Raw genomic sequence first — 57,671 nt, forward strand, 5'->3', positions numbered from 1 at the left:
CCGTCAGGCCCGCATCGCCATCGGGCCCGCCGATGACAAAGGTCCCGGTCGGGTTCACCCACCATTCAGTTTCCGGCGTGATCCAGCCCTCGGGAAGGGTCTCGCGGATATAGGGCTCGACGATGGCACGGATATCGTCCGAGGTCTGGCGCTCATGGGCGTGCTGCGTGGACAGAACGATCTGCGTCACACCCACCGGGCGTCCGTTCTCGTAGCGCACCGAGAGCTGCGATTTCGCGTCCGGGCGCAGTTCGGGCTCGGCGCCCGATTTGCGCGCCTCGGCCAGACGGCGCAGGATCGCATGGGCATAGTGGATCGGCGCGGGCATCAGCTCGGGCGTCTCGTCGGTCGCATAGCCGAACATGATCCCCTGATCGCCGGCCCCGTCCTTGTCCACGCCCTGGCTGATATGAGCCGATTGCGGGTGCAGGAAATTCGCGACCTTCAGCGTCGCCCAGTGGAACTCGTCCTGCTCATAGCCGATATCCTTGACGCAATCGCGCACGATCTTGTCGATGCCTTCGAGATATTCGGCGAGCTTGGTCTTGTCCGACAGTCCCACCTCGCCGCCGACGACGACCTGATTGGTGGTGGCGAAAGTCTCGCATGCGACACGCGCATTGGGCTCTTCGGCCAGAAAAGCATCGAGGACGGCATCCGAGATCCGGTCACAGACCTTGTCGGGATGCCCCTCCGAAACGGATTCGGAGGTGAAAACGTAATTCGCGCGTGCCATTGAAGGGTGCTCCGTTGTGAATATCCCCACCCCGTCAGGAAGCCGTTGGGGCGGTTCGGCCCATAGCTAGGAGCGCGGGCCGCGGCGGTCAACGCCAATACGCGTAAAGATTGCAAGGAGTGCCAAAAACGCGACGATTAGTCCGACCACCGGCGCATCGCCAAGCCTGGAATAGAGCGTCGGCGGCAGGCTCGGCGGCAGCGCGACATCCAGCTTGCCCGTCACGCCCATCCCGAGGCTCGCCACGATCCGTCCCTTCGCGTCGATCATCGCGCTCACCCCGGTATTGGCGTCGCGCGCCAGCGGCAGCCCCTGCTCGATCGCGCGCAAACGGGCCTGCGCGAGATGCTGATAGGGCCCGGACAGCGTGCCGAACCAGGCGTCATTGGTGACCTGCAAGATCCAGTCGGGGCGCTGCGTGAAGCCGCGCAGGTCCTGCGGGAAGATCGCCTCGTAGCAGATGAGCGGCGCGACATGGCCGAGCTTGCCGAGATTGAGGAGCTTCTCCCCCGGCCCCGCCGAATAGCCATTGCCCACCTGCGCGGCAAAGGCGGTGATCCCGAACTGCGCCAGCGCATCGCCAAAGGGCATGTATTCGCCAAACGGCACCAGATGGGACTTGTCGTACAGCGCCTCGACCTGCGCCTGAGGCCCGATCAGCGCGAGCGAGTTGAAATAACGGCTGCCCTGCGCGCGCTGGATGCCCATCGCGAGCGGCACGCCGCCCGCCGCCTCGGCCGACATCTCAAGCCCGCCTTGCGGACGCTCAAGCAGGAACGGCACGGCGGTCTCGGGCCAGACGATCAGGTCGGGCTTGGGTGCGCCGGGCGCCGTCGGCGCCTTGGTCAGATCGAGAAGCCTCTGGAAGAACTCCATCCGGTATTGCGGCAACCACTTGAGATCCTGCGGCGCGTTAGGCTGCACGAGGCGCAGCGTGATCGGCTCGGCGCGCGGTTCGACCGGCGCGTTGAGCCGCGCAGCCCCACCCAGCCAGAGCGCCACGAGCCCAACAAGCGCCGAGCCCACCACCCCGAGCGCCGGCCCCATCCGCATCCCCCGCGTCAAAGCGGGCGCGGCCGCGATCAGCATCGTGATCAGGCTCAGCCCCAGCGGACCGATGAAAGCCGCGGCCTGCGCGACGGGCGTGCCGATCCAGATATGGCCGACCAGAACCCAGGGAAATCCGGTAAAGACGTAAGAACGCAGCGCATCCGAGGCTGCCATGCCAAGGGCGATCCCAAGCGCGCGGCTGCGCGGCCCCTGCCCCGCATAGGCGCCAAGCCCGAAGCCCACCGCCCAGAACACCCCCATCCCCGCCGCCATCAGCACCAGAGCGAAGGGCGCCATCCAGCCGTAGATATCGGCCTCGACCATGAAGGGCTCGACGATCCAGAACATCGCGGCCAGCGCATAACCGAAGCCTGCGGCAAACCCGATCCAGATCATCGAGGCGCGCCAGCGTTCCGAGGTCGCGATCCAGATCGACCCGGCAAGCCCGGGCAACGCGAGCCACCACAGCCCCAGCGGGGCCTGACCGGCGGCAAAAAGCGCGCCAAGCCCCGCCGCCAGCAGCAAGACCTGCCAGCGCGGGCGCAACGGAGCGCGAAATCCCTCTCGGATCACCTCGATCATGGGGGCGTCATAGCCCGCTCATTCGGCCGGCGCCACACCCGGCAGACGCACGCGCAGACGTTTGATCCGGCGCGGATCGGCATCGACGACCTCGTATTCGACGCCATTCTCCGCCACCACGACCTCGCCGCGCGCGGGTACCCGTCCGAGCTGCATGAAGACAAGCCCGCCCATCGAGTCGATCTCGTCCTCGGCTTCCTCATCCGCCAGCCGCATCCCGATCTCGCCCTCGAACTCGCGCAACGGCGCGCGGGCTTGCACGATCCACTGACCGGGCTTTTCCTCGCGCCAATAGGCGTCATCGGCCTCGTCATGCTCGTCCTCGATCTCGCCGATCACCTGCTCGATCAGGTCTTCAAGCGTGAGCAAACCGTCGACGCCACCATATTCGTCGATCACCAGCGCCATGTGGATGCGCTGGACCTGCATCTTCTGCAACAAAACCCCGATCGGCATCGAGGGCGGCACGTAAAGGAGCGGACGGATCAGCTTGCGCAGCGAGAACCGCCCGTTGCCCGAGCCGAACCCGTATTCGAGCGCGAGATCCTTCAGGTGAACAAGGCCCAGCGGCGTGTCGAGCGTTTCCTTGAAGACCGGCAGGCGCGAATATCCGTGCTCGCGGAATTTCTCCACCAGCTCGTCGCGCGAGATCGTGACGGGCACGGCCTCGATCTCGACCTTTGGGATGGCCACATCCCCCACGCGCATCCGGCGCAGGTTCCCAAGCCCGAGTGGCACCGGAGCCGGTGCGGGGGGCAATTCGATGCATTCTTCCTCATCCGGCGCGCTGCGCCCTCCGAAGAAGCGGCTGAGCAACCCGCGCGAAGCGGGTTCCGAAGACTGTCCGGGTTCGGCGTTGTCCGAACTCTCGGCATTGGCGGAGGACACTCCGTCAGCAACCTGTCCCATTGTTCCTTTCCAAAAGCGACGTCTGGACGCCCATCCTTACATATATGGGTTACGAATTCCTACGCTTTCAAGCAGGCGGATTTCGATTTGTTCCATCGCTTCGGCATCTTTGTCGCGAATATGGTCATATCCCAACAGGTGCAGCGTGGCATGGATCAGCAGATGCAGCACATGATCGGCCAGCGCCTTGCCCTGTTGCTCGGCCTCGCGCGCGCAGGTCTCGAAGGCGATCGCGAGGTCGCCTAGTTCGATCTCGCCGAAGACATCGGGCGCGGGCGGCTCCGGATCGGCACCCTCTTCCTGCGCCCCGCGCTCCTCGGCGGGCCAGCTCAGGACATTGGTGGGTTTGGGTTTTTCACGATACTCGGCATTGAGCTCGGCAATGCGCGCATCGTCGCAGGCCAGAACCGAGATCCGGCACAGCGCCGGGTCGATCCCGCGATCCTCCAACACCAGCCGCGCCGCGCGCTCGGCCAGCGCTGCAAGCCCCACCGCTTCCCAGCGCGGATCCTCGATCTCGATCTCAATTTCCATTCGCGGCTCCGATCGGCACATCGGCCAGTTGCTTGCCCGCCTTGTCAAAGACCAGAACCGCGCCCTGATCTGTCACCACGACGACATAACTGCGCGCGAATGTCACAGCCTCGGCCCGCGCGCCGTCGGGCAATGTGATCGCCGCGGGAAGCTCGGGAAGCGGGCTCGGCGTTTTCAGGCGGATGACAAGCAGCGCCACAATCGCTACAAGCCCCGCAATCATCACGCCGGCCAGAACCGTCACCAGAAGCTTGAGAAAGCGCAAATCGGGTGGCAGCGTGGCAGGCAACTCGTCTTCAGGCAGGTCGGACATGGACAAGGATATCCTCAGCGTCGAGATCGGACCCGGCATGGGTCCCCGCCTTGATAAGGCCTTGGCGGCGGCTGTGCCAGAGGAAGCGTCCCTCTCGCGCTCGCGTCTGGCCAAGCTGATCGCGGAAGGCTCGGTGATGCATGATGGCGCACCGGTGACCGACCAGAAAGCGAAAGTGGCCGAGGGCGAGATCTACCAGATCGCGCTGGAGCCGCCGAAACCGGTCGAGACCGTGGCGCAGGACATCCCCCTCGAAGTGCTCTGGGAGGATGACGACCTGATCGTCGTGAACAAGCCCGCGGGCATGGTCACCCATCCCGCGCCGGGCTCGCCCGAGGGCACGCTGGTCAATGCGCTGTTGCACCATTTCGGCGGCAATCTCTCCGGCATCGGCGGCGAGGCGCGCCCAGGCATCGTGCACCGGATCGACAAGGAGACCTCGGGTCTTCTGGTCGTGGCGAAATCCGACCGCGCCCATCACGGGCTTGCCGCGCAGTTCGAGGAACACTCGGTGCATCGCCACTACCTCGCGATCTGCCATGGCGTGCCCGATCAGGCCGACCCGCGCCTGCGCGGGCTCAATGGGGTGAGCTTCGAGACCGGGGGCGTGCTGAAGATCGTCACCCAGCTCGCACGCCACAAGACCGACCGGCAGAAACAGGCCGTCGTCGCCCATGGCGGGCGCCATGCCGTGACCCGCGCCCGCGTGGTCGAAGAGTTCAAGGGCACCGCCGCGCTCATCGATTGCTGGCTCGAGACCGGGCGCACGCACCAGATCCGCGTGCACATGGCCTATGCGGGCCACGGGCTGATCGGCGATCCGACCTATGGCGGCAAGCGCAAGATCTCGGAAAAAGCGGTGGGGGCGCAGGTCGCGCAAGCGGTGCGCGATTTCCCGCGTCAGGCGCTCCATGCGGCGACGCTCGGCTTCATCCATCCGGTGACGGGCGAGGAGCTGTCCTTCACCGCCCCCCTCCCCGACGACATGGAAGCGCTGCTGTCACAGTTGCGCGGGGCGCCGTGACAGTCTGGTGGTGGGAATTCGTCACGCTGCTGGTCCATTTCGGCAGCCAGATCCTGGCTGTCCTGCGGGTACTCACACGCCCTGACAAGCCGCCCGCCGTGCGCGCCAGCTGGACGATCCTGATCCTCTCGGTGCCCTTTGTCGGCGTGCTCCTCTACCTGCTGATCGGCGAGACCCGCCTCAACCAGCGCATCGCCAAGCGCCAGCGCGCCACCGTCGCCGCCCTCCCCGCGCCCAAGCCCTCGAGCGCACCCGCGCTTACCTCCGTCACTCCCGGCTATCGCCCCGCATTCGCGCGCGCCGCCGCCGTCAATGGCTTCGCGCCCAGCTCCGGCGACGCGATCCGCTTCCTGTCCGAGCCCGAGGACCAGATCGCGACCCTCCTCTCCGATATCGAGACCGCGCGCGAGACCGTCCACCTGACCACCTATATCTGGCTCGTAGATGGCACCGGGATCGCGCTGGCGGAGGCGATGACGCGCGCGGCCGAACGGGGCGTGAGCGTGCGCCTATTGGTCGACGGGCTCGGCGCGCGCGGCTTCATCAAATCCCCGCATTGGCGCGCGATGAAACAGGCCGGCGTCAAGACGGGCATCGCCTTTTCCTTCCACTGGCCGCTTTTCAAGCTCGCCACGATGCGCATCGACCTGCGCAATCACCGCAAGCTCGCGGTGATCGACGGGCGCGTGGCCTATACCGGCTCGCGCAACGTGGCCGACCCGGAATTCCGCATCAAGGCGCGCTTTGCGCCCTGGGTAGATGTGCTCTTGCGCCTCGAAGGGCCGCTGGCCGGCCAGCATCAGCATATCTTCGCGACCGATTGGATCACCCATACCCGCGAGGATATCGCGGCCCTCGTGCCCTCGGAGGCCGCCGCCCCGCGCCCCGGCAACAGCACCGCCGTCGCCTTCGCCACGGGGCCGATGCTCGACATACGCGGCGTGCCCGACGTATTTCTCTCGGTGATCGGGGCCGCGCAGGAAAGCCTTACCCTCTCCACCCCCTATTTCGTTCCGGGCGAAGAGATCGCCTCTGCCCTGCGCGCCGCGGTCCGGCGCGGGGTCAGCGTGCGGGTGATCGTGCCCCGGCGCAACGACTCGCGCTTTGTCGCCCACGCCGCGCGCAGCTTCTTTCCCGCCCTGATCGAGGCAGGAGTCGAGATCCACGAACATGCCCCGGGGCTTCTTCACGCCAAGACGCTTCTGGCCGATCGGCGCGTCGCGATCATCGGCTCGGCCAATCTCGACCGGCGCAGCTTCGAGCTCAATTACGAGAATTGCCTGCTCGTCGAGGATGCCGATCTGGGCGAGCGCCTGGCCGCGCGTCAGGCGCAGTGGATCGCCGGTGCACGCCGCCTCTCGCCCGAACAGATCAAGGCCTGGCCGTTGCGTTGGAAGATCACCAACAACCTGATGTCGATCCTCGCCCCCGTCCTCTAGCCCCCGCGCCGTGCAAAAATCACGCGAGCGTCATTCATTTTTCGCGACGGAAATCCGCATACCGCACGTTAAGCTCATGATGCGACACCTGGGCGCAGGCCGTTGAGGTGAACCGGGAACGCGCTTTATGCGTTACCTTGAAGAACAACGGACTGACACCCATATCGAGCAGCCGCCATAGGGAGACATGGGAGAAAATGACGAGCTATACCAACCTTCCGGCCCCGAGCCCTGAACAGGGGCTCAATCGTTACCTGCAAGAGATCCGGAAGTTTCCGCTTCTGGAGCCCGAGCAGGAATACATGCTGGCCAAGCGTTGGGCAGAAGATCAGGATACCGACGCCGCCCACCAGCTCGTGACCAGCCACCTGCGCCTCGCCGCGAAGATCGCGATGGGCTATCGTGGCTACGGCCTGCCGCAGGCCGAGGTGATCTCGGAGGCGAATGTCGGCCTGATGCAGGCCGTGAAACGGTTCGACCCGGAAAAAGGCTTCCGCCTCGCAACCTATGCGATGTGGTGGATCCGCGCCGCGATCCAGGAATACATCCTGCGCTCGTGGAGCCTTGTGAAACTCGGCACGACCTCGGCGCAAAAGAAGCTGTTCTTCAACCTGCGCAAGGCGAAATCGAAGATCGGCGCCTATGAGGACGGCGACATGCGGCCCGAGAACGTGGCCCAGATCGCGAAGGATCTCAACGTCACCGAGGAAGAGGTGATCTCGATGAACCGGCGCCTGTCGGGTTCGGACGCCTCGCTCAACGCCCAGGTCGGCGCGGGCGACGAGGGCACCGCGCAATGGCAGGACTGGCTTGAGGACGAGGATGCCGACCAGGCCGAGGCCTATGCCGAAAGCGAAGAGCTGCAGGCCCGTCGCGAGATGCTGATGCAGGCGATGGACGTGCTCAACGATCGCGAGAAGGACATCCTGATGCAGCGCCGTCTGCGCGATGATCCGGTCACGCTCGAAGAGCTGTCGGGCCAATATGAGGTCAGCCGAGAGCGCATCCGCCAGATCGAGGTACGCGCCTTCGAGAAACTGCAAAAACGCATGACAGAGCTTGCCCGCGAAAAGGGCATGCAGATCCCTGCGTAACCGTTTGTGAGTAACGAGTATGCGCCGCTCCCGAAGGGGGGCGGCGTTTTTCTTTGACGCTCCATCGAGGCGCGTTGGTCACTCCCTTCGGAAAGCTCCGGGGCACGCGGATCGCCGCGCGCGCCCCGGCTTTCGCTCACCCGTTTTCGCTCACCCGTCCTGGCTCAGTCCGAACGCGGCGTGGTGGATCAGCTCGCCTGCGGGTTCCACCGCCTCGAACGGCAACGCCAGAACGAACTGAGGCGGCACCTCTCCCACCCGCAACCCGGGAAAGGCCCTGAAGCCGAACCGGCGATAATACCCGGGATCTCCCACAAGCGCCGCCCCCTTGCAGAAGGTGCGCAGCCGCGCGATCGCCTCGGCCATCAGCGCGCTGCCGATCCCTTCGCGATGCCGCGACGGGAGGACGGCCAGCGGACCGATCAGCCCCCAGCCACTGCTCTCCCCGATCCGCGCCATGGAAGCGGCGAGATGACCCACCACCTCGCCTTGATCCTCCGCCACGAGCGAAAGGGTCAACGCATCGTCGGCCCGCAGCCTGTCGACGATATCGGCCTCCGTTCCCGACGCTTGCGGCAACAGCCTCATCGCCTCGGTGACGATCGTCCGGATCACAGGGATATCGCTTTCGGTTTCTTTTCGGATCAGCATGTTACGCCCCCTGATTGTCGAGCTGCGGTCGGACGGAGAGACGTCCGCGTCTGGAGATGCGATAGGGCGCACCGGACCGGGATTCGATCAACCGCTTGCGCCGCAACTTGCTGAAGACGCTCAGGTCGAAACCGGACAGGATCATCCCCTCGCGCGTGACGCATGTGACCGAGGTGATCTTGGAGCCGTTTTCCCGTTCATGCAGGATACGGCCACCCAGAGCCAGAACGTGCAACGCACGTTGTTCATTTCGTGATATATTCATTGAAGTCTCGTGTGACAGACGTGAAAAAACGCCCAAGCGCATCTGCGCCCGGCGGCTTAGGGTTCACGCGGCTCTCTGAGGTTCAGAGAGCCATATCACACAAGCTCTGACATCCAGTCTCCATTGACCGAAAGGCAGCCATGGCCGCCTCTCCTTTCCCAACATAGGAAGCGTGATCTGCAGGCGCAACTCGACGAGGCGAATTGCCTCACCCGGTCGAGGCGTTGCACCCGCCGCTGTTTGCGCTACCATCGCGCACCGGAAAGGGAGGGTGCACATGACCGTTTTGAATTGGGGAATCCTGGGGGCCGCAAAATTCGCGCGCGAGCACATGGGCCGCGCGATCCATGCGGCCGAGGGCGCGCGGCTGGCGGCCCTGGCGACCTCGAGCGCAGAAAAAGCCAAACCCTTCAAGGCTTTTGCGCCCGATCTTCAGATCCACGACACCTACGAGGCTCTGCTCGCAGATCCGATGATCGACGTGGTCTATATCCCTCTGCCCAACACGCTCCATGTCGACTGGACGAAGAAGGCGCTCGCGGCGGGCAAGCATGTGCTGACGGAAAAACCGATCGCGATGAAGGCCGCCGAAATCGACGGGCTGATCGCTGCGCGCGATGCTGCGGGCCGCTTCGCCACCGAGGCATACATGATCGTGCATCACCCGCAATGGCAGCTCACGCGACGCTGGATCGACGAAGGCCGGATCGGCGAGCTGCGCCATGCCGATGTCGCGTTCAGCTTCAACAATCCCGATCCCGGCAATATCCGCAACAAGCCCGAGACGGGCGGCGGCTCGATCCCGGACATCGGCGTCTATGCCTATTCTTGCGTGCGTTACGCGGCGCGCGCCGAGCCGGGCACGCTGCGCGCGGTGATCGAGCGCGAGAACGGCGTCGATGTCTTCGCGCAAGTCACCGGCGAGATGATCGGCGCGCAAGGACGGTTCAGCTATGCCGCGATGACGTCGACCCGGCTGCATCCGCGTCAGGAAGTGGTGTTTCAGGGCTCGGAGGGGCTGATCCGGCTCACCTGCCCGTTCAACGCCAACGTCTTCGATCAGGCCGAGGTCACGCTCTACCGCAAGGGCGAGCCCGATCTGGTGCAGCGCTTTCCCGGGGTGAACCAGTATGTCCTGCAGGTGGAGAGCTTCGTGCGCCACGTCACCGAAGGCGCCGACTATCCCTGGACGCTCGAAGACGCGCGCGGCACGCAGGCGATGATCGACAAGGTCTATGCAAGCGAGCTCTGAGCGGGTCGTCGAGAGACGCGCCACGGAAACGATCGCGACGGGGCCGCTCGGATAAGCAAAACTTATCCGAGCTCCGTCCGCATAAGCGAAACTTATCTCAGCGCAGCTTCGGCGGTTTGGTCGGGTCCATACCCGGGGCGGCGCCGGGCACGATCTCCTGCACATCCTCCTCGACAGGCTCGGGCACATGCAGCACCAGGCCTTTCTCCAGCAGCAGTTGCGCCGCAGGGTCCTCGGGGTCGAGGAAAGTCACATCCAGCTCGCCCGCGTCGAGACCCGAGAAGGTCAGCGCCTCGCCCATCGCCTTGGCGATGCCCGGCATGAAATGCTCATGCGCGCCGATCACCGCGAGCACATGGCCGCGATGGCCGTCCTCATAGGTCACGCCGCCGAGCACCGCAGCCTGCGCGATACCGGCGAGCTGATCGAGCTTCGCCTCGAAGGCAGGCAGCAAAAGCCCCAGCATCGCAGGCGACAGCCCCGGCGCGGTGAACGCGACCGGACGGCCCTGCGCCTCAGAGGGCGAATGGGAAAGCGTCTCGGTCAGCCAGTCGAGCGCCTCGGGCGGCAGCAGCATCGCCGACTCCGCCACGCCGAGATTGATCCCCAGCCCGATATTCTCGCCCACCAGATGCTGCGCGATCACCCGCCCCGGCAGCGCCGCATAGGGCTGCGGTTCGTCGGAAAATTCGCCCAGACGCTCTTCGGTGTCGAAGACCAGAACGAATTCGCCCTCCTCGGTCGAAAACACCTGCGGGCGGATATTCTCGTCCTCGGGCTCTTCCTCGAGAAGCAGGAACAGCTCGGCATCGGCGAGGCGATCATAGACGGCGAGACGCTTGGCCTCGTTCTCGGGCTCGGCTTCCATCGCGGCATGGGCGCGGTCGTAAGGGGTCATGTCAGCTCCTTCACCCGGGCGCGCAGGACCGGCAGCAGGTCGGTCTCGAACCAGGGGTTTGTCTTCAGCCATCCCGTATTGCGCCAAGACGGATGAGGCAAGGGGAAGAGCCGCGGCGCGTGGTCTCGCCAGCCCGCGACGGTCTCGGTGACGCGCCCCGGCCCGAGATGCCAGCGCTGCGCCGCGCCGCCCACGAGGAGCGTCAGATCGACGGGACCGATCTCGGCCATGACGCGCTCACGCCAGGTCGCGGCGCAGAGCGGCGGCGGCGGCAGGTCCGCGCCCTTCGCGTCATAGCCGGGAAAGCAAAACGCCATCGGTGCGATGGCGATGCGCGCGCGATTATAGAAGGTCTCGCGGTCGACCCCCATCCAGTCGCGGAGCCGATCGCCCGAACGGTCGTTGAAGGGCAGTCCGGTTTCATGCACCCGCATCCCCGGCGCCTGCCCCACGACCAGAATCCGCGCGCCCGCGCCGAACCAGACCACCGGGCGCGGCGCATGGGCCGTCGCGGTGGCGCGAAACCGCTCTGCGCAAAGCCGGCACGCGGCGATTTCCGCCTGCACCTCGCCCGTCATCTTCCCAATCTGTGCAACAACGCGTTCTTCATTGCATAACCCTCTCGGAATTCGACATAATGACGCCTAAATCCACGCATAGGTGACTTTATTAACAAGACCCGCGCATGGTCTTCTAGTGGCAGGGACGGCAAACCGGATCACGATGATCGAATTCGAAAATGTCTCCAAGTCCTTCTGGACGGGCAAGCAGCGCAAGGTGATCCTTGATCGCGCCAGTTTCCGCGTGGAACTGGGCAACAGCCTCGGCATTCTCGCGCCCAACGGGACCGGCAAGACGACGATCGTCAACATGATGGCGGGGCTGGAAAAACCCGACGAGGGAGAGGTGCGGCGCAGCTGCCGGGTCTCGTTCCCGCTGGGCTTCATGGGCGGGGTCGTGTCGAAGCACTCGGCGCGGGAAAACGCGCGCTTCATCGCGCGGCTCTACGGGCTCGATCCCGATTACGTGGAGGCCTTCTGCCGCTGGCTGACCGGGATCGAGGAATATTTCGACCAGCCCGTGGGCACCTACAGCTCGGGGATGCGCTCGCGGTTCACCTTCTCCTTGCTGCTGGCGCTGGAGTTTGACATCTACCTGATCGACGAGGGCATGCCCTCGACCACGGATGTCGAGTTCAACCGCAAGGCAGGCTCGATCCTGCGCGACCGGCTGCGCGATTCCACCGTGGTCGTGGTCTCGCACCAGCCCTCGACGATCGAGAAATTCTGCCGCTCGGCGGCAGTGCTGCGCGACGGGCAGCTCTACCAATTCGACACTCTGGAAGAAGCGAAGCGGATGTATGACTACCAGTCCTAAGGTTTCGAAATACCGCATCCGCCGCGACGGGCCCGTCCTTTCGGATGGCACCGCACAACCGGCCGCGCCCGCTGCCGCCGCCCCGCCGCGCAAGCCCCCGGCGGTGGAGGATGCGCAGACCGATCCCGCGACGCTTTTCGACCCGCAGGATGACGGGTTCGGCGACCAGAAATTTCCGACCGCAGGCGGCTCCGAGGTGCTGGCGGCGGGCCAGAAGACGCCCGAGGAAGAGATCGCCGCGATCCGCGCCGAGGGGCTGACCGGACGCCAGCTTCGGCTCGCACGGCGCATGGCGCAGAAACACGGGATCGAGGCCAGCTCGGATTTCGAGGCGGTTCTCCTGCTGCGCCGCAAGGGCGTGGACCCGTTCGACCGCTCGAACATCGTGGCGCTGGTGAAGAACCCGGGCCCCGATGAGGCGACCTCGCGCGCGCTGGCGCGCACCGACGGGCCAGGCGCCGATACGCGCGTGCAGCTGCCCCAGACGGTCCGGCCCGGTCAGGTGCCCGCGACCGAGGTGATGAGCGGGGACCGCCGCGCCGCCGAGATCCTCAAGATCCAGCGCGACATCGCGCGCCGCCGCCGTCGCAAGCTGGCGCTTCTGGCCGCGCGGCTGTCCTTCTTCGTCTTCCTGCCGACGATCATCGCCGCCTATTACTATTTCGCGATGGCCACGCCGATGTATGCCACGAAATCCGCCTTCGTGATCCAGAAAGCCGACGGGATGGGCAATTCAGGGCTGGGATCGCTGTTTTCGGGCACGCAGCTTGCGACGAACCAGGATTCGGTGACGGTGCAATCCTACCTGCAATCGCGCGACGCGATGCTCCGGCTCGACCGCGATCAGGGCTTCAAGACGGCCTTCGAGAACCAGACGATCGACCCGCTTCAGCGCCTGCCGGAGAATGCCACCGACGAACAGGCCTACAAGCTCTATCAGAAGATGGTGAAGATCGGCTACGACCCCTCGGAGGGGCTCGTGAAGATGGAGGTGATCGCGCCCGATCCCAAGGAATCGCAAGAGTTCTCGCAGGCGCTGATCTCCTATGCCGAAGAGCAGGTGGACCAGTTGACCGCGCGACTGCGGGGCGACCAGATGAAGGGCGCGCTCGAGAGCTATCAGGACGCCGAGAACAAGGTCTTCGCCGCGCAGGCCAAGGTCCAGCAATTGCAGGAGAAGGTCGGGATTCTTGACCCGGTCTCGGAGAATTCGCTGGTGATGGGCCAGATCTCGGGGTTCGAGACGCAGCTTCAGCAGAAGCGGCTCGAACTGGGCCAGCTTCTCGACAACGAGCGACCCAACCAGGCGCGCGTCACGGGCGTTCAGGGCGACATCAAACGGCTCGAGGACGCGATTGCGGAGCTGCGCAGCCAGCTGACGACCGACAAGGGCAACACCGAGTCGCTCGCCGCCGTCACCGGCCAGCTCCAGATCGCGCAGGGCGAATTGCAGACCCGCCAGATGCTGCTCTCGGCGGCGGCCCAGCAGATGGAAACCGCGCGGATCGAGGCCAACAAGCAGGTGCGCTACCTCGAGATGGGCGTGCGCCCCGTCGCCCCCGACGAGCCCACCTATCCGCGCGCCTTCGAGAACACGCTGTTGGCTTTCCTGATCTTCTCGGGCATCTATCTGATGCTGTCGCTGACCGCCTCGATCCTGCGTGAACAGGTTTCGAGCTGATCCCGGCGACGCGGCCCATCGCTGCGGAGGATGACATGAAAGACGTGAAAATCGGCGGGCTGACCGTCTCGAACGACCGCCCCCTGACGGTGATCGCGGGCCCCTGCCAGCTGGAGAGCCGCGACCATGCGCTGATGATCGCGCGCGAGATGGCGAAGACCTGCGATCAGGCGGGCGCGCAGTTCATCTTCAAGGCCAGCTATGACAAGGCCAACCGCACCAGCCTCAAGGGCAAGCGCGGGCTCGGGATCGACGCCGGCCTGAAGATCCTCGAAGACGTGCGCGCGGAACTGGGCTGCCCGGTGCTGACCGACATTCACGATGCCGAACAAGCGAAGATCGCGGGCGCGGTAGTGGACGTGATCCAGATCCCCGCCTTCCTGTGCCGCCAGACCGATCTGCTGCTGGCCGCGGGCGAAACCGGCTGTGTGGTGAACATCAAAAAGGGGCAGTTCCTGGCCCCCTGGGACATGCCCAACGTGGCCGAGAAGGTCGCCTCGACCGGCAACGAGAAAATCCTGCTGACCGAGCGCGGCACCTCCTTTGGCTACAACACGCTCGTCGCGGACATGCGCGGGCTGCCCGAGATGATGAAGACCGGCTACCCGGTGATCATGGATGCGACCCATTCGGTGCAACAGCCCGGCGGTCAGGGCGGCTCCTCGGGCGGGCAACGCGAATTCGCGCCGGTGATGGCGCGCGCGGCGGTGTCTCTGGGAATCGCGGGCGTTTTCATCGAGACCCACGAGGCGCCCGATAGCGCGCCCTCGGACGGGCCGAACATGATCCCGCTCAAGGACATGCCGAAGCTGGTGCAGGTGCTGATGGAGTTCGACCGCATCGCCAAGGACAATCCGATCCGGCTGTAAAGAGAGCGGGCGCGCCGTGACCGACGCGCCCTGCCCCAACGCGTTCGGCCGGTCTCAGCTATCGGCCACGAGCTCGGCGCGCTGGCGGCCGAGACCCTCGATCTCCAGCTCGACAACATCGCCCGGACGCAGGTAGCGCGGGGTCTGCATCCCCATCGCGACGCCCGGCGGCGTGCCGGTCGAGATCACGTCGCCCGGATGCAGCGTCATGAATTGCGACAGGTAGCTCACGAGCTTCGCCACGCCGAAGACCATCGTCGACGTCGATCCGTTCTGCATCACCTCGCCGTTGACGCTGAGTTTCATCGCGAGGTTCTGCGGATCGACCACCGCATCGCGCGTCACGAGATACGGCCCGAGCGGACCAAAGCTGTCGCAGCTCTTGCCCTTCGTCCACTGGCCGGTGCGTTCGGTCTGGAAGCTGCGCTCGGAGACATCGTTGGCCAGGACGTAGCCCGCCACGTAATCAAGCGCGTCCTTTTCCGAGACATATTTCGCGGGTGTGCCGATGACGATGCCCAGCTCGATCTCCCAGTCGGTCTTTTCCGAACCGCGCGGGATCACGATCGGATCGTTGGGCCCCTGAATGGCGGAGGTGGCCTTCATGAAGATCAGCGGCTCGGGCGGCACCTGCGCGCCGGATTCGGCGGCGTGATCGGCATAGTTGAGCCCGATGCAGATCATCTTTCCGATGCCCGCGACCGGCGCGCCCAGACGGGTGCCCTCGGGCACGACCGGCAGGCTCGTCGGGTCGAGCGAGCCGATCGCGGACAGACCGTCATCGGACAGTACCGCCCCTCCGATATCGCTCACCTGCCCCGACAGGTCGCGCATCACCCCCTGATCGTCGAGCATTCCCGGCTTTTCGGCTCCCATGAGCCCATGACGAAACAGTTTCATCGCCTCTCCCTCCTGCATTTGGCCCGCATCAAGTCAGGCCCGGCGCGCAGATTCAAGGGGATCAGGTGACGTGCAGGATGAATATCCCCGTGAGCACGATCAGCGCGATCACAAGCGCGGCGAGTACCAGATCGGGCCAGTTGATCCCCGAAGCGTCGAGCGCGTCCTCGGCGTCGATACGCTGGCGCAGGAGCTGCATGCGGATGAAGGCCAGCAGCACGACCACGCCCCCCGATCCGATCATCGCCACATTCGACCAGACCGGCATATGCGCGCCCGTCAGCTTCGCCGCCGTCAGCCCGACGCCGACGATGGCGATGGCGGTGCGCAACCAAGCAAGGAAGGTGCGTTCATTGGCGGCATGGTCCTTGAAATTGGGGATCATCCGCTGCGCTCCTTGCTGTCGCGGCGCACCAGCCCGCGCACGCCGCCCGAGATCAGAACGTTCACCTCGTAGAGCACGCGCGGCACGCCGAGCCCGCCCGGCGAGGCGAGGTAATGGGGCGACCAGACCGGATCCCATTTTTCCTTGAAGCTGCGCAGCCCCTCGAAGCTGTAGATCCGTTCGCCATGCTCATAGAGGAACCCGCCCAGCCGGTGCCAGATCGAGGCGAGGCGGTGACGCTCGATCCCCGAAAACGGCGCATTGCCGAGGCGGAACCAACGAAAACCCTGCGCCTGCGCCCACAGGATCATCTCGGTGAAGATCTGGTTCATCCCCCAGCCCGGATAGCGCCCGTCATAGCGCATCAGGTCGATGCAAATCTCGACCCCCGCGCCGTTCATCAGGTTAGCGAAGGCGATGATCGCGCCGTCGGGGTCACGCAGCACGGCGATGTCGAAATTGACGATGTAATCTTCGGTGAAGGCGCCGAGCGCGAAGCTTTTCTCCTCGCCCTGTTTCTGCGCGAGCCAGGCATCGGAGATCGCGCGCAGCTCGGGCAGATGGGCGGGCACCTCGGCGGCGGGAAGGATCTCGAAGCGGTATCCGTCGCGCTGCCCCTTGGAGAGGGCATAGCGGAAATTTTTCTTCTTCGGCCCGTCGAGGGTGAAGGTCGACAGGTCGATCCGGGCGGTCTCGCCGATCTTCACGATCGACAGGCCCATATCGAGAAAGACCGGCAGGTAGCGCGGCGAGACGCCGTAGAAGGCACATAGCCGCCCCATCCGGTCGGCTTTCTCGCGCAGGGCCCAGATCAGGTCGGTCGCGGCCTCCTCCTCGCCCACGGGATCGGCGCGCGCGATCAGGGCGCGGCCCGTATCGGCATAGGCGATGAAGGCGCGGCCCTCGGGATCGAGCAGCACCTCCTTGTCGCCCATCAAGCTCAGCTCCGCCTCGGCATCGTCGGAGCGCGCGAGGATGTCGCGCACCGCCTGCGGGATGTCCTGACGCGGGCGCAGGCGCTTGCGGCTGCTCAGGATCGAACCGAGCGCGATGATCGCCAGCGCCACCGACGCCCCGACCGTGCCGCGCAGGAAACGCGAGGCCTCGCCCTTCCAGGCGAATTGCCACCAGAGCGCATCGCGGTATTCGACGTGTTTATAGGCGAAGAAACCGATCCAGGTGATCGCCACGACCAGCGCGGTGACCGAGACGAACCAGCGCAGGTCGAGCCGGAAGACCGACGCGTCCTGCACCCGGTAGAAGGCCTGCCGGAACACGATCAGCAGCGCCCCTGCGATCACCATCGTCGCCGCCTGCTCCCATTCGAGCCCCCTCACCAGAGAGGTCACGATCCCGATCGACAGCAGGATGAGCGCCATGATCCAGGCGCGGGTGAGACGTTGGAAGAGCCCGCGCGCGAGCACGATCAGCAAGACGCCGGTGACCGAGGCGGTCAGGTGCGAGAACTCCACCAGCGGCAGCGGCAGCACGTCGCGCAACAGATCCAGCCGCGTACCCTCGGCCGGGACGGAGCCCGACAGCAGCAGCACGACGCCCGCGACAAGCGACACACCCGAGGCGAGTGGAGGGATCAGCGGCCCCATCACGGTAAGCGCGAGATCGGCCGCCCCGTCGAGGCGGTGACGCTGCGCCCAGAGCCAGCCCGCAGCCAGCCCGAGCGTCGCCATCAGAAACGGGTAGAGCGTGTAGACCACGCGATAGAGCACCAGCGCCGCGAGCAGATCCGAGCGCGCCCCCGCGCCGAGCCCCGCGATCACTGTTGCCTCGAAGACGCCCAGCCCACCCGGCGAATGGCTCGCGATGCCAAGCCCGATCGCCGCCATGAAGATCACGAAGAAATAGGCGAAATTTCCGCCCAGATCGGGCGGCAGCAGCACCCAGAGCGTGAGCGAGGCGAAGAGCAGATCGGCCATGCCCGCGAGCATCAGAAGGCTGGCAGTGCTGGCGCGTGGCAGATCGGCCACGATCCCGCGCCAGCTCAGGTGGCGGGACGTGCGCCCGAGCATGACCATCAGCGCGCCCAGCGCGAGGAGCATCGCGATCCCCGTCAGGCTTTCGAGCGCCGGCGCGATCGGCAGCACGCCCGAAAGCCCCTTCGGGTGAAACAGCATCAACAGGCCCAGAAGCGCGGCCAGCCCCGTCCAGAACCCGCTCCACGAGGTGCCCAGTGCCAGCGCCGCACGGTGGAAGGGCACACCGGCGGCGACATAGGTGCGTAGCCGCACCGCGCCGCCTGTCAGGTAAGAGACCCCGAGCAGGTTCGAGATCGCATAGCCCGCGGCGCCGATCAGGTAGGCGGTGCGCGGGCGCACGATCCCCGGCGCCACCGCTCCCAGCGAAATCACGTCGTAAAAGGCAATCGCGAGATAGCTTGCCGTGGTGGCCGAAAGCGCGAGAAGGAGCGCCCGCGGGCTCGCCGCGCCGATATCCGCGGCGACCCTGGCGGGGCTCACATCACCGGCGAGCCTGTGCAGCACCAGAACCGCGATCGCGAGCACCAAAAGCGGCAGGCCGAGCTTGACGGACGGGTGATCGGCCCAGCGATGGAGCCGCGCGCCGAAGCTCTCCGCGGTGCCGGACGAGAGCGCGGGCGGGGTCTGCGCCGCGTCGCAGGTGGTGACCTGGCGGGTCTGTTGCGTCTTCGTCATCTCGTCACCCCACCGGAGCCACGCGGCACCCGGACCTTCTCGTCAAATACAACTCACCGCACCCTTCTTCGATGGGCGTTCGGACCGGTGGTTACAATAGCTCTGCCGCCGCGCTCCTGCGATGGTGATCATGCGGGAGCAAGCGCCGCGCTGGCTTTCACGGCTCCGCCTCGCGTATGATCGCTCGCCGCGAGCCAGAATCACGCCCCCGCGGCTCCTGAAACATCCGCACCCTCAGGCCTCCGATCCGCGCGCGATGCCATAGCCCCGGCCGAATCCCGGGTTCGTTTCAAGAGCTATCACGGCAAATGTGAGCGCCTCTTCACGCGCCCGTGGTGCGAGTGAAACCTTTGTCATGTCTTTTGACAAGCGGCGCGCGGGGCTGCGCGCCAGCAAAGACAGGGACCGCCTGGCGCTTGCCGGGTCGACAGGCTGGGGCGCATCGCGGCGCCGCTCACCCTTGGTCATCTTCGCGTGAGCTGGAGTGGTCGCAAGGGTGTGAGTGCGCCACCCTTAAGGCTTAGAGCCGCGCAGTGATGCCGCAGCGGCGTGATCGACCGGCTACGCAGGGAGGGGTCCCCCTCAAAATCTGCAAAGATCTGAATATGTCGGAACGGATCACCCCGCCGCGCGTTGCTCGTGAAAACAAACCGTGGAACCGGGCAAGGGACACAAGGGACAGTGACGCGTTCGATCGTTCGTCGCCGACCATGCCCGGGTTTCGTCTGAAAACGGAGCCAGCCCATGCAAATCACCGAGACGCTTGGCCTGTTGCTCGCCCTGAGCTTCATCATCTCGCTTCTGGCGCTGACGATCCTGATCTGGGCGATCGCGAACAAGCAGGTTCACACCCCCGACGCCGACGACGCGCGCACGATCTTCACCCCCGGCGAGGGCGCGGAGATCGACGAGCCGAACAAGCCTCACCATTTCGACACAGAGCGCAGCGGGATCGACCGGGTCTCGGCCGGCCCGGTGATGTGGCTGATCGCGGCGGCGGTGTTCTGGCTTATCTTCGGCTCTCTCCACGGGCTCGCGGCCTCGCTGGAATTGCACCTGCCCGACCTGATGTCGGGAAGCGCGCAGATGACCTTCGGGCGGATGCGCACGGTGCATCTGAACTCGGTCGCCTATGGCTGGGCTTCTCAGGCCGGACTTGCGGCGGTGTTCTGGATCATCCCGCGCATTTTCCACACCAGGCTGCGCCTGGTGGGGCTGGTGAAGCTTGGGTTCGTGCTGTGGAATATCGGCGTGGCTGCAGGCGTCATGGCGATTGCGAATGGCTGGACCGACGGGCTCGAATGGCTCGAAATCCCGTGGCAGATCGACATCGTTCTGGCACTGGGCGCGGCCTGTTTCGTGGCACCGCTGATCGCGACCGCAAAGCATCGCGAAGTGCATCACATCTACGTCTCGGGCTGGTATTTCCTTGCCGCCATCTTGTGGTTCCCGGTCCTGTTCATCGTCGCCAACATTCCCGGCGTCCATCACGGAGTCGAGCAGGCCACGATGAACTGGTGGTATGCCCATAACGTGCTGGGCCTGTGGCTGACGCCGCTGGGCGTGGGGACGGCCTATTACTTCATCCCGAAGATCATCGGGAAACCGATTTATTCCTACGCTGTCTCGCTGGTGGGGTTCTGGGCGCTGGCGCTGTTCTATTCGCAGGTCGGCATCCACCACCTGATCGGCGGCCCGGTGCCGACCTGGCTGGTGACGCTCTCGGTGGTGCATTCGGTGATGATGTTCGTCCCCGTGATCGCGGTGGCGATCAACCAACATGTGACGGTGGCGCGCAATCTCTGGGCGCTCAAGGAATCGATGCCGCTGCGTTTCATCTGGTTCGGTGCCCTGAGCTACACCGCCGCCTCGTTCCAGGGCTCGATCGAGGCGCTGCGCTCGGTCAACACGATCACCCATTTCACCCATTACACGGTCGGCCACGCCCATCTTGGCGCCTATGCGTTCGTGAGCCTCGTGCTGATGGGCGCGATCTATCAGATCGTGCCGCGCGCGACGGGCAAATACTTCCCCTTTCCGCGTCTGATCGCATGGCATTTCTGGCTCAACGTGATCGGGTTTGCCGTCTATTTCCTGTCGCTCACCATCGGCGGCGTGTTGCAAGGCCTTGCACAGCTCGACGCGACAAAGCCCTTCGCCGACAGCGTGATCTTGCTCAAACCTTACCTTGAGGGGCGCTCGCTGGGCGGTGGGCTGATGACGCTGGGCCATGTGCTGCTGGCGATCAACCTCATCGCGCTCGGCTTCACCAAGAAGACCCGTGAGACCGAAACCGACAACATGGTGGCAGCAGAATGAACCGCTATCTTCCTCTCGCAATCACGGCGCTCGCGATCCTCGCGATGGCGACCCTGTTTCTCGTCATCGCGCCGGGCATGCAGATCGGCGCTCAGGGGCCCTCGCCGGGGCTCAAACCCTATACCGAGGCCGAGGCGCGCGGGCGTGACGTCTATGTCTCGATGGGCTGTCTTTACTGCCACTCGCAGCAACCGCGCTCGATCGCGCAGGCACCCGATGCCGAACGGGGGTGGGGCCGCGCCTCGGTGGCGGGCGATTACGCCTATGACGCGCCGCATCAACTCGGGACGATGCGCACCGGGCCGGACCTGATGGACATTGGCGACCGCCTGCCCTCGCAGGGCTGGCAACTCACCCATCTCTATCAGCCGCGCGCGATCTCGAGCTGGTCGATCATGCCCGCCTATCCGTTCCTGTTCGAGCACAAGGACGAACCCGGTCCGGGCGATGTCGTGGTGCACCTGCCCGCCCCTTACGCGCCCGAGACTGGCGTGATCGTGGCCAAGCAGGATGCGCTCGATCTGGTCGCGTATCTGCAAGGCATGAAGCGCCAATACGCCCCGCCGACGGATGGCCTGCGCGACGATGGCTACGCGCTGATCGCCGCCCAGCAGCAAAAGCAAACCGATGCCGCCAAGGCGTCGAACTGAGCCGAGGGAGAGGATGATGAGTGACAAGATGAAGCAAGATCCCCGGCTCCCCGACGAGACCTTCGAGCCCTTCGAGGAATCCCGGCGCATCCCTCTGCCGGTCTACTGGATCGCGATCGCGCTGGCGATCTGGGGCGTGATCATGCTGGTCGAGACAAGCCATTCGACGCAGGTGGCCGACAAGGAACGCGCGGCGCAGAACGCGCAGGACGTGACGGCCACCGCGCCGGTGACCGCCGAGCCCGCCGCAGCGCAGGGTCATGCGCTCTTCACCGCCAATTGCGCGACCTGCCATGGCGATTTAGGCGCCGGCTCCACCGGCGCCGTGCCGCCGCTTGCGAAATCCGATCTGGTTCAGGCAGGCGGCGCCGAGGCGGTCGTACGGATCGCGCTGCGCGGCATCGACGGGCCGATCGCGGTGAATGGCGTGACCTATAACGGGCATATGCCGAATTTCGCCTCGGCGCTCGATGACAAGCAGCTCGCCGCGATCTCGAGCCATGTCGCGACCAGCTTCGCCGGCGCCAAGGACGGGATCGAGCCCACAAAGGTGGCCGAGCTTCGCAAGGCAGACGCGGGTAAAGACCCTTGGGCCGGAGGTGCAGAGCTGGCCAGCGCGATCACGGGCCTGCCCGCGCAACCCGCGCGCCCTGCCCCGGCCCCCGCCATGGCGGCCACGCAATCGGCCGATGTCGAGACGCTGGTGAAGACGGGCGCGGGCTATATCTGGGCCTGCGCGAGCTGTCACGGCGACAAGGGTCAGGGCATGGAGACCACGCCGCGACTGGCGGGCCTGCCCGCCGCCTATATCGCCAAGCAGTTGCATGATTTCCAGCAAGGCACCCGGTTCAACGACTCGATGGCCTATGTCGCAAAAGCACTCAGCGAAGAGCAGATCCAGGCGCTGGCCGCCCATTACGCGGTGATGCGCGCGCCCTCGACAGCGCGGCCCTCGTTGAAAGGCGACCTGGCACGGGGCGAGCAGATCGCGCGCGAGGGCGATTGGTCGATCGGCGTGCCCGCCTGTTTCACCTGTCACGGCCCTTCGGGTTTTGGCGTAGCGCCCGATTTCCCCGCACTCGCCGCCCAACACCCCGCCTATACGGCGCGTCAGCTTGCCATGTGGGCGGGCGGGTCGCGCCATAACTCGCCGCTCGGCCTGATGGCCGGGATCGGCAAAGCCCTCAATGATGTGGATCGCCGCGCGGTGGCCGATTATCTCGCCTCGCTCGCGCCGGTGCCCGCCACCCCGAAAACCGAGCTGGCCGCGATCGACGCATCCATCCCGGTGAGCGAAGGAGACGCCCAATGACGCGCAAACATCCCTCCGACCTTCCCCAACCCGGCGCCGACAAGCCCTCGCGCGGGCAGACCACGGTACGAGTGATCCTCGCCGTGGGCGGGGGGCTTGCGCTGGTGGTGCTTGGCTCGCTCGTTGTGGATTTCGGGCTCGCGCCGAGCTGGTTGACCGGGCAGAAAGCCGCGCGATCGACGGCGGCCGCAGATGGTGAGGGAGAGAAGGCGAAACTCTTCACGCCGCCAGATGAGAGCGCGATCCCCGATGACGAGTTCGGCCAGTCCGTGCGTCGCGGCATGGCGATCTTCCTCGATACCGGGACCAATGCGCATGACTTCGTGGGCAACGATCTGAGCTGTTCGAACTGCCACCTCGACGCGGGCCGCCAAGCCTATTCCGCGCCGATGTGGGCGGCCTACCCGGTCTATCCCAAATACCGGTCCAAGAACAAAATGGTGAATACCATGGAGGACCGGATCAAGGGGTGCTTCACCTATTCGATGAACGCCCAAGCCTCGCCTTCGGGTGGCCCGCCACCCTATGGCTCCGATGTCTATCGCGACCTTCAGGCCTATTTCTTCTGGATGTCGAAGGGCCTGCCCACGGGCGAAAAACCCGAAGGCGCCGGCTTCGGCAAGATCGACAAGCCGGAAAAAGAGCCCTCGCGCGAGCGCGGCGAGGCGGTCTTTGCGGCCAATTGCGCGGTCTGCCATGGCGCGGACGGTCAGGGCCAGAAGGATATCAACGGCAAGGTCGTGTTCCCGCCGCTCTGGGGGCCGCGCAGCTACAACTGGGGCGCTGGGATGCACAAGGTCGATGCCGCCGCCGCTTTCATCAAGCACAACATGCCGCTGTCGCAACCCGGCAAGCTGAGCACGCAGGAAGCCTGGGACGTGGCCGCTTTCGTCGACAGCCACCCGCGCCCGAAAGACCCGCGTCAGGTGGGCGATATCACCGTCGAGGACGGGCTCAAGAAATGGCACCACAGCCACGACGGGTTCTATGGCCAGACCATCGACGGAGTGCTTCTGGGCACCGGCTTCCCGCAAGAGAGCCAGGCCGCCGCGCCGGCTGCGGGAGATAATTCGGGCGGCTGAATGCCAGGCCCTCGCAAGACAGACGAACCGGCGCAGCGATGCGCCGGTTTTCCTTTGCGCATGGCGAGAGACTGGCACGCGCCACTCCGCCACCGAGCCTGCCCTGCAAATCCATGCTTGCGTCATGGCGCGCACCCTGCGATATGTTTCACCGAACATATTGAAAGGAGCCCCCATGTCCTTCCCCCGTCTCTTGGCCGCCGCACTGGCATGCGCCAGTCTCGCCCTGCCCGCCCACGCAGGCGAAGTGACGATCTTCGCGGCCGCCTCGATGAAAACCGCGCTCGATCAGATCGCGCAGAACTGGCAAAGCGAAACCGGCGACACGGCCCATATCTCCTATGCGGGCTCGGGGGCATTGGCCCGCCAGATCACCGCCGGAGCGCCAGCGGATATCTTCATCTCGGCCAATCCCGGCTGGATGGATGAGGTGGCCAAGACCGGGCGCGTCGCCGAGCGAGAAGATCTTCTGGCCAATCGCCTCGTGCTGATCGCGCATGACCCTGAGGCCCAGCCGGTCGAGATCGGTCCCGATCTCGACCTCAAGGGGTTGCTGGGGGGCGGCAAGCTTGCGATGGCGCTGGTGACGGCCGTGCCTGCGGGGCAATACGGCAAGGCGGCGCTCGAGCATTACGGGCTCTGGGCGGCGATCGAGCCCGATGTCGCGCAGGGCGACAATGTGCGCGCCACGCTCGCGATGGTCGCGATTGGCGCGGCCCCTTACGGGATCACCTATGCAAGCGACGCGGTGGCCGAGCCCCGCGTGCATGTCGTCGCCCAATTTCCCGATGACAGCCACCCGCCGATCCGCTATCCCGCGGCGCGGCTCTCTGATAGTGCCGAGGCGCGCAGTTTCTATGCCGCGCTGAGCACGCCCGAGGCCAAGGACATCTTTACCGCGCAAGGGTTCGACGTATTGAAATGAGCTGGCTCTCCCCCTCCGACTGGCAGGCGGTCGCGCTCTCGCTGAAGGTGGCGGGCTGGGCGACGGCGCTCTCGCTGCCGCCGGGGGTGTTCATGGCCTATGCGCTGGCGCGCTGGCGGTTTCCGGGGCGCGGGCTTGTCAACGGGGTCGTGCATCTGCCGCTGATCCTGCCGCCCGTCGTCACCGGCTACCTGCTGTTGATCGGCTTCGCACCGAACGGGGTGATCGGGGGAGTGTTGGCAAAGCTCGGGATCACGCTGGCCTTCACCTGGCGCGGCGCGGCGCTGGCCGCCGCCGTGATGGCCTTTCCGCTGATGGTGCGCGCGATCCGGCTCGCGATCGAGGCGGTGGACCCGAAACTCGAAGAGGCCGCCGCCACGCTCGGCGCCTCGCGCCTTTGGGTTTTCGCGACGATCACCCTGCCCCTGATCGTGCCCGGCATCCTCGCCGGTGCGATCACCGCCTTCGCCAAGGCGATGGGCGAGTTCGGCGCGACGATCACCTTCGTCTCGAATATCCCCGGCCAGACCCAGACCCTGCCGCTCGCGATCTATTCGCAGTTGCAGGTGCCGGGCGGCGAGGCGAGCGCTGCGCGGCTCGCCGCAGTCTCGGTGACGCTGGCGCTCGGGGCCCTTCTTGCCTCGGAATGGCTCGCGCGGCGCATCGCGGCCCGGATCGCGGGAGGAAACGGCTGATGCTCGAGATCGCGCTTCACCATCGCCATACGGGCTTCACGCTGGATATCGGCCTGCGCGCGCCGGACGGGGTCACGGCCCTGTTCGGCCCCTCGGGCGCGGGCAAGACGACGGTGGTGAACGCGGTTGCGGGCCTCCTGCGCCCCGAGCGTGGCCGGATCGCGGTCAATGGCGAGGTGCTTCTGGATACCGAGGCCGGGATCTTCCTGCCGCCGCACGCGCGCCGCGTCGGCTATGTCTTTCAGGACGCGCGCCTTTTCCCGCATCTGAGCGTGAAATCGAACCTGCTTTACGGGCGGCGCTTCGCCAGCTCGCGCAAGGACGGATCAGAGATCGACCGCATCGTCGAGATGCTCGGCCTCGGCGCGTTGCTCGAGCGTCGCCCCGCCTCGCTTTCAGGCGGCGAAAAGAGCCGTGTCGCGCTCGGACGGGCGATCCTGTCCAATCCGCGCATGCTGTTGATGGACGAACCGCTGGCCGCGCTCGACGCGGCGCGCAAAGCCGAAATCCTTCCGTATTTCGAACGCTTACGCGACGAATTTCAACTCCCCATTCTCTATGTCAGCCACGCCCCGGCGGAGGTCGCCCGCCTCGCCACCACCGTCGCGCTGATCGAAGCGGGACACCTGCGCGGCATCGGACCCGCGCGCGAGATCCTGTCGGACCCGAGTCTCGCGCCCGCTCTGGGAATGCGCGAAGCGGGCGCGGTGATCTCGGGCCGTGTGGTGGCGCAGGAAGAGGACGGGCTCGCCCGGATCGAGACGGCGGGCGGCGAGGTGCTGTTGCCCTACCCCTCGGGCCAACCGGGTCAGGCGCTGCGCCTGCGCATCCATGCGGGCGACGTGACGCTTTCGGTCCCTCGCCCCGCAGGGCTTTCGGCGCTCAACATCCTGCCCGTGGTGATCAAGCAGATCCGCCCCGCCGACGGCCCGAGCGTTTACCTGCGCCTCGCGCTTGGGGGGGAACACCTGCTCGCACGACTCACCACCCGCTCGGTCTCAGCCCTTGGCCTGACCGAGGGAAGGATGTGCCACGCGATCATCAAGGCGATGTCGGTGGCCTCCGAGGATGTCGGTTAACCCGCTAGCAGCGCCGCGTTGCCGCCCGCCGCCGTGGTATCGACGCACAGATGCCTCTCGTGGACAACATCGGTCTTCTGCACCGCACCCGTGGTGAGCGACAGGATCGGGCCGTCGCGCTTCGCGAGCGCCTGCACATAGGCGCGCGGGTCGCCGCCCCACCAGATCACGCCCGCGATATCCGCAGGCGTTTCAATCGCTTCCGGCGCGATCTTGCCATCGGCCCCGACCGCGATCCCGCCCAGATTCTCGACGGCCTTGATCTGCGCGACCTGCGCAGCTTCCCCCGGCCCGAGGCACAGGATGGGCCCGCGTGCAAAGCGGCGCAGCGTGTTGGCCTCGCCCGTCGGACCCGGCAGTTCCAGCGTATCGAGCGGCCCCGCAGACTCGGCCTTCGCCGCCGCCTTCGCGAGGCGTTTGCGCAGGCTGTCGAGATCGGCCTTGTGGCCCCATTCGCCATCCTTAGCGGGTGCGTCCGGCGCCAGCGCAAAGCGCGTGAGATACAGCGGCCCTCCCGCTTTCGGCCCCGTGCCCGATAGCCCCTCACCGCCGAAAGGCTGCGAGCCCACGACTGCGCCGATCTGGTTGCGGTTGACATAGAGGTTGCCGACATGGAGCGCGTCGGTCGCCTCCTGCACCCGGTTGTCGATCCGGCTGTGCAACCCTGCGGTCAGACCGTAGCCGGTCGCGTTGATCGCCTCGAAGACCTGCTCGATCTCCTCGGCGCGATAGGTCGCGACATGCAGGACCGGGCCGAACACTTCGCGCTCCAGATCGGCGATACCCGAGACTTTCACCATGGTCGGCGCGATGAAATGTCCCTGCGTGGGGGCGTCGAGCTTGTGCAGCACACGGCCCTCGGCCTCGGCCTGCGCGATATAGGCGGCGATATCGCCCTGCGCTTCGGCGTCGATCACCGGGCCCACATCGGTGGACAGATGCCACGGATCGCCCAGCGTCAGTTCGTCCATCGCGCCCTTGATCATCGCGATCAGCCCCTCGGCCACGTCCTCCTGCACATAGAGGCAACGCAGCGCCGAACAGCGCTGACCCGCCGACTGGAAGGCCGAGGCGATGATGTCGCGCGTCGCCTGTTCGGGCAGCGCGGTCGAATCCACGATCATTGCGTTCAACCCGCCGGTTTCCGCGATCAGCGGCGCGTGCGGGTCGAGGTTTTCGGCCATCGCGCGGCGGATCATCTTCGCGGTTTCGGTCGAGCCGGTGAAGGCGACGCCCGCGATTTTCGGGTTGGAGGTCAGCGCGGCGCCGACCGTCTCACCCTGACCGGGAAGCAGTTGCAGCACGTCAAGCGGCACGCCCGCCTCATGCATCAAGCGCACGGCGATGGCGGCCACGAGCGGCGTCTGCTCGGCCGGTTTCGCGATCACGCCATTGCCCGCGGCCAGCGCCGCCGAGATCTGCCCGGTGAAGATCGCCAGCGGGAAGTTCCACGGGCTGATCGCGGCGAAGATGCCGCGCGGGGTCGGGTCCTGCTCCTCGGCTTGCGCCGCGTAATAGCGCAGGAAATCAACGGCTTCACGAAGTTCGCCCACGGCGTCGCGCTGGCTCTTGCCCGCTTCCTTGGCGAGCACGGCGAAGAAGGGCCCGAAGTTTTCCTCATAAAGATCGGCCACGCGGCGCAGGATCGCCGCGCGGTCCAAGACCGGCGCCTGCCAGGCGCGTGCGGCCTCGATGGCAGAGGCCACGCAGGCCGCGTCGGCCTCGGTAACCTTCGCCACTTCCTCGCCCGTCGCCGGGTTAAGCACCGCGACCGTCTGGCCCGACGCCTCGCCCGCGACCAGCGGCCCCGCATCCGGGATCGCCACGTCGCGCGCAGCCTCGATCCGGGCGAGCGTCTCTTCATCGGTCAGGTCGAACCCGGCCGAGTTGATGCGCCCCTCACCGAAGATGCGCGACGGATGGTGCAGCATCGCCGAGCGTTCCGCATTCGCCAACTGCACGAACGGGTCTTCCGCGATCGTCTCGGGTGCCACGTCCTCATCGACGATCTGATGCACGAAGGAAGAATTCGCCCCGTTCTCGAGCAGGCGACGCACCAGATAGGCGAGCAGGTCGCGATGCGCGCCGACGGGGGCGTAGATGCGGCAGCGGGTGCCCTCTTCGCGGTGGACGATCTCGTGCAGACGCTCGCCCATGCCATGCAGGCGCTGGAATTCGAAGGGGCGGCCCTCGGCCATCTCGAGGATCGCCGCGACCGAATGGGCGTTATGGGTGGCGAATTGCGGATAGATGCGGTCGGTGTAGCTGAAGAGCTTGCGCGCATTGGCAAGATAGCTGACATCGGTCGCCGCTTTCGTCGTGAACAGCGGGAAATCGGGCAGGCCCTCGACCTGCGCGAGCTTCATCTCGGTGTCCCAATAGGCGCCCTTCACAAGACGCACCATGATCTTGCGGTCGAGCGTTTCCGCCAGTGCGCCCAGCAAGTCGATCACGAGACCCGCGCGTTTGCCATAGGCCTGCACGACCACGCCGAACCCGTCCCAACCGGCCAGCTCGGGGTCCGACAGAACCTCGCGGATGATCTTGAGCGAGAGCACCAGACGATCCTGCTCTTCGGCGTCGATATTGAGGCCCATATTCCCGGCCTTCGCGGCGCGCGCGAGTTCACGCATCACCGGCACGATCTCGGCCATGACGCGGGCTTCCTTGGCGACCTCGTAGCGCGGATGCAGCGCCGAGAGCTTCACCGAGATGCCGGGGTTTTCCGCAACGGGGCGGGTCTTGCAGACCTGCGCGATCGCCGCGATGGCGTTGGCGTAATCCTTGGCGTAGCGTTTGGCGTCCGCGGCGGTGCGCGCTGCCTCACCCAGCATGTCGTAGCTGTAGCTATAGCCGCGGTCCTCGAGCTTTTTCGCGCGGGACAGCGCATTCTCGATCGTCTCGCCGAGGACGAACTGGCGGCCCATCTCCTTCATTGCACGGCTCACGGCAGCGCGGATCACCGGCTCGCCCAACCGGCGGATCGCGCCGCGCAGCACGCCCGCCATGCCGGGCTTTTCGTCCTCGAGCACACGGCCCGTGAGCATCAGCGCCCAGGTCGAGGCATTGACCATCGAGGAGGACGCCGTGCCCATGTGCTTGCCCCAGTCGGAGGGCGCGATCTTGTCCTCGATCAGCGCGTCGATCGTCTCGGCATCGGGCACGCGTAGCATCGCCTCGGCCAGACACATCAGCGCCACGCCCTCCTGCGTCGAGAGGCCATATTCAGCGAGGAAATGCTCCATCAGCGTGGGCTTCGCCTCGGAGCGGATGCGGCGCACGAGGTTCGCGGCACGCCTGGAGATATGCGCGCGGATCGCAGGGACGAGGTCGGCCGTTGCCTGAAGGCGGGCCAGAAGCTCTGCTTCATCGGCGAATTTGGCCTCGGTGGTGAACGGATCGAAGGAAACGCGCATCTCTGAACCTCCCGGACAGGTTGTTTGTCCGAGGATACGGGATTTCGATTAGGCGTTTTGTCCGATCTTGATCTACTATCTAGTCGAACAGAACTATTTTCTGGGACAATAAAGACGATGAGTGAAGAGCTGGATGCGATCGACAGGCGAATCCTGAAGGAACTGATCGCCGATGCGCGCCTGCCAGTGGCCGAGCTCGCGCGTCGCGTGGGCCTGTCGAAGACCCCAGTCGCCGCCCGGATCAAGCAGATGGAGGAAAGCGGGCTGATCAAAGGCTACCGCGCGATGATCTCTCCGATGAAGCTGGGTCTCAGCCATGTCACCTATATCGAATTGCGCTTGAGCGACACACGAGAGAGCGCGCTCAAGGCATTCAACGCGGCGGTGCGCGCGATCCCCGAGGTGGAGGAATGCTACATGATCGCGGGCGGCTTCGATTACCTCGTGAAGATCCGCGCCCGCGACATGGCCGATTACCGGCGCATCATGGCCGAGGAACTCTCGACCCTGCCCCATGTGCATTCCTCCTCGAGCTATGTCGCGATGGAGACGGTGGTGGAGAACAGCGCACCACCGCTGGAGTAACCCGGAGGGCCGCGCCCGATCGCCGGGTGGGGCGGGAAATTCGCTGAGGGCTTCCTTGGCACGGGGCGACCAGCCCCGGGCCGCGCCCGACCTCCCCCACGGGGAGGGCGCATTGGTGATGTCAGTGCGCGTTCAAGCGACCTTCGGGCTTTTGAGATAAAGCGATGACCACACGCGTAGCGACCGCCCTCCCATGGCTCGGGCGGGCCCCTCATCGCTAAAGTCCGTCCGCACCGCAGCAAAAAAGGCGGCAGGTTTCCCCGCCGCCCCTGATCCGATCAGGACGCGATCACTCGCCCTGTTTCTTGATCCGGCCGTCGATCTTGGGCGCGACGGTCTTCTGGGTCTCGATATAGGTGATCACGTCATTGGCCATCAGGTTGCCGTTACCCGCGTTCACGATGACCTTGCCGCCGCCGAGCGCGGTATAGCCGTCGCCGCCGCCGAGCATGTAATCGTTGGTCGCGACCTTGTAGACCTTGTTGATGTCGAGCGGCGCGCCGCCCACGGTCACGGAAACCACGCGCGAGCCAGCCGGGGCCGAGGCGTCATAGACCACATCCATGCCGGCGATCTGCGGGAAGCGGCCTGCGCCCTTTTCAACCTGGCTGAAACCGTTCTCCAGCGCGGACAGAAGCTGCGAGCCGGGGATTTCGGTCACGACGGTCTTGTTGCCGAAGGGCAGCTCGGTCAGCACGTCCTTGCGGGTCAACTGGTGGCCCGCGTCATAGGTGGTATCGCCGCGAATGCCGCCGCCATTGATCAGCGTCACATCGGCCTTGGTCGCCGCAAGAAGTGCATCGGCGATCAGGTCGCCCATCGTGCTCTCTTCCGAGCGCACCACGTTGCGACGCGAATCGAGCGCGGTCTCGGAGGTGCCGATGACCTGGCCGAGATTGTCGTCGAGCTGCTTCTTGAAGCCGTTCACCAGCTCCATCGATTCCGGGTCGGGCGTGACGGTCGCGGTGTCGATCCAGCGGAAGGTCGGCTCCCAGCTGATCTTGCGCTTGCCGTCCTTCTCGGAGATCTCGACGGTCAGGTCGAGCGGTTGCAGATAGCGCGCGTCGATCGAGGTCTCCACGTAAGCCGTGATGCCATCGTAGAACATCGCGTTGAGGTGGTCGTCGCCCGACATGATGACGTCGAAATCATGGCTCGCGATCAATTCGCGGTCGTTCGACATGTCGGTCTGCACCACGCCGATCACCAGATCCGCCCCGTCCTCGCGCGCTTTCTTGGCCGCAGCGATGGCGGTCTCGACGGTGGGCTGGAACTTCAGATCGCCGGAATTCGCGACCTCGGGCGTGGTGTCCTGCGCGACCGGGATCAGCGCGACCTTGAGGCCGGCGATCTCTTTCATCATGACGCCGCCAAGGCCCTGAATGGGCGAGCCGTCGGCTTGGGTGATGTTGATCGCGGCCCAGGGATAATTGGACACTGCCATCTTCTGCTCGAAGTTTTCCGGGCCGAAGTCGAACTCGTGGTTGCCGGGAACGGCGATGTCGAAGGGCACGAGGTTCGTCAGGTCGATCGTGTTCTGACCCTCGTCGATCCCTGACAGCAGCGAGGGCGAAAGCATGTCGCCATCGAAGACGTAAAGCGTGTTGGGGTTGTTGGCGCGCTCGGCCTTGGCCACCGCATTGAGCCGCGCGAAACCGCCGCTCTCGCCGTCCCCGTCGAAATTATAGATATCGCCGACGCCGAGAATGGTGAGCTTCACGGTCTCGGCCTGCACCGGCGCGCTGGCCATGAGGCCGGTCATGGCAGCCCCGAGCAACAGGGCGGTGAGACGGCGCTTGAAATCGGACATTTCTGTCTCCCTGCGATTGGTTATGAATCCTTCCACCCGCTCAGACCAAAGGGTGTGGCGCGGGCCGCGGGGCAATGATTAGCCATCTCCGAAAATGGCGCAAACCTCTTCTGAGGCTACCCTTGCGTTAACAACCGCGTGCACGGCGAAAAGCGACGGCGAATGCGACGGGGCGGCGGCAAGCGCCGATCCGCAAGAAACCTCAGCCGATTTTGACGAGATCATTATGCACAGTCGGTTCAATCTCGCTCATGCAGCCTTCGAGGATGCTCAGCCCCTTGGGCCTTTTCTCACGGTAGCGGATGATCTTCTTGAGTTCGGGAAAATGGGACCAGTCCCAGCTTGAATAGCTTCCGCCCGCGACACAGGCGATCTGACGCATGGTAAAGCCGAAACGGTCCTCGCAGACGACCTCGACGATGGTGCCGACGCGCACCGGGCAGCCCTTTCCATCGTGTCGGATCCACGGGCCCCAGTCATCTTCGCCCGGATCGGATGATCGTGCCGACATCTCTTTCCCCCAGATCTTTGCAACACCCCCAAGTGCCGGGCCAGGGACCGCGCATCACCGCAGCCGATCTCGGCTCAGGCCGCGCCCTCGCACAGACGCCCCATGACCTGCATCGCCGCCCCCTCGCTGACCCGCGCGGGATCGCACAGCGCGAAAACCAGATCGCCCTGCGGCAGGATGCGCGCCAGAAGCCGGCCCTGTTTCATCGTGAAATTCAGCCCCGAAAGATCCTGCTCGCCGAAGCGCTCGCCGTAGATCGTGCGCAGCGCGTTGACCAGATCGGCGCTGGCATGTCCCGCGCGCAGGATTTCCTCCGGTGCGCCGTGGAGCGGGTCGATTTCGCGCATCTGCGGCACGATCCGACCTGCCGCGAGCACGCCCTCGTCGAGCCCCTCATGGGCCAGCGCCTCGCGGCACTCTCGCGAAAGGCGCAGCGCACGGGCGATATCGTCGGGCAGTCGGATCTGGGCCGGGGCCTCGGGCTCAAATGCGGCCTCGGGCTCAAGTGCAGGCTCACATGCGGCTTCGGGCTCGAATTCGGGCTCGGGGACGGACTCGCAGGTGATCACCGGCTCGGCAGTGACGGGCAGCGGTTCGCGGGCGCTCTCGCCTCCCGGAAAGCGCAGAACCTTGCCGCCGCTGCCCGGCGGAACCGGGGCCGTGCGGGCCGCAGCTCTGGCATCGAGCACGGCGCAATCCGCGACGCCTTCGCCCTTCGGCGTGGAGACATGCCGGAACTCCCGCACCGCCTCGAGCAACGCCGCGCCGCCTGTCTGCACGAAGCCCTCTTCGGAGGCCAGGGCCTGCCCCAGACGCTCGCGCGCGCCGCTCACAAAGAGACAGCGATCGAACCAGTTCGCGCTCTCGCGCTCGACCCGCATCAGCAAACGCGCGCGGTCGTTATCCGAACGCAGCTTGTCGGCGCGCGAGATCGCAAGAATGCAGTTCTCGGGACGGGCCGAACCCAGCGCTTCGATGAGGGATTTCTCGGTCAGCCGCCAGGCCTGCGATGCGATGGTCACCCAAATCATCAGATCGGCCGAGCCGATGAGCGCGATCTGTTCGTCGCTGAGATCTTCCGCCTGCGTCAGCGGCACCTCGATCAGCTCGATCCCGCGCAGATGCGGCTGAGGGGACCACAGATGCAGCTCGCACGCCTCCGCATCCCCCTCCGACACGATCCGTCCGTCGGCGTCACGCAACTCGCGACCGGGCGTCGCGCGCCAGTTCGCGTAGACCACGGGACGCTGGTCGCGCCCCAGATTGTCCTCGATTAGACGCTCGCGCAGAAGCGCGTTGAGAACGGTAGACTTTCCCGAGTTCACCTCGCCGCAGATCACCACCCGCACCGGCTTGCGCTCGAGCAGAACAGCGGTGTGCTCACCTATCGCCTTGTGCATCATCTCGTTTGCCCCCCTCTTCCTTAAGCGGCGCGCGTTTTCGGCTTGGCCGGGTTGATCCCGCTCAGCGCGCTTTCGAGCGCGGAGAGATTAAGCAACCGCCGCTCGAGCACTTCCATCTTGCTCTGGATGCGGTTCGCCATGCGGGTCTGCTGGACGGGATCGCGTGCGATCCGCTCCAGCTCGGCTTTCTCCTGCTTGAGCTGAAGCGTGCGGTCGCGCACCGTCATCTCCATCATCCGGACCATCACCCGCACCCGCGAGATCCCGGCCGTGGCGCGCTCGACCTGGGTCTCGCTATAGGCCTTGAGGATCTTGTCGACGGCCGGGCGCAGTTCCTCGGCGGCGAGCAGGCGCAGCGCTTCGATCGTCTTCTCGATATTGACCTCGGGCGTGCGCCAGAAGGCCCAGCCGCGCTCCATCACGAAATCGATGCGCAGCGCGCGCTTGGCGAGCGTCAGCGTCGAGGCGAAGCTTTCATGGGGCATGTCGCAGAGGGTGATCTCTGAGCTCGGATCGTCGAAATGATCCTGGATCGTGCTGCGGCAGGCATGGATGCAATTGTCGAGGACCACGTCGATCCCGGCGCGGGACTTCTCGTAGCACTTGGTCACCTCGCGTTCGAGCGCGGCCTGAAGCATCGTGGTATCGGTCTCGAAGCTGCGCGGCACGGTGCCCGAACGGATCTTCGCGGTGCGGAGGAAGTCGGCAAAGGCTGTCTTCTGGTTCTCGACAAAGGCCTCGATACATCCGTTGAGCCGAGTCTCGAGGCTCGTCCAGGACCTGTTGAGCACCGCCTCGATCTTGCCTTCGGCATTCTCGACGAGCGTCTCCAGCGTCGAGCGCAGGACGCTGGTCGCCTGGATCTCGGCGGTCATTTCCTCGACCGCGGCTTCGGCCACGTCCGAGCGGATGCTCTCGATCTGCATCTGGAGCGAGTCGCGCTCGCGGCGGGTGACGAATTGCATCCCCGAGATCTCGGCGCGCAGATCGCCGCGGATCCGGGCGAGCTGTTGGCGGCCCACGCCCCCGTCGATCACCTCCGAGAGCACATGCTTGACCTCTTCGAGCCCCGAAGCCAGCAGCAGCCGGTCGATCGGATCCTCGGGCACATGGCCGAAACGCGAGCGCAGATATTGCGCGAGCTCGGCGCTGTCGAGCTCGGCACGGGCCTCAGCGGCCTGGCTGTCGCTGCGCTGGGTCAGATCGGCGAGATAGGCGCTGCCCGCGACGATGCGGAAATCGATCTCGGAGATCGCCTGACGCAGGCGGCGCGTGACGTCAGCCATCACGCGCGGCACCTCGGTCGCGTAATCGTCGAGCTCGTCGATGCGGTTGAGGAAGATCAGCACATCCTTGTTGTCCTGCCGCGCGAGAATTCGGATCAGAGCGATATCGACTTCGGTCAGCGGCTGATGCGCCGAGAGCACCATGACGAAGACGTCCGAGCGGTCGAGCGAGCGGCAGGTGAACTCGTCGCGCACGAGGAAGGGATCGTTTACGCCGGGAGTGTCGGTGATGATCGTGGGCACCTGGAACTCGGGCAGGCGCATGTAGACATCGGCGCTTTTCGTCAACGCGGCATAGCGGCCAAGCGCCTCGCGCTCGAGCCCGTCATCCGAACCGGGGCCCGCGCAGACATAGCGCTTGAGCAGATCGGGGGAGAGGAAGTCGTATTCGTGGCTGCTGCCAAGGAGCGTATGGTAATACTTGCCCAGACGCCGCTGGGCGCGCGCGCGCATCTGCTCGGATTGCCGACGCAACACATTGGTGTCGAAACCCGGCAGAAGCTGCTCGGTCAGCTCGCGGATGCGCGTGCCCCCGTTGATGATCTCTTCCCAGTCTTTCTCCGAGAAGAACTCGAATTTCGCGCCTGTGATGGGGTCGTCGGCCAGGTTGATGCGTATGTTGGTGACGACAGAAGTCCAGGGGTTCACATCCGAGGGCAGAAAGTCGTGCTGGTGAAGGAAAGCGTTGAGGAAGGTGGATTTGCCCGCCTTCACCTGCCCGATCACCGCCACGCGTGCAGCCCAGTCGTCGAGACGATCGCGCAAATCCCGGAAGTTGCCACGGCTGGTGCGATCGACCGAGTCTTCGGCCCGGTCGAGCATTTCTTCGATGAATTCGAGTTCCGCACGGAGTTTCGGCGCGATTTTCAAGGCACTCTCCTTTCCAAAGCGGAGGAGACAGCGGTTTGCATCAGGGCCGTTCCGCCTCGGGGTTCGAGCGCATCGAGGAGATGCTCGACGCAATCGAGGATCGCAGGGGCCGAACCCAGATCAGCCTCGGCACTCAGCGCAGCCCAGAGCGCGCGCGGCGACGCGGGCTCGGCGGCAGGAATGTCGAGCGCGGAGAGCGACGCGAGAAGCTCGGTGTCGTCCTCAAAGCCGGGTGCGTCTTCGCGCGCGCTGGGGGGGGCCGCGCGCATGAAGGGATCGAAACCAGGGTCGGCTTCGGGCTCGGAGAGGTATTCCGGTTCGGAGAGGTATTCCGGCTCCGGAAGGTCATCGAACTCGGGCGTTTCGACCGGATCGGAGAGCATGAAGGGCTCGTCGGACTGCGCCGCCGGTTCCGGCTCGTGATCCGGCGCCTCGGTCGTGCCTCCGCGCTTGATCAGCTGCGCATGCAGGACACGGCGCGGCCGGATTTCGGGACGCGGCTTGGGGAAGGCGATGACGCTGCGCTCGCGCAGGAAGTTCTCGATGATCGGGTTCGGTGCCCCGGGCGGCTCGGTGATCTCGGGCAGGATCTGCGCGATACGGTTCATCACCTGCGTGATATCGGCGGGCTTCACCAAGGAGGCGAGCATGATCGCGGCGAAATAGCTCCCCGCCTCGCGCTCCACGCGGCGCAGGACCCTCTGGGCGGACCGCTCGTCAGTCAGCCGATCACCATGGGTGATCACCAGAAGCGCATGGGCACGCAACTCTTCGGGCATCTCGTCCCAGATCGACTTCTCGCTCTGCCGCCAGGCTTGGGTGGCGTTGGTGCACCAGATGATCAGATCGGCATAGTCAATCATCTGCCGCCAGGTCTCGGCGGGCATGTTGGGATCGGACGAGCCGGGCGTGTCGATGATCTCGATCGTGTCGAGGATCGAGGCCGGATGGCTGAACACGCAATACCGGGTCGTTTCGACATCCACCGCCTCGAGCGCCTCGAGCGGATGAACCTCGCCGTCATGATCGACCCGACGCAGCACGCGTTCGGCCCCGCCCACGAGCCAGACCGGCGGCAACGCGGTCGCGACCACGTTCGAGGGGAGCACACGCTCTCCCAGCAACCCATTGATCAGACGCGTCTTCCCGGCACTGAACTCGCCCGCAACGAGGACCCGCAGCTTGCGCGCGGACATGTCGAGCTTGTTGGTGCCACGCTGGGTGGCGGCGGGACGCTCGGTCAGCGTGAGCGTGGGGCGTTGATGTCTTCGCAGCGTGGTCATGCCGAAAGCCTTTCCTCTTGCGCTACCTCGGAGCCGCGCAGACAGCGCGCGCGCACAGCCTCACAGAACTTTGCCTGATCGAGTGCGAAACCCTCGATGATCTCGCGGCTGCGCGCGATGGCGGGTTCGAAACAGCCGGTGATCAGGTCGTCGATGAGCGGGGTCGTCTCGGCCATTATCACCTCGCGATAACGGGTCTCGGCGGCCTTCTTGCGATTGAAGCGCCAGTACTTGCGCCACCACGCGCCCTGCATGTCGAGCGAGATCATCCGGGCGAGCACGGTGGGGGGACGATGTGTAGGTTGTTCGGGGAAGGACACGGTACCGGGTTCGCGCGCGACTCCGAGTTCGCCCGCCAAAAGCGCGTCGACCCCTTCTGCGATCTCGTCGAAAGCCACCTCGCCATGTCGGCGCAGCTTCGCGGTGGCGGAAGTGAAGGCAGCCTTCATCGCCATGCGCAGCGCGGTCGGGTCATGCGTCCAGGCACCGATCTCTCCGAACGTGTCGATATGCGATTGCAGTGCCTCGAGAGCGGACGCGACGAACCCGTTCTGCGCGCGTTCGAGACGGGCGCGCAGCTCGTCGCGCTGTTCAGCCGCACGCGCATCGAACGCCCGGACCACCTGCTCCTCGAGCTCGGCGATCCGCAGACGAAGCTCGCTCTCGCTCAGTAGCGGAAGGTTCCCGGAGGCGCGCGCAACGGTCTCGACCGTCTCGGCCATCGAGATGATCGTGTTCAGTTCGGCATGAACGTCGTTGAGAACAGCCTGCCCCGGCCCCTCGATGATGCGCTTCACCACCGCTTTCAGCAGCGGTTGCAGCCCCGAGGCGGCCATTGCGCGTTGACGCAACTCCTTGAGATCCTGGGTATCCTCGCCGTCATGGAGCATGGCCAGCGCCTTGCGGCTGGCCGGGGCCATGCCGCTCACGTCGCCAAGTGCGCATTGCGCCCAGTAGCCAGACCCGAAGAGGATTTCGATCTCCTCGCCCAGCCCCATCCGTCCCAACGTCTTGCGAATCGAAGCGCGGATTGCGGCCTGCGCCCCGACCGGATCTTCGAGCTCGTCGATGCGGTTGACGAAGATCAGGACCTCGCGCGCATCGATCGCGCAGATGATGCGCAGGAGCGCCAGATCCATCGTGGTCAGCGCCTGATGGGCCGAGAGCACGACGATACAGGCGCGGCTGTCACCGATCGCGTTGAGCGTGATCTGCTCGCGCATCATGAACGTGTCGTTGACGCCAGGGGTGTCGCGCAGACACAGGCCTCGCGGCAGATGCGGCAGGTCGATATAGAGATCGGCCGATTTCGTCAGGTCGGCATAGAGACCTTCCTCAGCGCCTTCTGCAACCTCGTCAGGATCGCCATAGCAAATGTAACGGTCGATGATGCTCTTATCGAGCGTGGGATAGGCGCGGCTTGCCCCCAGAAGTTGCTCGAACTCGGCGCCCAGACGGGCCTCGGTCGCCGCACGCATCGCGGTAACCTGGGCGCGCACCTCTTCAGCTTCGCTCTCGAAGCCCGCGCGGTTGGCCATCTCGCCCAGACGACCGCCGGTCGCGACAAGACGATCCCATTCCTCGCGATCGAAGAAACGAAACAGCGCGCGGGTCGCGTGAGGACGATGGCGCGAATTCGTGTGGAGCGCGGTGACGACCGAGGTCCAGGGGTTCACATCGGAGGGCAGAAAATCGCTCTGCCCGATCAAGGCGTTGAGAAGCGTGCTTTTTCCGGCCTTCACCTGGCCGATTACGCTGACGGTGGGTTCAAACGCCTCGATCTTTTCGAGGACGTGCTCGAGCTGTTCCTCGACGAAGCCGAGACCGGCATCGGAGAAGTCACGCACTGCGGTTTCGAGCTGATCGAGGGTCTCCCAGTAGCTGTTGAGCTCCTGATAACCTTGGCGATGCCAGTTGAAGATCGAATTCGCTTCGTACAAGGCAAACCTCCTTACCGCTGGGCAGACGACGGTTGGGGATCGACTCGGTACGCCCGCATACCGGTCGGGACTTCGAGACTGGCGGGCCCGGATCGCGCCGGACCCCGCCGGTTTGCGCCGCTCAGATCCGGAGCTGGCCCTCGACCTTCTTGACCACCAGACGGGCCATGCCGAGGTTGGACGCCTTCTTGTTGAGGGCGACGTAGACGAAGACGCCAGGATTGGCGCCAAGCGGGCGGATCAGGTGAATCTGCTCGCCCAGGGTGATCAGGATGTCTTCCACGGTGTCATCAAGACCGAGCGCTTCGAGCGCCGCTTTCTCCGCGCGCACGACTTCGGTATTCACCGCGCCGGCCGCCTCAAGATCGAACTTTCCGGTGCCGTTTTCGCTCGCAAGCATCAGACCGGTCTCGGAATCGACGAGACAAGCGCCGATGAAGCCCGAGATTTTTTTCAGATCGGAGATGTCGGTGGACATTGGGGTAGTACCTGTCAACTAGAACTTTTGTACATTAACGGTTCATCATCACCTGTGTCCGAAATGAGGCGAAAGATTGGCATTCTCTGCCACTTTTGGTTGTGCGTGCTGCCGGTTCATTTGCAACAATATGGAATCCAACCGTTATTTTTTTGGGAATTTCGCGCATTTCGATACGCAAGAGTCGTTGCAAAACGCCAAATCACAATTTTGTCCAGAATCGTAACATGGCATGACCGTTTCACATATTTGATCAATCTCTGACCATTTCCGGGATTTCTCACGACTAACTTTTGCCTGTTCGTCATCAAAGTTTCACTTGGCGATTCGCATTTATTTCGTAAAACCTCGAAATATGAATGACACGATTCCCCATAGGCTCACCACGCTCGGCCACCCGCAGCGTCTCGAACTCTTCCGGCTGCTGATGCGCCGCTACCCGGACCGGTTGCCCGCAGGCGAGATCGGGGCGGCGCTCGGGCTCAAACCCTCGACGCTTTCGGCCTATCTCTCGGCGCTCTCGCAGGCCGGGTTGATCACGCAGACCCGCGCGGGGACCTCGCTTCTTTACGCAATCGCGATGGAGGAAGTGCGCGAGACCTTCGACGTGCTGCTCAACGATTGCTGTCGCGGGCGGCCCGATATCTGCCCCCCCGCTCCCCTGTCCGAAGGAGACATCGCCATGACTGACCGCAAATATAGCGTGCTCTTCATCTGCACCGGCAATTCCGCGCGCTCGATCCTCGCCGAGACGATCCTGCGCGATCTCGCCGGCGATCGCTTCACCGCCTATTCGGCCGGAACCATACCCTATTCCGAGCTCAACCCCTTCGCGCTGCAGGTTCTGCGCGACAAGGAGCACGACATCACGCCGCTGCGCGCGAAGAACATTTCCGAATTTCAGGGCGCGGACGCGCCGCATCTCGATTTCGTCTTCACCGTCTGTGATCTCGCCGCGAACGAGACCTGCCCGCCCTGGCCGGGTCAGCCGATCAGCGGCCATTGGGGGATGCCCGACCCGGTGAAGGCGCAAGGCACCGAGGCCGAGCGTGCGCTGGCCTTCCAGCAGACCTATGGCGCGCTGCGCCGCCGGATCGAGGCTTTCACGGCGCTGCCGCTGACCTCGCTCGACCGTATCTCCCTGCAATCCGCCGTCGATGACATCGGCCGCAACTGAGGACTGACCATGACCACCTATGCACTCAATGGCCTCGGCCGGATGGGGAAACTCGCGCTGAAGCCCCTGCTGGAAAGCGGCGCGAAGATTGCCTGGATCAATGACGCGGTGGGCGATCCGGAGATGCAGGCGCATCTGCTGGAGTTCGACTCTGTGCATGGCCGCTGGGACGCGGAGTTCGCGCATGACGCGGACAGCGTCACCATCGACGGCACCCGCCTGCCCTTCATCGGCACGAGGAAGATCGAAGATCTGCCGCTCGACGGCGTCGATGTCTTGATCGACTGCACCGGGGTTTTCAAATCCGAAGCCAAGCTCGCGCCCTATTTCGCCGCGGGTGTGAAGAAAGTCGTGGTCTCCGCCCCGGTGAAGGACGGGCCGACCGCGAATATCGTCTTTGGCGTGAACAACGACAGCTACGACCCGGCGAGGCACCAGATCGTCACCGCGGCGAGCTGTACCACGAACTGCCTCGCCCCGGTGGTGAAGGTGATCCACGAGAACCTCGGGATCAAACACGGCTCGATCACCACGATCCATGACGTGACCAACACCCAGACCATCGTGGACCGCCCCGCGAAGGATCTGCGCCGGGCGCGCTCGGCCCTGACCTCGCTGATCCCGACCACCACCGGCTCGGCCACCGCGATCACGCTGATCTACCCCGAGCTGAAGGGACGCCTGAACGGCCATGCGGTGCGGGTGCCGCTGCTGAACGCCTCGCTTACCGATTGCGTCTTCGAGGTGGAGCGGGAAACGACGGCCGAAGAGGTCAACACGCTGTTCAAGGCGGCTTCGGAAGGCCCGCTCAAAGGCATCCTCGGCTACGAGACCCGCCCGCTCGTCTCGGCCGATTACACCAACGATATCCGCTCATCGATTGTCGATGCACCCTCGACCATGGTCGTCAACGGCACGCAGGTGAAGATCTACGCCTGGTATGACAACGAGATGGGCTATGCGCACCGGCTGGTGGACGTGGCGCTGATGGTGGGGGCGAGCCTGTGAGCGAGGCCCCTGCCCCGAACACCCCGCACCGGCCCGAGGGGTTCTCCGCCTATATCGCGGTAACGGCGGCCTATTGGGCCTTCATGCTCACCGATGGCGCGCTGCGGATGTTGGTGCTGCTGCATTTCCATACGCTGGGGTTTTCCCCGGTGCAGCTCGCCTACCTGTTCATCCTCTACGAAGTGGCCGGGATGGTGACGAACATCTCGGCGGGCTGGATCGCGGCGCGGTTCGGGCTGGTCTCGACGCTTTATGCGGGGCTCGGGCTGCAGGTCGTGGCGCTCTTGGCGCTGGGGCAGCTGGACCCGAACTGGGCGATCGGCGCCTCGGTGGCTTACGTGATGGTCGTGCAGGGGCTGAGCGGGGTCGCGAAGGACCTTGCGAAGATGTCCTCGAAATCTGCGGTGAAGCTGCTCGCGCCCACTGGCAATGGCGGGCTGTTCCGCTGGGTCGCGGTGCTGACGGGCTCGAAGAACGCGGTGAAGGGCGTGGGCTTCCTGCTGGGCGCGGCCCTTCTCGCGGGCCTCGGCTTCGATTGGGCGGTGATCGCGATGGCGACCGTGCTGGCGCTGATCCTCGCCGCCATCGTCGTCGCCATGCCGCCCGGCCTGCCGCGCGGACGCAAGGGCGCGAAGTTCTCCGAGGTCTTTTCGAAATCGGCCAACGTCAACGGGCTCTCGGCGGCGCGGGTCTTCCTGTTCGGCGCGCGCGACGTGTGGTTCGTCGTGGGCATTCCGATCTATTTCTACGCGGTCTTCTCGGATGGCAGCCCCGAGGGCGACCGCGCCGCCTTTTTCCTGATCGGCACGTTCATGGCGCTCTGGATCATCCTTTACGGCGCGGTGCAGGCCGCCGCCCCGCGTATCCTCAAGGCGCAAGCCCGCACTGAGGGAGACCTGATCCACGCCGCGCGCCACTGGGCCGTGGCGCTGCTGATCGTGCCTGCGACCCTCTCCATCGCCACGCTGATCTCCGAGGCGCCGTCGCTCTGGCTCACGCTGACGCTCGTCGCGGGGCTTTTGATCTTCGGCGCGATCTTCGCGGTGAATTCCTCGCTCCACTCCTATCTCATCCTCGCCTTCACCCGCTCCGAGCGGGTCACGATGGATGTGGGCTTCTACTATATGGCCAATGCGGGCGGGCGATTGCTGGGCACGCTGCTGTCGGGTCTGAGCTACCAGCTGGGCGGGTTGGCCGCGATGATGATCACCGCAACGATCATGGTCGGCCTCAGCGCGCTGATGGCGGGCCGGTTGAGCGCGGAACCTTCACTCACGAGCGCGTGAGTAGCGATGGACATTCCCCGATCTTCGCGTTTTGCTACGCGCGGAGGAGGAACGGCCCGAGGGTCGTTCGCAAGAGGGAGGAGAGCCGGTGCTATCACGCGGCAAGGATTACGCCGCCACCCGCGCGGCGTTTCGCTGGGAGATCCCCGAGCGGTACAATATCGGTGTGGATGTCTGCGACAAATGGGCCGCAGCCGACCCAGACCGCATCGCGCTGATCGAGGTGGAAGAGGACGGCTACGGCGCGGTGCGAGAGACCACATTCGCCGAGCTGCGCGCGGCGTCCAACCGGTTCGCGAACGTGTTGGCGTCGATCGGCGTCGGCGGGAATGGGAAAGACGCGGGCGACCGGGTCGCGATCCTGCTGCCGCAACGGCGCGAGACCGCCATCGCCCATATCGCGGCGTTCAAGGCGGGCTGCGTCTCGCTGCCGCTGTTCACGCTGTTCGGCCCCGAGGCGCTCTTGCACCGGCTGCGCGACAGCGGCGCGCGGGTGCTGGTGACGGATCCGGCCAGCTATGAGATGATTGTGGGCCTGCGCGCGGATCTGCCCGATTTGCAGACCATCTTCGTCACCGATGGCGGCGCGGACGGGGCCGAGGATTTCGACGCGGCGCTTGCCGGTGCCTCGCCCGAGTTCACCCCCGTCGACACAAGCGCCGAGACCCCCGGCGTGCTGATCTACACCTCGGGCACGACGGGCAATCCGAAAGGCGCGCTCCATGCGCATCGGGTGCTTCTGGGCCACCTGCCCGGCGTCGAGATGAGCCATGATTTCCTGCCGCAGGAGGGCGACCGGATCTGGACGCCCGCCGACTGGGCCTGGATCGGGGGGCTGCTCGACGTGCTGCTGCCTGCGCTCCATCATGGCGTGCCGGTCGTGGCCTGCCGCTTTCGCAAGTTCTCGGCACAGGCGGCCGCCGATCTGATCCGGCGACTGAAGGTGCGCAACGCCTTCCTGCCGCCGACCGCTCTGAAGATGATGAAGGCGGATCCCGAGAGCCTGAACTGGGATTTGCAGATGCGTTCGGTCGCATCGGGGGGCGAACCTCTGGGAACGCAGCTTCTCGATTGGGGCCGCAAGGCGCTCGGCGTCACGATCAACGAATTCTACGGCCAGACCGAATGCAACATGGTGGTGTCCTCCGCCTCCAGCCTCGACGCGCCCGAACCCGGCGCAATGGGCTGGCCGGTGCCGGGCCATGAGGTCGCCATCGTGGACAACCTCACCGGCGAGCGCCTGCCCGAAGGTGCGGAAGGCGCGATCGCAGTGCGCGCGCCCGACCCGGTGATGTTTCTGGGCTATTGGAACCTGCCCGAGGCGACCGAGACCAAATTCGTCACCGGCCCCGAAGGGCGCTGGCTGCTGACCGGCGACCGGGGGGTAAGCGGCTCGGGCGGCAGGCTGCGCTTCAAGGGGCGCGACGACGATATCATCTCGACGGGAGGCTACCGCGTCGGCCCGGCGGAAATCGAGGACTGCCTGATCTCGCACCCGGCGGTGCAGATGGCGGGCGTCGTGGGCCAACCCGATCCGTTGCGCGGCGAGATCGTCGCGGCCTTCGTCACGCTCTGCCCGGGTCATTCCGAGAGCGAGGCCTTGCGCGAGGACCTCGCCCAGCACGTCCGCGCGCGGCTCGCGAAATACGAATACCCCCGCGCGATCTACGTGATCGACGACATGCCCGTGACCACCACCGGCAAGATCATCCGCAACGCGCTGCGCGCCCGCCTGCCCGAGGAGACCACCCAATGAGCCCCGTCCTGTTCGAGACCCGCGGCAAGGTCGCGATCATCACCCTCAACCGCCCCGAACGGCGCAATGCGATCAATGCCGAAGCGGGCCACGCGCTGGCCGAGGCAATCGCCCGGCTGGAAAGCGACGACGCGCTGCAGATCGGCATCCTACGTGGCGAAGGCGCGGTCTTCTGCGCCGGGATGGACCTCGCGGCCTTCTCCGAGGGCAAGGTCGAGGAACTGCTGTTCTCCGAAGGCGGCTTCGGCGGACTGACGGAATCGCATCGGAGCAAACCGATGATCGCCGCCTGCCATGGGGCTGCGCTCGCGGGTGGGTTCGAGCTGGCCTTGGGCTGCGACATGATCGTGGCCGAGGATGGCTGCCGCTTCGGTGTGCCCGAAGTGTTGCGCGGTCTGGTGGCGGGGGCTGGCGGCGCGTTGCGGCTCGCATCGCTGATCCCACCCGCGCGCGCCCGCGAGATCCTGCTGACGGGGCGGCTGTTCGACACCGCCGAAGCCTGGGAGCTGGGGCTGATCGCACGCCGCGCCGAGGCCGGTCAGGCCACCGAGGCAGCACTGGAACTTGCCGAGGAGATCGCGAAGAACGCCCCGCTGGCCGTGCGCGAAACCCTGCGCCTGTCGCGCGAAATCGAGCGCCGCGCAGTCGATCCGCTCTGGGCGGAGAACGCACGCACCCTCAAGGCGATCATGGAGAGCGCAGATGCCGCCGAGGGCGCGAAGGCGTTTTTGGAAAAACGCGCGCCGAAATGGTCGGGCAGATAGCGCTGGGAGAGAGGTAACGCGCGGGGCTGAAAGCGCCCCGCGCCAGTTTTCGAACAAGGGGCCGAGGCCCCTGCCCTCACGCTTTTTGGAACAGGGCCTTGCGACGGGCCACGCGCTCGCGGATCTTGTCGACATCGGCCACCGGCGTCGCGGCCAGCAGCGTCTTGGTATACTCGTGCTGCGGATTGGCGAAGATCTCGTCGCGCGAGGCGTATTCAACCACCTCGCCCGCATTCATCACCATCACCTCATCGGCGAAATAGCGCACCACCGAGAGGTCGTGCGAGATGAAGACATAGGTGAGATCGAACTCGTCCTGAAGATCCTTGAGCAGGTTGAGCACCTGCGCCTGCACCGACAGGTCAAGCGCCGAGACGGGCTCGTCGAGCACAAGGATCTGCGGGTTCAGCATCAGTGCCCGCGCGATCGCAATGCGCTGGCGCTGACCGCCCGAGAACATATGCGGGTAGCGGTTGAAGTGCTGGCGCTCAAGCCCGACTTTGACCAGCATCTCCTCGGCGCGCCGACGCCGTTCGGCGGCGGGCACGTCGGTGTTGATGATCAGCGGCTCGGTCAGAACATCACCCACCTTCTGGCGCGGGTTGAGCGAGCTGTAAGGGTTCTGGAACACGATCTGCACCTTGGCGCGCAGATCGGAGGTGACCTTGCGCGTGGCGATGTCGATCTTCTCGCCCTCGATGATCAGATCGCCCGAATTGGCCGGGTCGATCAGCGTCAGGATGCGCGCCAGCGTGGACTTGCCGCAACCGGATTCGCCCACGATCGCCAGCGTCTTGCCCTGCTCGAGCGAGAACGAGATGCCATGCAAGGCGCGCACGGTCTTCGCGCCGCGCATGAAGCCCGCCGAGACGATGTAGTCGCGCGTGATGTCGCGCCCTTCGAGGATCACGCTCATTGCACGCCCTCCCATCCGTCGGCGACGGTCAGCAGGCGGTCCCCGGTCGCGTTTTCCGGCAACGCCGCGAGAAGCGCGCGCGTATAGGGGTGTTGCGGGGCCTCGAAGAGCGAAAGAACATCCGCCTCTTCCATCTTGCGGCCCTTGAACTGCACCGAAACGCGGTCGGCGGTCTCGGCCACCACGCCCATGTCATGGGTGATCATGATCAGCCCCATCCCGTATTCCTCCTGCAACCCCATCAGCAGGTCGAGGATCTGTTTCTGGATTGTCACGTCGAGCGCGGTCGTCGGTTCGTCCGCGATCAACAGGCGCGGCTTGCAGGCGATCGCCATCGCGATCATCACGCGCTGGCATTGCCCGCCCGAGAGCTGGTGCGGGTAGCTTTTGAGCCGCCGCTCCGGGTCGGGAATGCCCACCGCCTCGAACAGCTCCAGCGCCCGCGCCTTCGCGGCGCGCCCCTTCAGCCCCAGATGGCGATGCAGGACTTCCTCGATCTGGTAGCCGCAGGTGAAGGAGGGGTTGAGCGAGGAGATCGGCTCCTGGAAGATCATCGAGATTTCCTTGCCGATGATCTTGCGGCGTTCGCGGTCGGACATCGCCTTCATGTCGCGCCCGGCATAGGTGATCTCGTCGGCGGTGATCTTTGCGGTGGGCGGCAAGAGCCCCATCACCGCGAGCATCGAGACCGATTTGCCCGAGCCGCTCTCGCCCACGATGGCGAGAACCTCGCGTTCGGACACCTCCACGTCGATCGAATCCACCGCGCGGAACGGGCCCTGGGCAGTGTCGAATTCGACGGTCAGATTGCGGATTTTCAGCAAGCTCATGGCATCAGCTCCGCTTGAGTTTCGGATCGAGCGCGTCACGCAGACCATCGCCCATCAGGTTGATCGCGAGCACGGTGATCAGGATCGCGAGGCCGGGGAAGGTCACGACCCACCAGGCGCGCAGGATGAACTCGCGCGCTTCCGACAGCATCGTGCCCCATTCCGGGGTCGGGGGCTGGGCACCAAGGCCGAGGAAGCCAAGCGCCGCCACGTCGAGGATCGCGTTCGAGAAGGACAGCGTGCCTTGCACGATCAGCGGGGCGAGGCAATTCGGCAGTACGGTGCGGAACATCAGGCGCATATTGCCCGCGCCCGCGACGCGCGCGGCCATCACGTAATCCTTGTTGCGCTCGGACAGCACCGCGCCGCGCGTCAGGCGCGCGAAATGGGGCTGATAGACGATCGCGATGGCGATCATCGCGTTGATGAGCCCCGGCCCGAGGATCGCCACGAAGACAAGCGCCAGCAGCAGCGACGGGAAGGCGAGGATCACATCCATCACCCGCATGATGACGGTATCGACCCAGCCGCCGAACCAGCCCGCGAGCAGGCCGAGGACCACGCCCACCGAGAGCGCGAGCAGCACGACCACCACGCCCACGAAGAGCGAGTAACGCGCGCCGAAAAGAAGCCGCGAGAGCATATCGCGCCCGACCGCGTCGGTGCCCAGCCAGAAATGGCCATGCGCGCTGTCGGTCATCGGCGGCGCGAGCAGGACGTCGCGATACTGCACATCGGGCGAGAACGACGACAGCAGCGGCGCGAATGTCGCCGCCAGCACCACCAGGATGAACACCGTCAGGCCCACGACAGCGCCGCGGTTTTCCTTGAAATAGAACCAGAACTCGGCGAGTTGCTCGCGGCGCGTCCCGGCGGGAATGTTGGTTTCGGTCACTTCGGACATGTCACTCACCTATGCCGGATACGCGGGTTGATGAGACCGTAGAGCAGATCCACGATCAGGTTCACGACCATCACGATCGCAGCGATCATCAGCAGGCCGCCCTGCACGGAAGGGTAATCGCGGCGCGAGATCGAATCGACCATCCACTTGCCGATCCCCGGCCAGCTGAAGATCGTCTCGGTCAGGATCGCGCCCGCCATCAGCATGCCGACCTGAAGGCCGATCGTGGTGATCACGGGGATCATGGCGTTGCGCAGCGCATGGATCCCGATCACCCGGCGCGGCGGCATCCCCTTGGCGCGGGCGGTGCGGACGTAATCCTCGCCCAGAACCTCGAGCATGGCCGAGCGCGTCTGGCGCGCGATCACCGCGAGCGGAATGGTGGCCAGCACGACCGAGGGCAGGATGAGGTGACTCAGCGCCGAGGTCAGTGCGCCCTTCTGCCCCGACATCAGCGCATCCCAGATCATGAAGCCGGAACCGTTGGGGAAGTAATACATCAGCGAGATCCGGCCCGAGACCGGCGTCCATTTCAGGATGCCCGAGAACAGGATGATCAGCAAAAGGCCCCACCAGAAGATCGGCATCGAGTAGCCCACCAGCGCCGTCGTCATCGTCGCCTGGTCGAACCAGGAACCGCGCTTGATCGCGGCCATCACGCCCACCGGCACGCCGATCGCCACCGCCAGGACCATTGCGCAGAGCCCAAGCTCCACCGTGGCCGGGAACAGCGCGAGGAACTCGTTGAGCACCGGCTTGTGGGTCACCAGAGAATCCCCGAGGTTCCCATGCAGAACCTTCCAGAGGAAATCGAAATATTGCTCCCAGATCGGCCGGTCGAAGCCCAGCTGATGGGTCAGTTCGGCATGGCGCTCGGGGGTCAGCCCGCGTTCGCCCGCCATCAGCAGCACCGGGTCGCCGGGAAGCACCCGGACGAAGCCGAACGCGACGATGGTAATCCCGACCAGCGTCGGAATGAGCCAGAGGATCTTGCCCAGGATAAATCTGATCATGTCAGCCCGCCTTAAAAGCCGGGGCGCCCGGTTGCCCGGACGCCCCAATTGCGTTTGGGAGTATCCGATTACTCGGAGATGTCCACCCCGTAGAAGTCATGCCCGCCCAGCGGGCTCATCACGTAACCGGTCACCTTGTTCGACATCGGCATGAAGACCGTCGAATGGGCGATGGTGTCCCAGGGAGCCTGTTCCTTGAACACGACCTGCGCCTGCTCGTAGAGCTTGGTGCGCTCGGCCATGTCGCTGGTCTGGCGGGCCTTGGTGATCAGATCGTCGAAATCCTTGTCGCACCAGAAGGCGCGGTTCGCACCGCTTTCGGCCGCCGAGCAGCCCAGCAGAACGGCAAGGAAGTTGTCCGGGTCGCCGTTGTCGCCGGTCCAGCCCAGAATCACCGCGCCGTCACGGTTGGGATCTTTCGACTTCGAGAGATACTCGCCCCACTCATAGGAGACGATATTCGCCTTCACGCCCACCTTCGCGAGGTCGGCCTGCATCAGCTCGGCGGTGCGGCGTGCGTTGGGCATGTAGGGCCGCTGCACGGGCATCGCCCAGATGTTCATCTCGAGATCCTTGACGCCCGCTTCGTCGAGCATCTTCTTGGCCGCTTCCGGATCATAGGGATCGTCCTGGATCGCGTCGTTATAGGACCACATGGTCGGCGGGATCGGGTTCTTGGCAACCTGGCCCGCACCCTGGAACACCGCGTCGATGATCGCCTGCTTGTTGATCGACATGTTGAGCGCCTTGCGAACCTTGGGATCGTCGAAGGGCTTCTGGGTGGTGTTGTAGGCGAAATAGGCGACGTTGAGGCCGGGCTGCTCGCCCACGGTGATGTTCGGGTCCGATTTCAGCGCCTCGAGATCGGCCGGGGCCGGATAGGGCATGATCTGGCATTCGCCCGCTTGCAGTTTCTGCATGCGGACCGCCGGATCGGGAGTGATCGCGAAGATCAGGTCGTCGATCGGGGCCTTGCCCTTGAAGTAATCCGGGTTTGCCTTGTAACGGATCACCGCGTCTTTCTGATAGGCGACGAATTCGAACGGGCCGGTGCCGACGGGCACGTTGTTGATATCGGCCTTGCGATCTTCGGCCGCGAGCTTGTCGGCATATTCCTTCGAGATGATCGAAGCGAAATCCATCGCCATATCCGCGAGGAACGGAGCGTTCGGCTCGGAGAGGGTGAATTTCACCGTGTAGTCGTCGACCTTTTCGATCGATTTGATGATCGTCGGCATATCCATGCCGGCATAGTATTCATAGGACACGCCCGGCGCGTATTCGTAATAGGGATTATCCTTGTTGCCCTGACGGTCGAACGAGAAGATCACGTCATCGGCATTGAAATCGCGCGTCGGCGAGAAACCGTCGACCGAATGGAACTTCACGCCCTGACGCAGGTGGAACGTGTAGGTCAGACCGTCCTCGGAGACATCCCAGCTCTCGGCGAGGCCCGGCTCGATCTCGGTCGTGCCCGGCTTGAATTCCACGAGCTGGTCATAAACCGGATGCGAGGACGCGTCGAAGGTCGTGCCGGACGTGTAGGGCGCCGGATCGAACCCCTCGGGGGAGGCTTCCGAGCAATAGACGAGCGTCTTGGCACCGGCGCCGCCCGCAGTCATCAGAACCGCAGCAGCCCCCGCCAGAAGCATCGAGCGAATGGTCATGGTTTTTCCTTCCTGTTGGTTGGGTCTCCGATTGTGCCGCCCGGCCCTCTGGGCGCGCAATCGCGCCCTTGGCGGGACAGGGTTCGGACACAAACTGGTGAGGGAGTAAAAACGCAATTGATCGGATGGTCAATGAATGCCGCGACGTCGCGGGTCACGAAGCCGGGAGAGCCCTTGAAAAGCTGGCGCCTTCGACCGAGACGCCGCGCGCAGCGTCGGGCGGCGCGGCGATTCGACGAAACGGACGGGGCCATTTTTCGGGCCGTTGACACGAGTCTCTGTCTCGCGAGAGCGATCCGCGTTCGTCGGGCCGCTCGCAACACTTGCGCCTTCGCAGGGGGAATTCGTCCACTGGACAGACGCGGCGTAGCGCCTCACTCCAGCGGAATCACATCCACCGCCTGCGCGCTCTCCTGCCCCCCGGCCCCGCGCATCGCGCCGCGCAGGGGCGGCACATCGTCATAATCGCGGCCATAGCCGACGGTGATGTAATCGTCGCCCGCGAACTGGTCATTCGTCGGGTCGAACTCGACCCAGCCGGTCTCGGCCCCCGCCCAGGCACGCACCCAGGCATGCATTGCATCCGCCCCTTCGAGCCGCGGCTGGCCCGGCGGCGGGTAGGTGCGCAGAAAGCCCGAGACATAGGCCGCCGGGATCCCCACCCCGCGCAGGCAGGAGATCATGATATGGCTGAAATCCTGACAGACACCGTGGCGGTTCGCGAAGGCCTCGGCCGCAGGGGTATCCACATCGGTCGCCTCGGCGTCGAACTTCATCTCGCGATGCAATGCGCGCCCCACCGCCTCGATCGCGGCGCGTGCGGTCATGCCCGGCTGCAACAGGGCTTGCGCGAAGGCGGTCATTTCGCGCGTCGGCCCCGCCCGGCGCGACGCGGCGAGGTAGTGATGCGGCGCATCGGGCCCGAGGCTGCGCACCTGCGCGATCTCGGCCGGCAATTCGCTGAGTGGCGAGGACAGGTCCAGCCCCGGTTCCGCGGCGGCACGATCGACCTGCGCCACCAGCTCGACCCCGATCTCGGCCAGCGGCTCGTGCCAGACCACCGAGGTCGTCGCATTGCCGAAGAAATCCACCTGGTCGCGGCGCTCGCTCGGGGGCGGATCGAAACTCAGCAGGCGCGAACTCACCCGCTGCACGCCAAGGATGTCCGAGGGCAGCACGCGCAGCAGGTTGCGCGCATGATCGGTGGGCGCGTCGTAGCTATAAGTCAGCTTCAGCTTAACCTCGTAACGCATCGGATTACCTCAGATAATGCTGCGAGATGAGATCGGAGAGCGCATAGAGATCGGACCGGATCTCGCGCAACAGCTCGGGCGTGACCGCCTCGGGATCGATCACCGCGAGCTTCGTGCGCAGCGGCAGAAGCGCGCGCAGGATCTCACCGGGACGCCCCGCGATCTCGGCGCGCGGCAGCGCCGCGAGCAGATGCTTGAGACTGTTGAGCAGGAACAGGACCGCGCGCGGGTTGTCGGCGTCGAGCACAAGCAGATCAAGCACCGTGTCGCGATTGGTCTGCACCCGGTAGCGGCGCTGGTGCGTGATCACGCTGTCGGCCACCTCGACCGCGATATCGAGAGAGCCCTCGGGCGCCGCCTCGTCCGCGAACTGGATCAAGAGCGCGGCCAGCGCATCGGCACGTTCCAGCGCGCGACCGACCGACAGGAACCGCCATCCCTCGAAACGATACATGTTCTCGTGCACCAGACCCGAAAAGCCTGTGATCTTGCGCAACAAAACCCCCATCGCGCGCGCCGTGTCGTCGCCCGGACGCGCCGTCGCGGTCATCTGATGAGCGGTCCTGGCCAGATCCTTCAGCGCGAGCCAGCCATCCGTCGAGAACCGGTCGCGCACCTTCGAGGCGCAGGACTGCGCTGCGTCGAGCCGTGCGAGCAGCGCATCGGGAACGGGCTGGTCGATATCGACGCCGTTCGCCTCGAGAAAGGCGGCCAGCCGTTCGAGACGGGCATCCTCGGGACTACCGGTCGCGGCAAGGCGCAGGTGATAGGCGCGGATCAGCCGGATCGCGTCTTCGCAGCGCTCGACATAGCGGCCAAGCCAATAGAGGTTGTCGGCCGCGCGCGCGGGCAAGGTGCCGGGCACGGTGCGTTGGAAACCGCCATCCGGGCGCGGCGCGAGGCTTGCGGGCGGCACCGGCTTGTCGGACACGATCCAGACATCGGCGACCGCCCCGCCGCGCTGCATCGCAAGCGCGGTCGCGTCGCCCTCCTGCCCGATGCGCGCATACCCACCCTTCATGAAGCGCCAGCCCTGAGCGGTACGTGCCGCGAAAACCCGCACCGTCATCGGACAGGGCCGCACCGAGCCGCCGCCCTTGCCATCCGCGCGCCAGGCGGGCGTGGTCGAAAGCGTCACCGCCTCCTGCCCCACCAGCTTGCTGCCCTCCGCCTCAAGCCAATCCGCGATCGAGGCCTGCGCGCCCGAGCGGAACTGTCCGCCCAGCGCAGTGGCCGCGTCGATATCGAAGGGCAGGTTCACCGCCATCGCGGGGCCGATCATCATCTGCTCGGCATTGGCACGCACATGGGCACGCTCGGCCGCGCCGCCGCACCACCATGTCGCGATGTTGGGCATCACGAGCGGCGCGCCGGTCAGCACCTGCGAGATCTGCGGCAAGAAGGCCATCAGCGCGCGCGTCTCCAGCACGCCCGCGCCCAGCGCGTTGACCATCGCGAGATTGCCCAGCCGCACAGCCTCCATCAGCCCCGGCGTGCCGATCTGGCTTGCCGGGTCGAGCTCCAGCGGATCGACGAAGCCCGCATCCATCCGCCGCCAGAGCGCGCCCAGAGGCTGCGGCCCCTCGATCGTGCGCACCATCGCCTCGCCGTTCTGCACCAGCAGATCCTCGCCCTCCAGCAGCGAAAGGCCCAGATAGCGCGCGATATAGGTGTGCTCGTAATAGCTGTCATTCGCAGGTCCGGGCGTCAGAATCGCCACTCGGCGCGGACCTTCCTCGCCGCGCCCGGCCAGGGACTCCAGCGCGCCACGGAACTCGTTGAAGAACACCGCGAGCTTGTGGATGTGATCGCGCGGAAAGCTCTCGGGAAAGATCCGCCCCGTCGCCATCCGGTTTTCCAGCGCGAACCCCGCCCCCGAGGGCGCTTGCGTGCGATCCCCCAGCACGAACCACGACCCGTCGGGCGAGCGCCCGATCTCGAAGGCGAGAAGGTGCAGGTAATGCCCGCCGCGGGGCGCCACCCCCACCATCGGGCGCAGCCAGTGGCGGTTGCCCGCGATCAGCTCGGGCGGCAGATGCCCCTCCGAGACGAGCCGCGCCGGCCCGTAGAGATCGGCCATCACCGCCTCGAGCAGGTCCGCGCGCTGGCTCAACCCGTCGCAGATCCCCGCCCATTCGCTTTCGTGCAGCACGACCGGGATATGGCTGAGCGGCCATTCGCGCTCTGCCAGAACGTCATTGGTATACTGGCGGTAATAGACGCCCGCGTCGCGCAGGTACTGGTCGCCGCGCTCGAAACGTTGCGGGATCTCGGCCGGATCGAGGGCAAGGAATTTCTCGACGAAGGGCCGCCAGACCGGGCGCATCACCCCGTTGCCGTCGAACAGCTCGTCGGCCACACCCGGCGAGGGCGTGTAGCCCGCCAGAAGCGGGTGCTGTTCGAGAGGGCTCGCAGCGTTGGGGGTCGCGGGGCTTTGCATCGGATCTCCGGCGATCAGGCTCGGCTCAACTCAGCCCTATGGGACGGCGCAGGTCAAGCGTGAGCGGAAACTCGGGGTGGGTGCGCTCTGGTTCGGGGCGATAGGCGCCGGGGGTGTAGCCATGCCCCTCGAACCGCGCCAGACGCCGTGCCTCGGCCTCGTTTCCATTGACCGGGAAGGTGTCGTAATTGCGCCCGCCCGGATGGGCCACGTGATAGACGCAGCCCGCGATCGCCCTGCCCGTCCAGTCGTCATAGATGTCGAAGGTGAGCGGCGCGTTGACCGGCAGCGTGGGGTGCAGCGCTTCGGCGGGTTGCCACGCCTTGAAGCGCACGCCCGCGACCGAGACCCCGCTTTCCTGCGTCCGCGCCAGCGGCACGGGGCGGCGGTTGCACATCACCTTGTAACGATCCTGATGCAGCGTAGTCATCTTCACCTGCAAACGCTCGACTGAGCTGTCGGTATAGCGCACCGTGCCGCCGATCGCGCCGGTCTCGCCCAGAACGTGCCACGGCTCGAGCGCCTGACGGATCTCGAGATGCACCCCCTCGGCCTCGATCTGGCCGCAGAAGGGGAAACGGAACTCGGATTGCGCCTCGAACCATTGCGGATCGAGGTCGAATCCGTGGCGGCGCAGGTCCGCCAGAAGATCGGTGAAATCTTCCCACAGGTAATGCGGCAGCATGAAACGGTCATGCAGCACCGTGCCCCAGCGCACCGGGCGCCCCTCGACGGGGCTGTTCCAGCAGCGCGCGATGATGGCGCGCAGCAGCAGTTGCTGGGCCAGCGACATGCGCGGATCGGGCGGCATCTCGAAGCCACGGAACTCGACAAGGCCAAGCCGGCCGGTCGGGCCGTCGGGCGAATACATCTTGTCGATGCAGATCTCGGCGCGGTGGGTGTTGCCGGTCACGTCCGTCAGCATGTTGCGCAGCAGGCGATCGACCAACCACGGCGGCGGGACGTTGCCCGCGTCGGGCGGGTGGATCTGGCTCAGTGCGATTTCCAGCTCATAGAGCGTGTCGTGCCGTGCCTCGTCGATGCGCGGCGCTTGGCTTGTCGGGCCGATGAAGAGGCCCGAGAAGAGGTAGCTCAGCGAGGGGTGGCGCTGCCAGATCAGGATCAGCGATTTCAGCAGATCAGGGCGACGCAGGAAGGGGCTGTCGAGCAGCGTCTCGCCGCCCACCACGACATGGTTGCCGCCGCCAGTGCCGGTATGGCGCCCGTCGATCATGAACTTGTCGGCGCCCAGCCGCGACTGGCGGGCCTCTTCATAGATCGCCTCGGTCGTGGCCACGCAATCCTCCCAGCTATGGGCCGGGTGGATGTTCACTTCGATCACGCCCGGATCGGGGGCGACCCGGATCACGTTGAGGCGCGGGTCATGTGGCGGCGCGTAGCCCTCGATATGGATCGGCAGGCCGAGCGCCTTGGCGCTTTCCTCCGCCGCCGCGATCAGTTCGAGGTAGTCCTCCAGCGCCTCGGTCGGCGGCATGAAGATGCACAGACGCCCGTCGCGCGGCTCGATCGAGAGCGCGGTGCGCACGACGCCCCCCACCGTATCGAGCTCCTGCTCGACGATCTCTTGGCCCGGCTCGGCCGATTGCGCCTCGGAGACGGGCTGCGTGTGTTCCTTCGTCGGCTTTTCGATCAACCCCTCGTCTTCGAGCGCTTTGATCAGTTCGTGGAAGTCGGGCAACTCCTTCACCGGCAGCGAGGTGTCGGTCACGTAGTGATAGGGATATTGCGCGGGCGGCACGTAAGGCAGCGCGCCCAGCGGCAGGCGGAAGCCCGCGGGGCTGTCGCCGGGAATCAGGAACAGCTTGCCGCGCCGGGTCTTCCATTTCTCCGAGCGCCAGCGATGGCCGGGCTGCGCCTTGGACTGCCAGCGCTGGATCGGCAGAACGTAGCCTGTTGGCCGATCGAGCCCGCGCGAGAAGACACGGGCGAAGCGCGCGCGATCCTCGGGATTCTTCAGCTTGCTGTCCTCGGGGGTCACGTTGGGCGGCAGGTTGCCCTCTTTCATCATCCATTCGGCCGGATCCTCGAAAACGGGCTGCGCATAGCCCGAACCGAGCCCAAGATGATGTGCGATCCCTTCGGCGAGCTTGCCAGCCTCTTCCGGCCCTGCCCCGGTCTTCGCGCCCTCCTTGGCGATCAGCGCCTCGTCGCGCCAGATCGGTTTGCCGTCGCGCCGCCAGTAAAGCGAGAAGGTCCAGCGCGGCAGGCTCTCGCCCGGATACCACTTGCCCTGCCCGTAATGCAGGAAGCCCCCCGGCGCGAAACGGTCGCGCAGACGCCGGATCAGCTCATCGGCGAGCGCACGCTTTTGCGGGCCGACGGCGGCGGTGTTCCACTCGTCGCTTTCGAAATCGTCGATCGAGA

At 65.5% G+C, this 57,671-nt stretch carries 48 protein-coding genes and 1 riboswitch (2 of these 49 cut by a window edge); of the genes, 20 read left to right on the plus strand and 28 right to left on the minus strand.

The annotated features are described in order from the left end of the window. The 5 genes from metK to BMG00_RS02430 form a co-directional block, all read right to left on the minus strand. Window positions 1-736, minus strand: the 5' portion of a protein-coding gene (metK, locus tag BMG00_RS02410; RefSeq protein WP_078528224.1) for a methionine adenosyltransferase. Its footprint begins 434 nt before the window's first position; only the first 736 of its 1,170 coding nucleotides appear in the window; the start codon lies at window positions 734-736; its stop codon lies off the left edge, out of view. A gap of 7 nt (window positions 737-743) precedes the next feature. Continuing rightward, window positions 744-793: riboswitch (SAM-SAH riboswitch) on the minus strand. Window positions 794-802: 9 nt separating this feature from the next. Continuing rightward, window positions 803-2,368 (minus strand): apolipoprotein N-acyltransferase, encoded by a 1,566-nt coding sequence (gene lnt, locus BMG00_RS02415; protein WP_078573279.1) that lies wholly within the window; start codon window positions 2,366-2,368, stop codon window positions 803-805. An 18-nt stretch (window positions 2,369-2,386) separates the two neighbouring features. After that, window positions 2,387-3,277, minus strand: coding sequence for a hemolysin family protein (locus tag BMG00_RS02420; RefSeq protein ID WP_078528231.1), 891 nt, complete (start codon window positions 3,275-3,277; stop codon window positions 2,387-2,389). 36 nt (window positions 3,278-3,313) lie between these two features. Beyond that, window positions 3,314-3,811: an rRNA maturation RNase YbeY gene (gene ybeY, locus BMG00_RS02425; RefSeq protein WP_078528234.1), complete on the minus strand. Its 498-nt coding sequence runs from the start codon at window positions 3,809-3,811 to the stop codon at window positions 3,314-3,316. Further along, on the minus strand, window positions 3,801-4,124 hold the full coding sequence (locus BMG00_RS02430; RefSeq protein ID WP_078528237.1) for a DUF6476 family protein: 324 nt from the start codon (window positions 4,122-4,124) through the stop codon (window positions 3,801-3,803). The genes ybeY and BMG00_RS02430 overlap by 11 nt, the downstream gene beginning before the upstream one ends. Here BMG00_RS02430 and BMG00_RS02435 point away from each other — a divergent pair. The 3 genes from BMG00_RS02435 to rpoH all read left to right on the plus strand — a co-directional run bounded on the left by BMG00_RS02435 (window position 4,123) and on the right by rpoH (window position 7,681). Then, window positions 4,123-5,148, plus strand: coding sequence for an RluA family pseudouridine synthase (locus tag BMG00_RS02435; protein ID WP_078528240.1), 1,026 nt, complete (start codon window positions 4,123-4,125; stop codon window positions 5,146-5,148). The two genes, BMG00_RS02430 and BMG00_RS02435, sit on opposite strands and share 2 nt — an antisense overlap. After that, window positions 5,145-6,587, plus strand: coding sequence for a cardiolipin synthase (gene cls, locus BMG00_RS02440; protein ID WP_078573280.1), 1,443 nt, complete (start codon window positions 5,145-5,147; stop codon window positions 6,585-6,587). The genes BMG00_RS02435 and cls overlap by 4 nt, the downstream gene beginning before the upstream one ends. 197 nt (window positions 6,588-6,784) lie before the next feature. Next, a complete protein-coding gene (gene rpoH, locus BMG00_RS02445) occupies window positions 6,785-7,681 on the plus strand; it encodes an RNA polymerase sigma factor RpoH (RefSeq protein WP_078528246.1) in 897 nt (298 codons plus the stop codon). Window positions 7,682-7,831: 150 nt separating this feature from the next. Here rpoH and BMG00_RS02450 read toward each other — a convergent pair whose 3' ends face one another. Both BMG00_RS02450 and BMG00_RS02455 read right to left on the minus strand, forming a co-directional pair. Beyond that, entirely contained in the window at window positions 7,832-8,332 is a 501-nt protein-coding gene (locus BMG00_RS02450; RefSeq protein WP_078573281.1) for a GNAT family N-acetyltransferase, read from the minus strand. A gap of 1 nt (window position 8,333) precedes the next feature. Continuing rightward, window positions 8,334-8,597 carry a YjhX family toxin gene (locus tag BMG00_RS02455; protein WP_078528251.1) on the minus strand — a complete coding sequence of 88 codons (264 nt, stop codon included), beginning with the start codon at window positions 8,595-8,597 and terminating at the stop codon, window positions 8,334-8,336. Window positions 8,598-8,874: 277 nt separating this feature from the next. Here BMG00_RS02455 and BMG00_RS02460 point away from each other — a divergent pair, with 277 nt between their 5' ends. Further along, a complete protein-coding gene (locus BMG00_RS02460) occupies window positions 8,875-9,849 on the plus strand; it encodes a Gfo/Idh/MocA family protein (protein ID WP_078573282.1) in 975 nt (324 codons plus the stop codon). A gap of 97 nt (window positions 9,850-9,946) precedes the next feature. Here the strand turns inward: BMG00_RS02460 and BMG00_RS02465 are convergent, their stop codons facing one another. Together BMG00_RS02465 and BMG00_RS02470 are read right to left on the minus strand one after the other, a co-directional pair. Further along, window positions 9,947-10,747 carry an SseB family protein gene (locus BMG00_RS02465; RefSeq protein WP_078573283.1) on the minus strand — a complete coding sequence of 267 codons (801 nt, stop codon included), beginning with the start codon at window positions 10,745-10,747 and terminating at the stop codon, window positions 9,947-9,949. After that, window positions 10,744-11,325, minus strand: a complete 582-nt coding sequence (locus tag BMG00_RS02470) for a uracil-DNA glycosylase family protein (RefSeq protein WP_078528258.1) — start codon at window positions 11,323-11,325, stop codon at window positions 10,744-10,746. Before BMG00_RS02470 ends, BMG00_RS02465 begins: the two co-directional genes overlap by 4 nt. Before the next feature lie 145 nt (window positions 11,326-11,470). Here BMG00_RS02470 and BMG00_RS02475 point away from each other — a divergent pair, with 145 nt between their 5' ends. From BMG00_RS02475 to kdsA, 3 genes are read left to right on the plus strand one after another with little or no spacing between them, the layout of a single operon-like run. After that, window positions 11,471-12,124, plus strand: a complete 654-nt coding sequence (locus tag BMG00_RS02475) for an ABC transporter ATP-binding protein (protein ID WP_078528260.1) — start codon at window positions 11,471-11,473, stop codon at window positions 12,122-12,124. Beyond that, window positions 12,108-13,805, plus strand: coding sequence for a KpsE/RkpR family capsule polysaccharide export protein (locus tag BMG00_RS02480; RefSeq protein ID WP_078573284.1), 1,698 nt, complete (start codon window positions 12,108-12,110; stop codon window positions 13,803-13,805). Before BMG00_RS02475 ends, BMG00_RS02480 begins: the two co-directional genes overlap by 17 nt. Before the next feature lie 35 nt (window positions 13,806-13,840). Further along, window positions 13,841-14,674, plus strand: a complete 834-nt coding sequence (kdsA, locus tag BMG00_RS02485) for a 3-deoxy-8-phosphooctulonate synthase (RefSeq protein ID WP_078528264.1) — start codon at window positions 13,841-13,843, stop codon at window positions 14,672-14,674. 54 nt (window positions 14,675-14,728) lie between these two features. On the opposite strand, the gene BMG00_RS02490 is transcribed toward kdsA, so the two are convergent. The 3 genes from BMG00_RS02490 to mprF all read right to left on the minus strand — a co-directional run bounded on the left by BMG00_RS02490 (window position 14,729) and on the right by mprF (window position 18,628). Continuing rightward, window positions 14,729-15,574 carry a fumarylacetoacetate hydrolase family protein gene (locus tag BMG00_RS02490; protein WP_078573285.1) on the minus strand — a complete coding sequence of 282 codons (846 nt, stop codon included), beginning with the start codon at window positions 15,572-15,574 and terminating at the stop codon, window positions 14,729-14,731. 61 nt (window positions 15,575-15,635) lie between these two features. Then, on the minus strand, window positions 15,636-15,959 hold the full coding sequence (locus BMG00_RS02495) for a YidH family protein (RefSeq protein ID WP_078573286.1): 324 nt from the start codon (window positions 15,957-15,959) through the stop codon (window positions 15,636-15,638). Continuing rightward, the gene (gene mprF / locus BMG00_RS02500) at window positions 15,956-18,628 is read right to left on the minus strand and encodes a bifunctional lysylphosphatidylglycerol flippase/synthetase MprF (RefSeq protein WP_078573287.1); all 2,673 of its coding nucleotides are present in this window, start codon (window positions 18,626-18,628) and stop codon (window positions 15,956-15,958) included. Before mprF ends, BMG00_RS02495 begins: the two co-directional genes overlap by 4 nt. A gap of 744 nt (window positions 18,629-19,372) precedes the next feature. Here mprF and BMG00_RS02505 point away from each other — a divergent pair. The 7 genes from BMG00_RS02505 (at window position 19,373) to modC (ending at window position 26,690) form a co-directional block, all read left to right on the plus strand. Then, a complete protein-coding gene (locus BMG00_RS02505; RefSeq protein WP_245794936.1) occupies window positions 19,373-20,947 on the plus strand; it encodes a cbb3-type cytochrome c oxidase subunit I in 1,575 nt (524 codons plus the stop codon). Continuing rightward, a complete protein-coding gene (locus BMG00_RS02510; protein ID WP_078573288.1) occupies window positions 20,944-21,597 on the plus strand; it encodes a cbb3-type cytochrome c oxidase subunit II in 654 nt (217 codons plus the stop codon). Before BMG00_RS02505 ends, BMG00_RS02510 begins: the two co-directional genes overlap by 4 nt. A gap of 16 nt (window positions 21,598-21,613) precedes the next feature. Continuing rightward, a complete protein-coding gene (locus BMG00_RS02515; RefSeq protein WP_158521669.1) occupies window positions 21,614-22,909 on the plus strand; it encodes a c-type cytochrome in 1,296 nt (431 codons plus the stop codon). Further along, window positions 22,906-23,991 carry a c-type cytochrome gene (locus BMG00_RS02520; RefSeq protein WP_078573290.1) on the plus strand — a complete coding sequence of 362 codons (1,086 nt, stop codon included), beginning with the start codon at window positions 22,906-22,908 and terminating at the stop codon, window positions 23,989-23,991. The genes BMG00_RS02515 and BMG00_RS02520 overlap by 4 nt, the downstream gene beginning before the upstream one ends. Window positions 23,992-24,166: 175 nt before the next feature. Continuing rightward, entirely contained in the window at window positions 24,167-24,916 is a 750-nt protein-coding gene (gene modA, locus BMG00_RS02525; protein ID WP_078573291.1) for a molybdate ABC transporter substrate-binding protein, read from the plus strand. Next, window positions 24,913-25,611, plus strand: coding sequence for a molybdate ABC transporter permease subunit (gene modB / locus BMG00_RS02530; RefSeq protein ID WP_078528280.1), 699 nt, complete (start codon window positions 24,913-24,915; stop codon window positions 25,609-25,611). The genes modA and modB overlap by 4 nt, the downstream gene beginning before the upstream one ends. After that, the gene (modC, locus tag BMG00_RS02535) at window positions 25,608-26,690 is read left to right on the plus strand and encodes a molybdenum ABC transporter ATP-binding protein (RefSeq protein ID WP_078574231.1); all 1,083 of its coding nucleotides are present in this window, start codon (window positions 25,608-25,610) and stop codon (window positions 26,688-26,690) included. The genes modB and modC overlap by 4 nt, the downstream gene beginning before the upstream one ends. On the opposite strand, the gene putA is transcribed toward modC, so the two are convergent. Further along, complete coding sequence (gene putA / locus BMG00_RS02540) at window positions 26,687-30,106, minus strand: bifunctional proline dehydrogenase/L-glutamate gamma-semialdehyde dehydrogenase PutA (RefSeq protein WP_078573292.1); 3,420 nt, start codon at window positions 30,104-30,106, stop codon at window positions 26,687-26,689. The genes modC and putA overlap by 4 nt on opposite strands. A gap of 117 nt (window positions 30,107-30,223) precedes the next feature. Here putA and BMG00_RS02545 point away from each other — a divergent pair, with 117 nt between their 5' ends. Continuing rightward, entirely contained in the window at window positions 30,224-30,691 is a 468-nt protein-coding gene (locus BMG00_RS02545) for an Lrp/AsnC family transcriptional regulator (RefSeq protein ID WP_078573293.1), read from the plus strand. 289 nt (window positions 30,692-30,980) lie between these two features. Here BMG00_RS02545 and BMG00_RS02550 read toward each other — a convergent pair whose 3' ends face one another. From BMG00_RS02550 to BMG00_RS02580, 7 genes are all read right to left on the minus strand, one after another. After that, entirely contained in the window at window positions 30,981-32,501 is a 1,521-nt protein-coding gene (locus BMG00_RS02550; RefSeq protein ID WP_078573294.1) for a bifunctional metallophosphatase/5'-nucleotidase, read from the minus strand. Window positions 32,502-32,703: 202 nt separating this feature from the next. After that, a complete protein-coding gene (locus BMG00_RS02555; protein ID WP_078573295.1) occupies window positions 32,704-33,012 on the minus strand; it encodes a hypothetical protein in 309 nt (102 codons plus the stop codon). A gap of 74 nt (window positions 33,013-33,086) precedes the next feature. Further along, entirely contained in the window at window positions 33,087-34,415 is a 1,329-nt protein-coding gene (locus tag BMG00_RS17565; RefSeq protein ID WP_078573296.1) for a GTPase, read from the minus strand. 20 nt (window positions 34,416-34,435) lie between these two features. Further along, window positions 34,436-36,571 carry a dynamin family protein gene (locus BMG00_RS02565; protein ID WP_078573297.1) on the minus strand — a complete coding sequence of 712 codons (2,136 nt, stop codon included), beginning with the start codon at window positions 36,569-36,571 and terminating at the stop codon, window positions 34,436-34,438. After that, entirely contained in the window at window positions 36,568-37,854 is a 1,287-nt protein-coding gene (locus BMG00_RS02570; RefSeq protein WP_078573298.1) for a GTPase, read from the minus strand. Before BMG00_RS02570 ends, BMG00_RS02565 begins: the two co-directional genes overlap by 4 nt. Next, window positions 37,851-39,794, minus strand: a complete 1,944-nt coding sequence (locus BMG00_RS02575; RefSeq protein ID WP_158521670.1) for a dynamin family protein — start codon at window positions 39,792-39,794, stop codon at window positions 37,851-37,853. Before BMG00_RS02575 ends, BMG00_RS02570 begins: the two co-directional genes overlap by 4 nt. Before the next feature lie 121 nt (window positions 39,795-39,915). Then, a complete protein-coding gene (locus BMG00_RS02580) occupies window positions 39,916-40,272 on the minus strand; it encodes a roadblock/LC7 domain-containing protein (RefSeq protein ID WP_078528305.1) in 357 nt (118 codons plus the stop codon). 355 nt (window positions 40,273-40,627) lie between these two features. Between BMG00_RS02580 and BMG00_RS02585 the strand changes: the two genes are divergently transcribed. The 5 genes from BMG00_RS02585 (at window position 40,628) to BMG00_RS02605 (ending at window position 46,263) form a co-directional block, all read left to right on the plus strand. Then, window positions 40,628-41,449 (plus strand): arsenate reductase/protein-tyrosine-phosphatase family protein, encoded by an 822-nt coding sequence (locus BMG00_RS02585; protein ID WP_078573300.1) that lies wholly within the window; start codon window positions 40,628-40,630, stop codon window positions 41,447-41,449. 9 nt (window positions 41,450-41,458) lie between these two features. Continuing rightward, a complete protein-coding gene (locus BMG00_RS02590) occupies window positions 41,459-42,457 on the plus strand; it encodes an ArsJ-associated glyceraldehyde-3-phosphate dehydrogenase (RefSeq protein ID WP_078573301.1) in 999 nt (332 codons plus the stop codon). Next, the gene (gene arsJ, locus BMG00_RS02595; protein ID WP_078573302.1) at window positions 42,454-43,743 is read left to right on the plus strand and encodes an organoarsenical effux MFS transporter ArsJ; all 1,290 of its coding nucleotides are present in this window, start codon (window positions 42,454-42,456) and stop codon (window positions 43,741-43,743) included. The genes BMG00_RS02590 and arsJ overlap by 4 nt, the downstream gene beginning before the upstream one ends. An 88-nt stretch (window positions 43,744-43,831) precedes the next feature. Beyond that, window positions 43,832-45,499 carry an AMP-binding protein gene (locus BMG00_RS02600; protein ID WP_078573303.1) on the plus strand — a complete coding sequence of 556 codons (1,668 nt, stop codon included), beginning with the start codon at window positions 43,832-43,834 and terminating at the stop codon, window positions 45,497-45,499. Continuing rightward, complete coding sequence (locus BMG00_RS02605) at window positions 45,496-46,263, plus strand: crotonase/enoyl-CoA hydratase family protein (protein ID WP_078573304.1); 768 nt, start codon at window positions 45,496-45,498, stop codon at window positions 46,261-46,263. The genes BMG00_RS02600 and BMG00_RS02605 overlap by 4 nt, the downstream gene beginning before the upstream one ends. A gap of 76 nt (window positions 46,264-46,339) precedes the next feature. Here the strand turns inward: BMG00_RS02605 and BMG00_RS02610 are convergent, their stop codons facing one another. From BMG00_RS02610 to BMG00_RS02645, 8 genes are all read right to left on the minus strand, one after another. Then, on the minus strand, window positions 46,340-47,179 hold the full coding sequence (locus tag BMG00_RS02610) for a dipeptide ABC transporter ATP-binding protein (RefSeq protein WP_078528322.1): 840 nt from the start codon (window positions 47,177-47,179) through the stop codon (window positions 46,340-46,342). Further along, window positions 47,176-48,009: an ABC transporter ATP-binding protein gene (locus tag BMG00_RS02615; RefSeq protein WP_078528324.1), complete on the minus strand. Its 834-nt coding sequence runs from the start codon at window positions 48,007-48,009 to the stop codon at window positions 47,176-47,178. The genes BMG00_RS02610 and BMG00_RS02615 overlap by 4 nt, the downstream gene beginning before the upstream one ends. Window positions 48,010-48,013: 4 nt before the next feature. Then, on the minus strand, window positions 48,014-48,913 hold the full coding sequence (locus BMG00_RS02620; RefSeq protein ID WP_078528327.1) for an ABC transporter permease subunit: 900 nt from the start codon (window positions 48,911-48,913) through the stop codon (window positions 48,014-48,016). Window positions 48,914-48,918: 5 nt separating this feature from the next. Further along, window positions 48,919-49,926 (minus strand): ABC transporter permease subunit, encoded by a 1,008-nt coding sequence (locus BMG00_RS02625; protein WP_078528330.1) that lies wholly within the window; start codon window positions 49,924-49,926, stop codon window positions 48,919-48,921. Window positions 49,927-49,994: 68 nt separating this feature from the next. Then, on the minus strand, window positions 49,995-51,593 hold the full coding sequence (locus BMG00_RS02630) for an ABC transporter substrate-binding protein (RefSeq protein ID WP_078573305.1): 1,599 nt from the start codon (window positions 51,591-51,593) through the stop codon (window positions 49,995-49,997). Window positions 51,594-51,967: 374 nt separating this feature from the next. Next, a complete protein-coding gene (locus tag BMG00_RS02635; protein ID WP_078528337.1) occupies window positions 51,968-52,846 on the minus strand; it encodes a transglutaminase family protein in 879 nt (292 codons plus the stop codon). A 4-nt stretch (window positions 52,847-52,850) separates the two neighbouring features. After that, window positions 52,851-55,286, minus strand: coding sequence for a circularly permuted type 2 ATP-grasp protein (locus tag BMG00_RS02640; protein WP_078573306.1), 2,436 nt, complete (start codon window positions 55,284-55,286; stop codon window positions 52,851-52,853). 25 nt (window positions 55,287-55,311) lie between these two features. Next, on the minus strand, window positions 55,312-57,671 hold the 3' portion of the coding sequence (locus BMG00_RS02645; protein WP_078573307.1) for a transglutaminase family protein. Its footprint extends 1,015 nt past the window's final position; 2,360 of the gene's 3,375 nt are visible here — the last part of the coding sequence; its start codon lies beyond the right edge, outside the window; its stop codon occupies window positions 55,312-55,314.

It is taken from the genome of Thioclava marina, from assembly GCF_002020135.1.
Classification (GTDB): domain Bacteria; phylum Pseudomonadota; class Alphaproteobacteria; order Rhodobacterales; family Rhodobacteraceae; genus Thioclava; species Thioclava marina.

What these genes read in the sequence shown, in the direction of transcription:
- lnt (WP_078573279.1), bottom strand. Translation starts at nt 2,368, where the DNA reads ATGATCGAGGTGATCCGAGAGGGATTTCGCGCTCCGTTGCGCCCGCGC.
- BMG00_RS02420 (WP_078528231.1), bottom strand. Translation starts at nt 3,277, where the DNA reads ATGGGACAGGTTGCTGACGGAGTGTCCTCCGCCAATGCCGAGAGTTCG.
- ybeY (WP_078528234.1), bottom strand. Translation starts at nt 3,811, where the DNA reads ATGGAAATTGAGATCGAGATCGAGGATCCGCGCTGGGAAGCGGTGGGG.
- BMG00_RS02435 (WP_078528240.1), top strand. Translation starts at nt 4,123, where the DNA reads ATGGACAAGGATATCCTCAGCGTCGAGATCGGACCCGGCATGGGTCCC.
- BMG00_RS02430 (WP_078528237.1), bottom strand. Translation starts at nt 4,124, where the DNA reads ATGTCCGACCTGCCTGAAGACGAGTTGCCTGCCACGCTGCCACCCGAT.
- rpoH (WP_078528246.1), top strand. Translation starts at nt 6,785, where the DNA reads ATGACGAGCTATACCAACCTTCCGGCCCCGAGCCCTGAACAGGGGCTC.
- BMG00_RS02450 (WP_078573281.1), bottom strand. Translation starts at nt 8,332, where the DNA reads ATGCTGATCCGAAAAGAAACCGAAAGCGATATCCCTGTGATCCGGACG.
- BMG00_RS02455 (WP_078528251.1), bottom strand. Translation starts at nt 8,597, where the DNA reads ATGAATATATCACGAAATGAACAACGTGCGTTGCACGTTCTGGCTCTG.
- BMG00_RS02460 (WP_078573282.1), top strand. Translation starts at nt 8,875, where the DNA reads ATGACCGTTTTGAATTGGGGAATCCTGGGGGCCGCAAAATTCGCGCGC.
- BMG00_RS02465 (WP_078573283.1), bottom strand. Translation starts at nt 10,747, where the DNA reads ATGACCCCTTACGACCGCGCCCATGCCGCGATGGAAGCCGAGCCCGAG.
- BMG00_RS02470 (WP_078528258.1), bottom strand. Translation starts at nt 11,325, where the DNA reads ATGACGGGCGAGGTGCAGGCGGAAATCGCCGCGTGCCGGCTTTGCGCA.
- BMG00_RS02475 (WP_078528260.1), top strand. Translation starts at nt 11,471, where the DNA reads ATGATCGAATTCGAAAATGTCTCCAAGTCCTTCTGGACGGGCAAGCAG.
- BMG00_RS02480 (WP_078573284.1), top strand. Translation starts at nt 12,108, where the DNA reads ATGACTACCAGTCCTAAGGTTTCGAAATACCGCATCCGCCGCGACGGG.
- kdsA (WP_078528264.1), top strand. Translation starts at nt 13,841, where the DNA reads ATGAAAGACGTGAAAATCGGCGGGCTGACCGTCTCGAACGACCGCCCC.
- BMG00_RS02490 (WP_078573285.1), bottom strand. Translation starts at nt 15,574, where the DNA reads ATGAAACTGTTTCGTCATGGGCTCATGGGAGCCGAAAAGCCGGGAATG.
- BMG00_RS02495 (WP_078573286.1), bottom strand. Translation starts at nt 15,959, where the DNA reads ATGATCCCCAATTTCAAGGACCATGCCGCCAATGAACGCACCTTCCTT.
- mprF (WP_078573287.1), bottom strand. Translation starts at nt 18,628, where the DNA reads ATGACGAAGACGCAACAGACCCGCCAGGTCACCACCTGCGACGCGGCG.
- BMG00_RS02505 (WP_245794936.1), top strand. Translation starts at nt 19,373, where the DNA reads ATGCAAATCACCGAGACGCTTGGCCTGTTGCTCGCCCTGAGCTTCATC.
- BMG00_RS02510 (WP_078573288.1), top strand. Translation starts at nt 20,944, where the DNA reads ATGAACCGCTATCTTCCTCTCGCAATCACGGCGCTCGCGATCCTCGCG.
- BMG00_RS02515 (WP_158521669.1), top strand. Translation starts at nt 21,614, where the DNA reads ATGAGTGACAAGATGAAGCAAGATCCCCGGCTCCCCGACGAGACCTTC.
- BMG00_RS02520 (WP_078573290.1), top strand. Translation starts at nt 22,906, where the DNA reads ATGACGCGCAAACATCCCTCCGACCTTCCCCAACCCGGCGCCGACAAG.
- modA (WP_078573291.1), top strand. Translation starts at nt 24,167, where the DNA reads ATGTCCTTCCCCCGTCTCTTGGCCGCCGCACTGGCATGCGCCAGTCTC.
- modB (WP_078528280.1), top strand. Translation starts at nt 24,913, where the DNA reads ATGAGCTGGCTCTCCCCCTCCGACTGGCAGGCGGTCGCGCTCTCGCTG.
- putA (WP_078573292.1), bottom strand. Translation starts at nt 30,106, where the DNA reads ATGCGCGTTTCCTTCGATCCGTTCACCACCGAGGCCAAATTCGCCGAT.
- BMG00_RS02545 (WP_078573293.1), top strand. Translation starts at nt 30,224, where the DNA reads ATGAGTGAAGAGCTGGATGCGATCGACAGGCGAATCCTGAAGGAACTG.
- BMG00_RS02550 (WP_078573294.1), bottom strand. Translation starts at nt 32,501, where the DNA reads ATGTCCGATTTCAAGCGCCGTCTCACCGCCCTGTTGCTCGGGGCTGCC.
- BMG00_RS02555 (WP_078573295.1), bottom strand. Translation starts at nt 33,012, where the DNA reads ATGTCGGCACGATCATCCGATCCGGGCGAAGATGACTGGGGCCCGTGG.
- BMG00_RS17565 (WP_078573296.1), bottom strand. Translation starts at nt 34,415, where the DNA reads ATGATGCACAAGGCGATAGGTGAGCACACCGCTGTTCTGCTCGAGCGC.
- BMG00_RS02570 (WP_078573298.1), bottom strand. Translation starts at nt 37,854, where the DNA reads ATGACCACGCTGCGAAGACATCAACGCCCCACGCTCACGCTGACCGAG.
- BMG00_RS02580 (WP_078528305.1), bottom strand. Translation starts at nt 40,272, where the DNA reads ATGTCCACCGACATCTCCGATCTGAAAAAAATCTCGGGCTTCATCGGC.
- BMG00_RS02585 (WP_078573300.1), top strand. Translation starts at nt 40,628, where the DNA reads ATGAATGACACGATTCCCCATAGGCTCACCACGCTCGGCCACCCGCAG.
- BMG00_RS02590 (WP_078573301.1), top strand. Translation starts at nt 41,459, where the DNA reads ATGACCACCTATGCACTCAATGGCCTCGGCCGGATGGGGAAACTCGCG.
- BMG00_RS02605 (WP_078573304.1), top strand. Translation starts at nt 45,496, where the DNA reads ATGAGCCCCGTCCTGTTCGAGACCCGCGGCAAGGTCGCGATCATCACC.
- BMG00_RS02610 (WP_078528322.1), bottom strand. Translation starts at nt 47,179, where the DNA reads ATGAGCGTGATCCTCGAAGGGCGCGACATCACGCGCGACTACATCGTC.
- BMG00_RS02615 (WP_078528324.1), bottom strand. Translation starts at nt 48,009, where the DNA reads ATGAGCTTGCTGAAAATCCGCAATCTGACCGTCGAATTCGACACTGCC.
- BMG00_RS02620 (WP_078528327.1), bottom strand. Translation starts at nt 48,913, where the DNA reads ATGTCCGAAGTGACCGAAACCAACATTCCCGCCGGGACGCGCCGCGAG.
- BMG00_RS02625 (WP_078528330.1), bottom strand. Translation starts at nt 49,926, where the DNA reads ATGATCAGATTTATCCTGGGCAAGATCCTCTGGCTCATTCCGACGCTG.
- BMG00_RS02630 (WP_078573305.1), bottom strand. Translation starts at nt 51,593, where the DNA reads ATGACCATTCGCTCGATGCTTCTGGCGGGGGCTGCTGCGGTTCTGATG.
- BMG00_RS02635 (WP_078528337.1), bottom strand. Translation starts at nt 52,846, where the DNA reads ATGCGTTACGAGGTTAAGCTGAAGCTGACTTATAGCTACGACGCGCCC.
- BMG00_RS02640 (WP_078573306.1), bottom strand. Translation starts at nt 55,286, where the DNA reads ATGCAAAGCCCCGCGACCCCCAACGCTGCGAGCCCTCTCGAACAGCAC.